The following is a 54,979-nucleotide window of genomic DNA, read 5'->3' as shown; positions in this document are numbered from 1 at the left end:
GATTGGCGGGGTGACCGTCCACACCCTGCGCCAGGGATCGCTGGTGCTGAAGAAGGGCACGACGATCGGGCCTGCCGAGGTCGAGGCGCTGGAGCGCGCCGGCATCAAGGACATCGTCGTGGTGCGCATGGAGGCGGGCGACGTCTCCGAGGACGTTGCGGCCGCCAGCATCGCGCTCGCCATCGGCGGCGAGGGCATCCATGTCGAGCGCGCTTTCACCGGCCGCGCCAATCTGTTCGCCGCGCGAGCGGGCGTGCTGGTGATCGACCGCGCCGCGGTCGACCGTATCAACAACATCGACGAAGCCATCACCTTTGCGACGCTCGCCGCCTACAAGCCGGTGGTCGAGGGCGAGATGGTCGGCACCGTCAAGATCATCCCGTTCGGCGTCGAAGCGAGTTTGCGCGATGCCGCGGTGAAGGCGGCGGGCAAGGACGTGTTGAAGGTGGCGCCTTACGTGATCAAGCGTGTCGGCGTGGTCTCGACGCTGCTGCCGGGCCTGTCCACCAAGGTGATCGACAAGACCCTGCGCGTCACCGCCGAACGGCTGGCCCCGGCCGGCGCCAGCATCATTGCCGAGCGCCGGGTCCCGCACGAGGAGCAGGCGCTGTCGGCCGCGATCAAGGAATTGCTTGGGCTCGGCGCCGAGCTCGTGATCGTGTTCGGCGCGTCAGCGATCGCCGACCGCCGCGACGTGATTCCGGCGGCGGTGACCGGAATCGGCGGCGAGATCGAGCATTTCGGCATGCCGGTCGACCCCGGCAATCTCTTGCTGATCGCCCGCGCCGGCGACGTGCCGGTGCTGGGCGCGCCGGGCTGCGCGCGCTCGCCGGTCGAGAACGGTTTTGACTGGGTCTTAATGCGGCTTCTCGCCGGCATTGAGGTGACGCGGTCCGAGCTGATGGGCATGGGCGTCGGCGGCCTCTTGATGGAGATCGTGACGCGGCCGCAGCCGCGCGCCAAGCCCGAGACCGAGGGCAACAGCCAGGTCGCGGCCATCGTGCTCGCGGCGGGCCGCTCGACGCGGATGGGCGGACCGAACAAGCTGCTCGCCGAGCTCGACGGCAAGAAGCTGGTGCGCCTCGCGACTGAGCAGGCGCTGGCCTCCAAGGCATCCGAGGTGATCGTCGTCACCGGTCATCAGGCCGAACTGGTCGAGCAGGCGCTGCAAGGCCTGAAGGTGAAATTCATCCGCAACCCTGACTTCGCCGGCGGCATCGCCAGCTCGGTCAAGGCGGGAATCGCGGCCGTGCCCGAGACCTGCGACGGCGCCGTGGTGTGTCTCGGCGACATGCCGCTGATCGACGCCGGCCTGATCGACCGGCTCATCGACAGTTTCGCGCCGGACCGCGGCAATCTCATCGTCGTGCCCGTCAGCGAGGGCCGCCGCGGCAACCCCGTGCTGTGGTCGCGCCGCTTCTTCAAGGAGCTGATGACGCTCGACGGCGACATCGGCGCGCGGCATTTGATCGCCAAGCACACCGAGGCCGTCGCCGAGGTGCCGGTGGACGGCCAGAGCGCCTTCCTCGACATCGACACGCCGCAGGCATTGGAAGCGGCAAGACGTGGATGAGGGAGCCGTAGGGTGGGCAAAGGTGCGCAGCGCCGTGCCCACCGTCTCGTCATTGCGATCGACAATTCGTGGGCACGCTGCGCTTTGCCTACCCTACGGCGCCTCCCAAGCCTCCTCCCGATTTCAACCACCCGTTCACCATCTGGAAACGACCGCCGCTTAGAGTTGCCTCGACCTGCCTTGGGGGGAGGGGTTTTTCCATGGCTTCGAACGTCGTCGCGCGCCGTTGCGCGATGTTTTTCTTTGCGCTGTCCGTTTGCGTCGCCGGTGCGCGTCACATCACGCATGCGCATGCCGCCGGCGCCTTCGCAGTCGGCAAATGCGGTGCCTATGGCCAGGCCTTTGACTACGGCGCCGAGCACGAGGCCCGCGCCGCGGCGCAGAAGCAGTGCAAGGGCGATTGCACGACGGTGACGATGAAGCGCGCTTGCGCGGCGATGTCGGTCGATCTCGCCAACCCCTGCGGCGCCTATGGTTATGCGGTCAAGCCGAAGATTTCCGCTTCTCTCAATGCCGCCACGCGCGAATGCTACAAGTACGGCGGCAAAGAGTGCGTGATCCGCGCCTGGGCCTGCGACGCAAAGGGCTGATTCCTCTTGCTGTCATTCCGGGGCGATGCGTAGCATCGAACCCGGAATCCATTCGCCAACCGACTCTGCGGCCCGATGGATTCCGGGTTCGCGCCAAGTGGCGCGCCCCGGAATGACAGCTGAGGAAACACATGCAATTCGATACCAAGATCGCCGTCGTGATCCGCACCGATCTTCAGGCGTGGCAGAAGCTCAACGTTGCGGCCTTTCTCACCAGCGGTATCGCGGCTGCGTTTCCCGAATGCATCGGCGAGCCCTATGAGGACGCTTCAAGCACGAAATATCTCTCGCTGATCGGCCAGCCGATCCTGATCTACGGCGCCGATGGTCCCGCCCTGTCGCGCGCGCTCGATCGCGCGCTCACCCGCAACGTCAAGCCGGCGGTCTACACCGAGGACATGTTCAAGACCACGCATGATGCCGCCAATCGCGAGGCGGTGAGGGCGGTCGCGCGCATCGATCTCAATCTCGTCGGCATCGCGATGCGCGCCGAGCGCAAGGTGATCGACAAGATCGTCGACGGCCTCAAGTTCCACAGCTGACAGGTCTGTCGCGCGTCGCCGCGTTGTCATCGCGATGTCACGATGGCGCGAGCGCTTGCGTAAACTTTGTGCGGTTTGACTCCAATCAAAGGCGCATGGCCCGTCGCCGCTAGTCTGTTCCCGCAATTCAAACGGAGCAGACCCATGCCGACCATGAAAGCCGCAGTCGTCAGACAATTCGGCAAGCCGCTGGTGATCGAGGACGTGCCGGTGCCGCAGCCCGGTCCCGGCGAGGTCCTAGTCAAGGTCAAGGCCTGCGGTGTCTGCCACACCGATCTGCACGCCGCCTCAGGCGACTGGCCGGTGAAGCCGGTTCCGCCCTTCATCCCCGGCCATGAAGCCGCCGGAATCGTCGCAGCGCTCGGGCCCGGCGTGAAGAATCTCAAGGTCGACGATGCCGTCGGCGTCGCCTGGCTGCACGATGCCTGCATGTCGTGCGAATATTGCGAGACCGGCTGGGAGACGTTGTGCGAGCACCAGCACAACACCGGCTACAGCGTGGACGGCGGCTTCGCCGAATATGTCATCGCCTCGGCTGCCTTCGCCGCCAAGCTGCCGCCAACGATCGATTTTGCCGGCGTCGCGCCGATCCTGTGCGCCGGCGTCACCACTTACAAGGGCTTGAAGGAGACCGAGGCGAGGCCGGGCGAGTGGGTCGTGATCTCGGGCGTCGGCGGGCTCGGCCACGTCGCGGTCCAATACGCCAAGGCGATGGGACTCAAGGTCGCGGCTATCGACATCGCCGAAGACAAGCTCAAGCTCGCACGCGAGACTGGCGCCGATCTCGCTGTGAACGCGCTCGCGGCCGATGCGGTGGACAAGGTGCTGGCGGCGACCGGGGGCGGGGCCCACGGCGTGCTGGTGACAGCGGTCTCGACCCCGGCATTCGCCCAGGCGCTGAAGATGGTCCGGCGGAAAGGCACCGTCAGTCTCGTCGGCCTGCCTCCGGGCGAATTCCCGACGCCGATCTTCGACGTCGTGCTGAAGCGCATCACGGTACGCGGCTCCATCGTCGGCACCCGCCGCGACCTCGACGAAGCCATCGCCTTCGCAGCCGACGGCAAGGTCAAGGCCGAAGTGACCAAGGTGCCGCTCACTGAGATCAACAACGTCTTCGACAGCATGAAGGCCGGCAAGATCGAAGGCCGCATGGTGCTGGATTTTGCCTAAAGCGTTTTCGAGCGAAGTGGATACCGGTTCGCGTAAAGAAAACGCGTCAACACAAGAATCCAGCGCCTCACCCCGGCGGCATCCCTTCGAATTTCGGCAAGTCCGGATCGAGCGGATCCCAGCCATGTCCCCGCGCGGCGAAGGTCACCGCCTGCGGCTTGTAGCGGGCGGGCTCGTCGAGGCTTGCCGCGCGGATGGTGAAGACATCGGGCTGCGCGGCGAAGGTCATGTAGACGGCTACGCCGCATTGTGTGCAGAAGCCGCGCGTCTTCACCTTGCCGCTGTCGGCGACCATGTCCCAGTGTTTGGCATCGCCCGTCAGCGTGACACCGGCGCGCGCGAAGGTCGCGTACGAGCCATGGCCGCTGCCGCTTTCCCGCTGGCAGTCCCGGCACTGGCAGTGATTGCTGAAGAGGGGCTCCCCTTCGATCGAATAGCGGATGGCGCCGCAGGCGCAGCCGCCGGTATAGGGCTTTTCCATCGCGATATCTCCCACTCAACCTTCGCCGCTGATCTCATCGAGCTTGCGAACGACCTTCTTCCAGCCGCCGCTCATCACCGTGTAGGCCGACTCGTTCCTGGGCAGGACGAAGCCCGCATGGACGAGGCGGATCCGCGTGCCGGCTTCGACCGGGGTGAGGGACCAGGTCACGACGGTGTCGAGCGGTGCGCCATAGCCGGTGTTGCGCTCGTCGCCACCCTTCCAGGCGTAGACGAGGCGCCTGAGGGTCACGACCTCCAGAACCCGGCAATGGATCACGCCGTCCCAATTGCCGCCCGGGGTGGTCTGGAAGGTGAAGGCCTTGCCTTCGACGGCTTCAAAGCCGGTCGGCTGCATCAGCCAGCGCCCGATCAGCTGCGCGCTGGTCAGCGCCTTCCAGATCGTCTCGGCTGTGTGAGGGAAGACCTCGTCGATGACGATGTCTCTTGTGTCGGCTTTCAACGCGGCAGCACTCACGGGTCGATCTCCTTCAAGAGGTCACGCAGGTTCTGGAAACGCTCGCGCCAGAAGACGCCGTAATGGTCCATCCAGGTGACCAGCGGCTCGAGTCCTTGCGGCGCGGCGCGGTAGTAGACGTTGCGGCCCTCGGCGCGCTCGGCGACGAGGCCGGCCTGCTTCAGCGACTTCAGGTGCTGCGAGATCGCGCCCTGGGTCACGCCGCTGCCGCGCGTCAGCTCGGCGACGCTGATCTCCTTGCTGTCGAACACGCGTTCGAACACGGCGCGGCGGGTCGGATCGGCAAGGGCGCGCATCACGGTGGTGACGGGGTTTGGGGCGGCTTCGATCATGAAATCAAATTAGCGAATGCTAATGCATTAGTCAACGCTAATTCGTCTGCTGGAACGGCGGCCTGTCTTTGTGGACTTGACAATGACTGACTAGTCAGTCATAAATTTCAAATGACGAAGAAGCCAACCGAAGCCGCTGTGCCCTCTGCGGCCTCCCACGCGAACGGCCCTGCGTCTGCAGGCCCCGATGCAGCACCTGCCTCGAACCGCGCCACGCGGGCGGCGGAGCGGCGTGCGGCGATCGTCGAGGCGGCGATGGAGGAGTTCATTGCGCGCGGCTTTGCGGCGACCAGGCTCGACGACATCGCCAAGCGCGCCGGCGTCGCCAAGGGCACGATCTACCTTCACTTCAAGGACAAGGAGTCGATGTTCGAGGAGCTGGTGCGCATCGTCATCGTTCCCGTGGTCGCACGGCTGACCACGCTGCCGCCGCCGGCGGGCTCGGTGCGCGACCTCGTCGAGACGTTCGCCGGCAACTTCCTGAAGGAGGTGATCGGCACCAGGCGCGGCGATCTGGTGCGCCTGATCGTGGCGGAGGGGCCGCGCTTTCCGTCGGTCGCCGACTTCTACTACCGCGAGGTGGTCTCGCGCGGGGTCGCCGCGATGCGCGCGCTGATCGAGCTCGGCATCGCCCGCGGCGAGATCCGGCAGAAGGACCTCGCGCGCTATCCGCAGATCCTGGTCGCGCCCGCGATGATCGCTGTGATCTGGCAGAGCCTGTTTGCGCGGCATGCGCCGCTCGACGCGCAGGAGATGCTGCGCGTTCATCTCGATTTGATTTTTGGCGAACGGAGGACGACATGAGGTCGTCGCAAACAATTTCTGTTCTGGCATTGCTCGCTGTGCTCGCAACCGGGCTTGCCGGGTGCAAGGAGAAGCGCGATCCCGGCTTCCAGGGCTGGGTCGAGGCCGACATGATCTTCGTCAGCCCGGACGAAGCCGGGCGGGTCACCAAGCTCAACGTCCGCGAAGGCGACGAGGTCAAGGTCGGCGATCACCTCTATTCCGTCGATGACGATCTTCAGCTTGCCGACCTCAACCAGCAGAAGGCGACGCTCGCGAACGCGCAGCAGACCTATGACCGTGCGGCTTCGCTGAACAAGACCGGCTCCGGCACGCAGGCCAATCTCGATTCCGCCGTGTCCGCCTTGCGCGTCGCGGAGGCGCGGGTGGCGACCTCGGAGACGCGGATGGCGAGGCGCAAGGGCTTCGCGCCCGTCGCCGGCACCATCCAGCAGATCTATTTCCGCGAAGGCGAGATGGTGGCGGCGCAGCGGCCGGTGCTCTCGATCATGCCGCCCGGCAACATGAAGCTGCGCTTCTTCGTGCCGGAGACCGAGTTGCCGAAGCTCGCGATCGGCGACACGGTGCGCGTGTCCTGCGACAATTGCGCCGCCGATCTCACCGCGAAGATCTACTTCATCGCGACCTCGGCCGAATACACGCCGCCCGTCATCTACAGCCTCGAGGAGCGCAACAAGCTGGTCTATCTGATCCAGGCGCGACCCTCGCGGCCCGATGCCTTGCGCGTCGGACAGCCGATCGACATCTACCTTAATCCGAAGACACCGGTGGCGGACAAGCGATGAGCAACGGCAACGGCATCGCCATCGACGTCAAAGGCCTGACGAAATCATTCGGCGGCCGCGAGGTCGTGCACGATCTGTCGATGCAGGTGAAGCGCGGCTCGATCTACGGCTTCCTCGGTCCCAACGGCTCGGGCAAGACCACGACCATCCGCATCCTCTGCGGCCTGCTCACGCCTGACAGCGGCGAGGGCACCTGCCTCGGCTACGACATCCGCCGCGATGCCGAGAAGATCAAGCGCCAGGTCGGCTACATGACGCAACGCTTCAGCCTGTACCAGGACCTCTCGGTGCGCGAGAACCTCGAATTCGTCGCGCGGCTCTATGGCCTCACCGACGCGCGCGGCGCCGCGCGCGACATGATCAAGCGGCTCGGGCTCTCCGGGCGCGAGGAGCAGCTCGCCGGCGAGCTCTCCGGCGGCTGGAAGCAGCGGTTGGCGCTGGGGGCCTGCACGCTGCCCAATCCACAATTGCTGCTGCTGGACGAACCGACCGCCGGCGTCGATCCCAAGGCGCGGCGCGATTTCTGGAACGAGATCCACGCCCTCGCCGCCGAGGGCCTCACCGTGCTGGTCTCGACCCATTACATGGACGAGGCCGAGCGCTGCCACGAGATCGCTTACATCGCCTATGGCTATCTGCTGGCGCACGGCACGGTGGAGGAGGTGATCGCGAAATCGGCGCTGACGACCTACACCGTCACGGGCGACGACCTGAACGAGCTCGGCGCCGCGCTCACGGGGAAGCCCGGCATCGACATGGTGGCGCCGTTCGGCACCTCGCTGCATGTGTCCGGTCGCGACGTCCCGGCGCTCGAAGCCAGCATCGCGCCCTGGCGCGAGAAAAGCGGACTGCACTGGCAGAAGTCGCAGCCCTCACTCGAAGACGTGTTCATTGAGCTGATGGGGCGCTCCAAGGATAATTTCCAATGAGCGCAGTCGACCATCCTGCACCACGGCGCGAAATCCGCGAGCGCTTCGGCTTTTTGCGGCGCTCTTACGCGATGCTGATCAAGGAGTTCATCCAGCTGAGGCGCGACCGCGTCTCGTTCGCGATGATCGTGATGCTGCCGGTGATGCAGCTCATGCTGTTCGGCTATGCCATCAACACCACGCCGCACCATCTGCCGAGCGCGGTGCTGCTCCAGGAGGATTCCGATCTCGCCCGCTCGATCCTGAAGGCGCTGGAGAACACCAAATATTTCCGCTTCCTCTATGAGGTGCACGACGTCGATGATTTCGACAATCTCCTGAAATCCGGCAAGGTGCTGTTCGGCGTCGAGATCCCGCGCGGCTTCGAGCGGGCGGTGCGGCGCGGCGACAGGCCGGCGCTGCTGGTCGCGGCCGATGCCACCGATCCGATCGCGGCGAGCTCGGCGATCGGCTCGCTCGGCATGGTCGTGCAGACCGCGCTCAAGCACGACCTCTATATCGGCGATCCCCCGGAGATGCCGTTCGAGATCCGCGCCCATGCCCGCTACAATCCGGCAGCTAGCTCCAGCCTCAACATCGTGCCGGGCCTCGTCGGCACCATCCTGACCATGACCATGCTGATCTTCACCGCGCTGTCGGTGACGCGCGAGGTCGAGCGCGGCACCATGGAGAGCCTGTTGTCGATGCCGATCAAGCCGGTCGAGGTGATGTTCGGCAAGATCATCCCTTACGTGCTGGTCGGCTTCGTCCAGGCCTTCCTGATCATCGGCATCGGCGTCGGCCTGTTCGGCGTGCCCGTGCTCGGCAATCTCGTTCTGCTGGCGCTGCTCTCGACGCTGTTCATCACCACCAATCTGTCGATCGGCTACACCATCTCGACATTGGTGCAGAACCAGCTCCAGGCCATGCAGATGTCGATGATGTTCTTCCTGCCGAGCATTCTGCTCTCCGGCTTCATGTTCCCGTTCGCAGGTATGCCGGCCTGGGCGCAATATCTGGGCGAGGCCTTGCCGTTGACCCATTATTTGCGAATCGTCCGCGCCATCATGCTGAAGGGCGCGACCATGCAGAATTTGCATTTCGACGCGCTGGCGCTGGCGGCCCTGATGCTGCTCGCCATGACCGTCGCCGTGACGCGCTTCCGCCGTACGCTGGATTGAGGCACAATACCCCGGAATCGAGGGGCCGAATGGCCAAGTTTGCGAGCAGGAAGGCGCGGCAGCATGCCGCCTTGTCGGAGGACTTCGAGCGCGAGCTGACGCGGGAGGTGCTGCGCACCGAGCTGTTGCGGGTGCGGGCATTGATCGCGACCGGCTGCGTCATGACGCTGTTCCTCACCGCGGTCTATTTGGTCGATCCCGCCGTGGTGAACCGGGTCTGGCGCGGCACCGAAGGGCTCGCCGAAGTCTACGGCCTGCTCGTCGGCTTCATTTTGTTCGAGGTCTGGGTCCACACCCAGATCAGGAAGAACCTCCGCCTCGATCGCGACGTGCCGGTGGCCAGGCGCTATATCGGCACGCTGATCGAGACATCGCTGCCGACCGTGATCCTGATCCTGCAGATCCGGACCATGGGCGCGACCCAGGCCCTCGGCTTCGCCGTGCCGCTGATGTATTTCATTTTCGTCATCCTCTCGACGCTGCGGCTCGATTTCTGGCTCTCGACCTTCACCGGCTTCGTCGCTGCTGCCGAGCTGTTCGCGGTCGCACTGGTCTACGATCCCTCGAGCAGCGTCGGCGAGCCCCAGCTCTATTTTCACGCCGTCCGCAGCACCATCATCCTGATCTGCGGCGTGCTCGCGGGCGCCGTCGGCGCGCAATTGCGGCGGCAGTTCGCCGCGAGCATCGCGGCCGCCACCGCGCGTGACCGGGTCACCAATCTGTTCGGCCAGCACGTCTCGCCGCAGGTGGTGGAGCGGCTGATGACGGCGGGGCCGCGCACCGGCGGCGATGTCCGCCGCGTCGCGGTGATGTTCGTCGATTTCCGCGGCTTCACGACCGGTGCGCAGTCGCGTACGCCGCAGGAGGTGGTCGACCGGCTCGACGGCGCCTTCGCCGTGCTGGTCGACATTCTCGACCGCGAGGGCGGCATCGTGAACAAGTTCCTGGGCGACGGCTTTCTCGCGCTGTTCGGCGCGCCGCTGGAAGCATCCGACGCCGCGCACCGCGCGGTCGCCGCCGGCCGCGAGATGCTGCGGGCGATGGATCGCATCAACGCGGAGAGCAGCTGGCCGCTGCGGATCGGGATCGGCATCCATTTCGGCGAGGTCGTCGCCGGCAATATCGGCTCGCCCCGGCGCAAGGAATACACCGTCATCGGCGACACCGTGAACTTCGCCTCGCGGCTCGAGGCGCTGAACAAGGAGTTCGGCTCGCAGCTCCTGATCTCCGCATCCGTGCGCGAGGCGCTGGGCGAAGACGGCAACGATGCCGTCGCGCTCGGCGAGGTTGAAGTGCGCGGCTATGACGAGAAAGTACCGGTGTTTCAGCTGGGGTAGCGCGCTCACAAATCGGTGTGCGCAGTTCTCTTCATCCAAGCGATTGCTCCGATTGCACTCAATTTTGGGGCATGACGAGCGATGTTGTCGGCCTGTAGAGTGCCGCGCGATGCGGCCGGTCGTGGCCGCGACTTGCATGGGGAAGTGACGATGCAGCGCCGCTACATCACCGTCGACGTGTTCACCGACCGCGCCTTCGGCGGCAACCAGCTTGCCGTGGTGCTGGATGCCGGCGGGCTCACGACCGCGCAGATGCAGGCGATTGCGACCGAGTTCAACTATTCCGAGACCACCTTCGTGTTGCCTCCGCGCGACAAGGCCAATGATGCGGAGGTGCGCATCTTCACGCCGGTCCAGGAGATTGCCTTTGCGGGCCATCCCAATGTCGGCACCGCCTTCGTGCTCGCCTCGATGGCGAAAGAGCCGAAGCCGCGCCTGCTGTTCGAGGAGAAGGCCGGGCTCGTCCCGGTCGAGATCGTGCGAGAGCGGGGCAGGGTGATCAGAACCGAGCTTACCGCGCCGCAGCCGCTGCAGCGGCTGTCGCGGCTGTCGGCTGCCGAAGCTGCGAGCTGCGTCTCACTCGTTGCCGACGACATCAAGACCGACAATCACGAGCCTGAGATCGTCACCGTCGGAAACGCGTTTCTGGTGATGGAGCTGCATTCGCGCGAGGCGCTGAAGCGGGCCCGGCCCGATGCGGCAGCCTTCAGCAAGGTCTTGCCGCGCGAAGGTGCTCGCTCGGTGTGGTTCTATACCCGCGACGTGCCCCCGGCGGAGGCGCCTTGCGAGCGGCAGGCGCGCATGTTCATGCGTGGTGCCAGCGGTCTCGTCGAGGATCCCGCCACCGGCAGCGCCACGGTTGCCGCCGCCGCGCTGTTCGCCGACCTCAATCCGGCGCGCGACGGTGAGCTGAAGCTCACTGTAGGCCAGGGTTTTGACATGGGCCGACCGAGCATTCTCCTGACACGCGTGCGCAAACAGGACGGCAAGATCGTGTCCGCTCACGTCGGCGGCGCTTGCGTGCCGATGATGGAGGGGACGTTTAGGTTGGCGGGGGAGGGCTGAGCCTCCCCACGTGTCATTCCGGGGCGCGACGAAGTCGCGAGCCCGGAATCCATTCATCCACCACCTCTGGCGCTCGATGGATTCCGGGTTCGCGCCAAGAGGCGCGCCCCGAAATGACTGCGACCCCTACACCTGCCGCCCCGCCAAATTCTTCACCGCAACCCCGTCGCGCTCCTCGATGATCTCGGCGATCATCTGGCGGTGGCAGTGGGTGTGGTCGCGCTCGTAGCAGAGCAGGCACACGGGGCCGGCCTTCTTCACCAGCGCCGAGAGCTCGTCCATCTCTTCTTTCGCCTGCGGCGTCTTCAGGTGTTTTGAATAGATCTTCTCGAGCACGTCGTATTGACCGCCGCGCGCGGCGAGGCGGCCTTCCTTTGGCGTGCCGAGCGCGGCGAGATGGACATAGCCGATGCCGCGCTCGTCGAGGCCTGCCGACAGCTGCTTCTTGGAAAAGCCCGGCCGGCGCGACGACGTCACCGCGCGCACGTCGACCACGAGCTTGACGCCGGCCTGTTCCAGCTCGTCCAGCACGGCCTTGGGCGGCGTCTGCTCATAGCCGATGGTGAACAGCTTCTTCGCCTTTGCCATGTGAACCTCAGCTCACCCGCGCGATCAATTCCATGGCGCCGTGGGGCGCGCGCACCTTGCCCTCGTGGATGACATAGGCGAACACGTCGCGCGGCTCCTTCTTCGGCTTGGCCTTGTCAACCTTCGGCAGGTCGTCGGGTTCACCGCCCGAAGCCCAGGCCTGGAAGCGCTCGGCCCAGGCATCGAGCTGCTTCGGCGGATAGCAGGTCTTGATCTCGTCATTGCCCTTCTGCAGCCGCGCATAGACGAAATCGCCGGCGACGTCAGCGATGGCAGGATATTTGCCGTGTTCGGCGAACACCACGGGCGTCTCGAACTCGCGGATCAGCGTCACGAAGTCCGGCGTGCAGAAGCTGTCGTGGCGGACCTCGACGACATGGCGCAGCGCGCGCCCCTCCAGCTTGCGCGGCAACAGCTCCAGGAACTTGCCGAAATCGGCGCCGTCGAACTTTTTCGTCGGCGCGAACTGCCACAGCACCGGCCCAAGATGATCGCCGAGTTCCAGTACGCCGGAATCGTAGAACCGCTTGATGGAATCGCCGGCCTCCGCGAGCACGCGGCGGTTGGTCGCGAAGCGCGGTCCCTTCACCGAGAACACGAAGCCCTCAGGCACCTCGCTCGCCCATTTGCGAAAGCTCTCCGGCTTCTGCGAGCCGTAGTAAGTGCCGTTGATTTCGATCGAGGTCAGCTTGGAGGCGGCATAGGACAGCTCCTTCGCCTGCGCCAGCTTCTCCGGATAGAACACGCCGCGCCAGGGCTCGAAGGTCCAGCCGCCGATGCCGATGAAGATGTTGCCGGATTTTTTGGACGCAGTTTTTGCTTTGGCCACGGGAGGATCTCGCATCGACGGGGGAGGGATCTCATCCTAATCAAACCAGATGTGATTGGCCAGTTGGCCGGCCCCGTCTAAGCTCGCGACCGGACCCGCGAAGAAGGAGAACAAGATGCGGATGCTGCTGGTGGGAATAGCGCTCGTCATGATGACATCTGCTGCCATGACAAATTATGCCGTGGCGGATGACGACGACGCGAAGGGCGCGCAGAAGCTCGCCCAGCAGGGCCGCGACGATTACTGGCATTGCCTGGCGCGGGAATATTCGCGCGACTCCAATCAGGGCCTGTCGGAGCAGGATTTCGGCCGCTCGGTTGCGGGCGCCTGTCCTTCTGAGCGGCAATATTACCGGGTGGCGCTGCTCGACTATCTCACCACGCAGTATCCCAGCATCGATGCCGGCGCCCATCTCGCCACCGCGAACAGGGCGGTGGAGGCGGCGCAGAAGGACATCGTGATGGCCTTCGTCAAGCATCGGCCGCCGGCGAAGTAGCCCGTCGCTAGTTGCTGTCTGTGAGCTCTTCCGGCCGCGCGCGCATCCGTGGTATCAGTGGGCCGGTCTGGAGCGGGGATGGACTTGCATGTCGTCTGAGTCGGTGGGTGGCATTCTGGGGGCGATCGTCGCGGCGGTCGTGCTTGGGGTTGCCGTCGTGTTCGGGCCGATCGGCCAATACGGCAAGCCGCCCAAGCCGGCGAAGGTCGAGCCCGCTCCGGCGGCACCGGCAGCCCCCGCCGCGCCCGCGCCGCGCGGGCCGATCATCCGGGAAGTGCCCAACCAATAGGGCATGAAAACCGGGTTTCCGCCCCTTGCGGAACGCCTTTGCCGTCCCCATCTAGCTTCTAACGGCGACGTTGAGCGTAAGACCTCCGTCGCTGGGACGACCTTGGAATAGCTTAAGGCCTGCGCCGGATGTACGCGCGGCCCGCCGTTCCGGGGTCGTTGGCATTTTAGGGCCCTTTTCGGCCATTCCCCAGAACCCCGGCTTGGCAGCGCAGGATGCGGCGGATATACGCTGCCGTCATGAACGAAGCGATCAGACCGGGCATCGACAACCAGGCTCAAGAGGGCCCGGAACTGTCGGTCATCGTACCGACCTTCAACGAGCGCGACAACGTCGCGGTGCTGTACCGGCGCCTGGAGGCGACGCTCGCCAACGTTGCCTGGGAGGTCGTGTTCGTCGACGACAATTCGCCGGACGGCACCTGGGACGTCGTGCGCGAACTGGCGCAGCGCGACAGCCGCGTGCGCTGCGTCCGCCGCATCGGCCGCCGCGGCCTGTCGGGCGCCTGCATCGAGGGCATCCTCGCCTCCAGCGCGCCCTATGTGGCCGTGATCGATGCCGACCTCCAGCACGACGAGACGCAGCTGCCCAAGATGCTGTTGCTGCTCGCAAGCGATCAGGCCGACCTCGTCGTCGGCAGCCGCTACATCGAGGGCTACAAGAGCGAAGGCTTCAACAAGCAGCGCGCCGGCGCCAGCGCGCTCGCGACCGAGGTCGCCAAGAAGATGCTGCGGGTCGAGATTGCCGATCCCATGAGCGGCTTCTTCATGATCCGCCGCGACCGCTTCGAGCAGCTCGCACCGAAGCTCTCCGTGCACGGCTTCAAGATCCTGCTCGACATCGTCGCGACCGCGCATGGCAGCTTGCGGGCGGTCGAGATTCCCTACACCTTCGGCGCCCGCCAGCACGGCGAGAGCAAGCTCGATTCCATGGTCGCGCTCGACTTCCTCGGTCTCGTCTTCGCCAAGCTGACCAACGACGTCGTCTCGCTGCGCTTCATCCTGTTCGCGATGGTCGGCGGCTTCGGCTTGGTGGTGCACCTGACCACGCTGTTCATCGCGCTTCGCCTGTTCAACGCGCCATTCGCGGAGGCGCAGGCCGCCGGCGCCATCGTCGCCATGACCAGCAATTTCATCCTCAACAACTTCCTCACCTATCGCGACCAGCGGCTGAAGGGCTTTGCGCTGCTGCGCGGCCTGATCGCCTTCTACATCGTGTGCAGCGTCGGCCTGCTCGCCAATGTCGGCGTCGCCTTCTCGGTCTACGACCAGGAGCCGATCTGGTGGCTGGCCGGCATGGCCGGCGCGCTGATGGGCGTGGTGTGGAACTACGCGATGTCCGGACTGTTCGTCTGGCGCAAGAAATAGCGCGACATGGGCGGAGCTGACGCGCGGATCGTCCGCAATACCGCGCTGCTGATTCTCGCGCTGGTGGGATTGCGGCTCGTTGCAGCCGCGTTCACCCCGATCACGTTCGACGAAGCCTATTACTGGATGTGGTCGAAGAGCCTCGCCGGAGGCTATTACGACCATCCGCCGATGGTCGCCTATGTCATCCGCGCCGGCACCATGATCGCGGGCGATACCGAGCTCGGCGTCCGCCTCGTCTCGATCCTGCTGGCGCTGCCGATGAGCTACGCGGTCTATCGCTCCGCCGCGATCCTGTTCGGCGGCGCACGCGTGGCCGCGACCAGCGCCATCCTGCTCAATGTGACGCTGCTTGCTTCCGTCGGCACACTGATCGTCACGCCCGATGCGCCGCTGCTGGTCGCCTCCAGCTTCGTGCTGTTCTTCCTCGCCAAGGTGCTGGAGACGGGACGGGGCGCCTGGTGGCTCGCGGTCGGCGTGGCGGTCGGCGCGGCTCTGCTGTCGAAATACACCGCGATGTTCTTCGGGCCGGCGATCCTGATCTGGCTCGCATCCGTGCCAAAACTCCGGCGCTGGTTTCTCTCGCCCTGGCCCTATCTCGGCGGCCTCGTGGCCCTGGCGCTGTTCTCGCCGGTGATCCTCTGGAATGCAGACCATCAATGGGTCTCGTTCGCAAAGCAGCTCGGCCGCGCCAGGATCGAGGACTTCCGCCCCGTCTTCATCGCCGAGCTGATCCCGACCCAGATCGCGTTCGCAACGCCGCTGGTCTTCATCCTCGGCGCAATGGGCCTGCACGCGCTGACCTGGCAGCGCGCCGGCGCGCTGGCCTCGCGGGTGCTGATCGAGACGATGTTCTGGACCATCGTCGCCTATTTCGTCTGGCATTCGCTGCATGCCCGCGTCGAGGCCAACTGGTTCGCACCGGTGTATCCGCCGTTTGTCATAGCCGCGGCCGCCGCCGCCAATCTCGCGCAGTGGAAGCCGCGTCAGCGGCGCCTCGTCGACTTTTGCCTGCGCTGGGCCGCGCCGGTGGGCATCGTCATGTTCGCAGCCCTGATCGTGCAGGCCAATACCGGCTGGTTGTCCGGATATCGCCGCGATGCCACCGTGCGCAGTGTCGGTGTCGGCTGGCGCGAGCTCGCGGCAGAGATCGAGGCGGTGCGCGTGCGCAGTGGCGCGACCTGTGTGCTCGCGCAGGATTACGGCACCACGAGCTGGCTCGCATTCTATCTGCCGCGCGGCACCTGCGTCGCGCAGCAAAGCCAGCGCATCCGCTGGATCAACATGAAAGAGCCCGATCCCAAGCTGCTCGCCGGCAGGCTGCTCTATGTCGACGAATTGCGCGCCGACGCCAATCCAGCCCTCAATGCTCTCTTTGCGCAGGTGACGCAGGTGGCGCAATTGCAGCGCAAGCGCGGGCCGCTCGTGGTCGAGACCTACGGCATCGACCTGCTGGAAGGTGCCAAGGGCGAGGTGCTGGACCGCTCGCCGCCGCCGGAAGCGCGGTAGCGCCTTAGAGCGGAATGGCTCTAGGTCGAATCGATTGCCACGGGCTCGGTGCAACCTCTCCCGCTTGCGGGAGAGGTCGCGCCGAAGGCGCGGGTGAGGGTTTTCTCCTCTAGGGGATTGTGCCATTGCGGAAACACCCTCTCCCCAACCCTCTCCCGCAAGCGGGAGAGGGAGCGCACCTCCGTCTTTGCAGCGATCGAGCCTCACTTCATCGCGCTTTAGCCCATCATCTCGGCCTTGGCCGCATCCTGGCCTGGTCCATCCCGGTCGCGCCAGAACCAGACGGTCACGACGCCGGAGCGGCCGCGGACCTGGGCGAGCAGGGGGCCGGACAGAACGCCGTCGGGCGCGCCCTGGAAGTCGGCCGCATCCAGCAGCGTGTCGCTCAGCGCGAGGCGCGCATCGTTCTGGGCGGCAATCTCCATCAGCCGGCTTGCGACGTTAACGGTATCGCCTGTCGCCGTGATGTGCTGATGGCTTTCGCCGAGCCGCGAGGCGACGATCGGGCCGCAATGCGCGCCGATCTTGAAGCCGAGCTGACCTGCGATCGCCGGCGGCAGCGAGGCGATCCAGCCTGCGAGGCCGCGATGCAGATCGATCGCGCATTTCAGCGCGCGTGCCGAGTCGTCGGGCATCGCGCGCGGCAGCCCGAACAGGATCATGGCGCCGTCGCCGAGGAAGCCCGTGATCATGCCGCCGCAATCGATCGCGGTCCGGTCGATCAGCGCATGAAACGCCTTCAGGATATTCGTGAGCTGGTCCGGATCGATCCGCTCGCTCAGACCGGTGAAACCGGAGAGATCGACGAACACCACGGCTGCGTCCTGCCGCACCGGCTTCGACAGGAAGTTCGGATCTCGCGCCAGCCAATCCTGCAGCGCCGGAGCCTGGAATTGCGCGAGCGACCTGCTCCGGGCGGCGAAATATTGCGTGCGGCGGCCCCCGGCCCACAGCTGCACGCCGGCAAAGACCGCAACCGGCGGCACCGCCGCGGCGAGCGTGGTCGCGGCGTTCAGCCAGATGCCATGCATGAACGCGAACAGGTTGAGCCCGGCCCAGGCGATCATCACCGCGGCCGCGGCCATGGTGCCGAGCGCGATGCGCTGCCAGGCGAGCAGGCCGACCAGCAGCATCGGCAGCAGGATCGCCGTGAGCGCGTCGGCAATGCGCACCCTGTGGTCGCGCAAGATGGCGTCGCCGGCAACGAGATGCGTGATCGCGGTCGAGACCACCTCGACGCCGGGCATCAGCGAATCGAACGGCGTCGGATAGAAATCGCCGCCGCCGGCGACGGAGGCGCCGATCACGACGATCCGGTTCTCGATGGCCGCGCGATCGAGCGTGCCGTCGAAGATGCTCTGTGCGCTGACGGTACGGATGGTGCGGCGCGGGCCGTAATAGGTGATCGGCAATGCCAGGTTGCTGTCGGTCGGCACCAGGCGATCGCCGAGCATGAGATGGCCCGGCGCGACGGTCAGCGGCTTGTCGAGCGCGCGGGCCGCGACGCGCAACGGAAACGACAGCTCGACCTTGTCGCGGGTCCGGAACAGCATCGGCACCGCGAGCGGCGAGCCTGATTGCCCTGTCGCGACGTTGACGACGCCGACCTCGGCGTGAACGGCGAATGCGGGCAATGGCTGCAGGAAGCGCTCGGCCTCGGGCAGCACGGCCAGGGGACCTTCGCTGCTGGGGGCCACGGTTTCGCTGGCGGAGGGGAAGATCGCCGCGGCGGCGAGCACCATCGGGCCGGTGGCGAGCGTGTTGGCGAGCGTCGCATCGCCGATCGCTGCGCTGCGATCGACCAGCAGCAGGTCGATCGCCACCACCTTCGGCTTGAACTGCACGATGGTGTCGACGACGCGGGCGAGATCGGCGCGCGGCAGCGGATAGCTGCCGCCCCGCTTCACCACGGTGTCGTCGATCGCGACGATGGTGACGAGATCCGGCGGACGCTGCACGCCGCGGGCCTGCGTCCGCCAGTCTGTCAGCGTCGCTTCGAGGCGGTCGAGAAAGCGCAGATGGCCGTCGGCATGCGTGGCATAGATGCCCGCGCCCCACAGCGCGGTGAGGACGAGTGCCACCAGTATCTGAACGCGTCGGCTGCGCATGCGGTCGTCTTGCAATCCTATTGTCCAAATTTCATGGGCCGGGCCTGGTCGACCAGGGGCTCATTGCCCGAGTCTTGCCATCAGCGCATCGACGCGCGGCTGGCCCCAGGTCTTGACGATCAGGGGGCCGGTTGCCTCGACATCGACGCCTTCGCCGGGCCCAAGCACGACGCCGCGTCCACGAGCCCTGCGGCTCACGCCGACCCGGCCGTCTGCGACGAACACGGCGGTCTTGGCGTCAGCGACATCGACCGCCCATTTGGTGCCGCGCACCGCGGCAATCGCTTGCGGCGTCAGCACCTTGAAGGGATTGCCCCGCGGCTTCTTGGGCACCTCGAGCAGCAAGGCTTTGCTGCTCAATTCGACCGAGTCTATATGTCCGTCGCGGTTGGCGTCCTTCAGTTCAAACCTGGCGCCGTTTTCCGCAACGATGGTGATGCCGTTGTCGCAGCGCCAGGTCTGCGTCCCGGCAGCCGACGGCGATGCCGTGCAGCCCGCATCGGCCGCAGGCTGCGCCATCGCAGATCCAATCAACAGAAACGACCCCGCCAGGGCGAAAAGCCCTGCGCGCGCGATCCTTCTCATGCCAGCCTCCGTTTGCGTGCTCGGCACAGGTCAGGGCGGGATGATACGGTACCGTATCACACGCAGAGGCTGCTGAAAAGTGCCGACGTGGCAGCTATTTTCTCGCGGTGGCGATGTCCAGAACCGACGCGATCAACTTTCAGTCACGGCGCCGTGCCGCGTGAGGTCGCGCGACGCGTCATGCGCCTGCGCCGGTGCCGCATGGCCGGCGGAAGAGGCCTATCGGACGCGTGCTCCACCAGCCTCGCGCAACGCTTGCGCATTACGTTTTGGGGGCAGTCGAGGATCACGAAAATGACGTTGTTGAGTGCGTCATGGATGTGGCTGAGGACGTCCGCAGAGCGTGCTGAATCGGCCGAGAATTATGGTTAACAGACCCGACTAAGTCCGTAATTCTGCGGGCTTTTTTCTCAAAACGGGACAACGTTAACGAGTTGCCCCAGATCCGCCCGAACTTAATCCGCATTTAACTAAAAGTCGCCTTAATGACGCTCCGACCCTCTGCGAGATGCTGTTCCCGGATCGTGACCAGCGGCGCTTCGAAGGGGGACTGAGTGACACCGTCCTGGACGCAAGGCGAATGAGTACGAGTATCGCTGCGCAGAGTAACGCGGCACGGAAGTCCAAGAATTTCTCCAAGAACAATTCGCGGAAATCTTCCCGGAAAATGACAACGACCAATTGGCTTGGCGCCGCGGCGATCGGCTGCGTCGTGATGGGCGCCGGCTGGACCATCCACAGCAACATCTTCGGCGCGAGCGTCTATCCGACGGTGGGCAGCATCGGCTACGACGAGCCGGTGATCAAGCGCGCGCCCAGGGTGGCACTGCGTGAGGCGGGCGAAGCCATCAAGGAAACTTTCGCGCTGCTGCCCGACCGCCTGCAGGTCGCAGCTCCGATCTCGCGCGAGATGTTCAACGAGCGCTTTGCCGCGGCGGCGACGCAAGGCGTGCCGTCGAATGCCGCAAGCGCACCCGCAGCCCAGGTTGCGGCAACCAAGGAAACTTCGAAGGACGCCCCGAAGCAGAGCGTGATCGCCAAGGTCGCGGACGCGCTGAAGCCGGCGGCCAAATCCACTGACAAGACCATCGACAAGCCTGCTGACAAGGCCAAGCGCGAGGGCCAGATGCAACTGGCCTCGGCCGACCCGGCCGAGATCGTGCCGGCGCCCGAAGCGAAACCGAAATCCTTTGCCGATCGCGCCAAGGCCGCGGTGATGTCGATCACCGCTCCGCGCCAGTCGATGGTCGAAAAGCTCTGGGGCAAGCGCGAGCCGTCGGGTGGACTGCTCGCCTATGCCTCGGCCGATGCCAGCGTGACGGCATCCATCGCGCCGAAGGAGCAGAACCCCATGCTCGGCGGCGCGCCGCCCTATGAGCGCGACACCGCGGTCTACGACATCACCGCCAAGACGGTGTATCTGCCCGACGGCACCAGGCTCGAGGCGCATTCCGGCCTCGGCTCCAATCTCGACGATCCGCGCTCCTCTAAAATCCGCATGCGCGGCGTGACGCCGCCGCACATCTACACCCTGAAGCCGCGCGAGGCGCTGTTCCACGGCGTGCCGGCGCTGCGCCTGACCCCGATCGGCGGCGAGAGTGCGATCTACGGCCGCGACGGCCTGCTCGCTCACACCTTCATGCTCGGGCCGAACGGTGATTCCAACGGCTGCGTGTCGTTCAAGGACTACTACGCGTTCCTCGACGCTTACCGCAACAAGGGCATCCGCAAGCTCGCCGTGCTGGCGCCGGTGGAGTGATCTTCGCCGATCCCAGTTGATCGAAAAGGCCGCTCGCAGCGGCCCTTTTGTTTTTTCGCTTTGCCAGCGCCATTGCCCGCATCGGTGACCTGCTACGCGGCATTGGCGGGCATGGTCTTGCGCAGCGCCATCTCGGTGGCGATCGCCTCTCGCACCACGGGCCGCTCCTGCATGCGTTCGAGATAGGCGGCGAGCGAGGGCCATTGTGTGATGTCGACACCCGCCGGACGGAGCAGCAGCAAGGCCCAGGTGAGATGGGCATCTGCCACGGTGAAGCCGTTGCCGACGAGGAATTCGCGGTCTGCCAGATGCGCTGACGGCACCGACAGGGTCTGCGGGATCCGTGCACGCGGCTTGGCGAGCGAGCCGTCGTCCTTGTACCAGAAGGTCGGAAACAGGAACGCCTTGTGGATCTCGGTTCCGATGAAGCTCAGCCATTCCTGCAGGCGATAGCGATCGATATCGCCCGGCCGTGGCGCAAGGTCACGCTCGGGCTTCAGGTCAGCGATATATTGCAACACTGCCGCGCACTCGGTCAGCCGTTCGCCGTTCTCCAGCACGAGGACCGGCACCGCTCCCTTCGGCGCTACGTCGCGAAAGTCGCTGTCGTCGTCCACGACCTGCTTGGTCCTGAGATGCACCAGATGATAGTGCGCCTCGAGGCCTGCTTCCATCAGCGCGATGCGGCTCGCAAGCGAGCAGGCCATCGGCGAGAAATAGAGTTGCAGCATCGCGTTGCTCCGTTATTTCAATGCGTCGCCGCGCGCGATGATGGCGAAGCGGTCGGATAGCTCGGCGAGTGCAACCTCATGGATGGTTCGAGCGTCCAGCGTGCCGCCGCGGCCGTCCGGCAGGTCGCGCGTGGCGCAGGAATCGGCATCGATCGTCGTGCGAAAACCGAGGTCGAGCGCGGCGCGCGCGGTGGAGCTGACGCACATATGCGTCATGAAGCCGGCCAGCACGATGTTCTTCCTGTCGGTTTCGGCAAGGCGCGCCCGCAAATCAGTGCCGGCGAACGCATTCGGCAACTCTTTCTCGATCACCAGCTCGCCGGCACGGGGGCTGAGTTCGGCGACGATGGCGCCGCGGTCCGCGCCGCGATCGAACAGGCTGCCGGCCTTGCCGCGATGGGCGATATGGAAGATCGCGGCGCCGCTGTCGCGAGCTCGTGCCAGGAGCGCAGCCGCCCGCGCGATCGCAGGTCTCGCCTCGGGCAAAGCGAGAGGACCTTCGAGATACTCGTTCTGGATATCGATCAGCACCAGCGCGGCGTCGGCAAGGCGCGGCGGGGTGAGATCGGCGCCGGCGAGCTGCAGCAGGGTCTTCGCGGTCGTCATGGTCTTGGAAATCTCCGGGGGCAAAGGCTGAACGAAACATAGCGCCGCGGAGGCCTGCCGATATGCAGGGATATTGCAGCGGGTGGCTGCGATATTGCAGGCCGCTCGGGGCCGGTATAGCCTCGCGCTATGAACTGGGACGATCTGCGCATCATCGCTGCCGTCAGGGACGAGGGCACCTACGCCGGCGCCAGCGCGCGGCTTCGCACTCGACGAGACCACGGTCGGACGCAGGCTGTCGCGCATCGAGCGTGCGCTCGGTTTGCGTCTGTTCGAGGCCGCCGACGGCGTCCGCCGGCCGACGCGGAGTTGCGAGGCGGTGCTGGCGCATGTCGAGGCGATGGCCGCACATGCCGCCGAGATCGGTCGCCTCAGCGAGAGCCTGGAAGGTCCGGTCGGACGTCTGCGCATCGCCTCCACCAATACGGTCGCCGAGGCGGTGCTGTCGCCGCGCACGAGCGACTTCCTGCGCGCTCATCCCGGCCTGACGTTGCAATTCCTCACCTCGAGCGAGAACGTCAAATTCTCGCGCTGGGAGGCCGATCTTGCCATCCGCCTGCGCAAGCCCGACAAGGGCGATTTCGCGATCTCCAGGGTCGGCGACATCAAGCTCTATTACTTCGAGCCTGCGAGGATCGAAGGCGAGCCGATGCTCTGCGTCTATCCGGACGGGCTCGGTGCCATTCCCGAGATGCAATTCCTGCGCACCAAGAAAGCCCGCGCGCGCTGCGTCACCGACAACGTTCGTGTCATCCGTAACCTGATCCGCGCGCATCAGGCCGCAGGCGTGCTGCCGGAGTATGTTTGCGCGGACTTGCTCGGCGATCGCCGCCTGCGCGCCACGCTGCTACCGAAGCGCCGCGACGTCTGGCTCTTGGTGCAGAACCATCTCAAGCGCGACGCTGCAGCGCGCGTGACCATCGACTGGGTGAGGGCGTGTTTCCAGGCGATGTCGCGCGGTTGAGGTGCTTCGCGGAGCAACGATCGCAATACTGCGACTACAGCTTTTGGTTGATGTACTCTCCGCTTCATCCTAACATCCGCTCGTCATTCCGGGGCGGCGCGAAGCGCCGAGCCCGGAATCCATAACCACAGGCCGATGGAATGGCGTACTTCGTCTACATCTTGGCGAGTAGAAAATACGGCACGCTCTACATTGGCGTAACCAGCGACCTCGTTCGACGCGTTTACCAGCACAAGACCAAAGTCGTCCCGGGATTCACCAAGCGATACGGCGTCGACAAGCTGGTTCTGTTTGAGATTTTCGACGACCCCGCGAGTGCGATTGCTCGAGAAAAAGAACTGAAGAAATGGCGTCGGGATTGGAAGACGCGATTGATCGACGAACAGAATCCCAACTGGGATGATCTCTACAACGGGATCTCCAACTAGGACTTGTGGTTATGGATTCCGGGCTCGCGGCTTCGCCGCGCCCCGGAATGACGGATGAAAAATCTTGCATCACCCCCTTGCAACCCGAACGTGCCTGGTCTATTAGCGCCGTCCTTCGCTAGGCCGTGGGTTCGGGCTCTCTGAGATCCCGACTGGCGCGGATCGCTCTGCGATATCGTGTTCCGCCGAATGAAGGAGAAACGCAGGACGTAGCTCATGGAGAGCGTCGGGTTGAACACCCGAAGGCATCGGTTCGATTCCGGTCTCTTGCACAAAGGATAGCTCAGTTTGGTAGAGCAGATGATCGTGACTCATCCTGTCGCGGGTTCGAATCCCGCTCCAGCGCTCCGTTTCAGCCTGAAAAGCTGATACCTCTGAAGGGGACCGGACGCGCGCTTCAGTCGCCGTCCGGCCGTATTGCCCAAAAGGCTTTCGTCCGAACAACGACACTGTGAGACCGGCTTTGCGCCGCGGGTAGATACCGCTTGCGCCGATGCCGGGTGGCTCCGCATGACCGCGCGACACGTCTCGCGCGATCGCGCGCGTGCGCCCGTCATCGTGCAAGCTCAAGCCCCGGCCCGCCGATTTCATGGGAAGCGTCGTCCGCGTCCTCAAGTCCTTTGCAAACGAAACCTGTCGTCCGGCATTCGGCCGGGCGCAAATGAAGGAGGCGTGCCATGACTTTGAACAAGGGCTGGCACTTGCTGACGCTGAACGTGACGGTGAAGGATGGCGAGCGTGCGTTGCTGACGCGCAACGGGCAGCTCGTGCGCGTGCTCGCGCCCGGCAAGCATCGCCTGTTCGCTCCCCTGCACGAGCTGAAGGCCGAGGTGCTCGACGTGGTCCGCAGCGAATTTTCTGCGGAGCGCTATGCAGTGCTCAAGGCCGCGCGGCCTGATTTGGCCGCCGAGCTGTTCGAGGCGGTCGAGACCAAGGCGGACGAGATCGCCATCATCAGCCTCGACGGCCGACCCGTGCATCTGGTGACGCCCTGGCAGGTGCGCGTCTACTGGAAGGTCGCAACCCGCATCGATGTCGAGCGCATCGATGTGTCCGCTGATCCCAAGGTCAGCGCGCGACATCTGGCCATGATCGAGCGCAACCGTTCGGCCGTGACGTCGGAGACCGTGGTCGAGAACCACGAGGCGGGCCTGCTCTATGTCGAGGGCCGGCTCACCGAGCGGCTCGCGCCCGGCCGGCACGCCTTCTGGACCGTCGGCCGCAAGATCGAGGTGAAGCGCCTCGACCTGCGGCCCCAGCCGGTCGAGATCACCGCGCAGGAGATGCTGACCAAGGATCGCATCGCGCTGCGGGTGACGCTGACGGCGTTCCGTAAGGTTGTCGATCCCGAGCGCACGGTTGCGACCGTGCCCGACGTGGATGCGTGGCTGTACCGCCTGGTGCAGTTCGCGATCCGCGAGGCGGTAGCTAGCCGGACGCTGGACGAGGTGCTGTCGGCGAAGGCGGCGCTGGATGCGGAGCTGCGCGACTATGTGCGGGCACGCGTCGCGGAGTCCGGCGTCGAGGTCACCGAGCTCGGCGTCAAGGACGTGATCCTGCCCGGCGAGATCCGGGAGCTGGTGAACAAGGTGGTGGAGGCGGAGCGGGTCGCGAAGGCGAACCTGATCCGCCGGCAGGAGGAGACCGCGGCGACGCGTTCGCTCCTGAACACTGCCCGCCTGATGGAGGAGAACCCCCTGCTGCTGCGGCTCAAGGAGCTGGAGTCGCTGGAGCGGCTGGTCGAGAAGGTCGGACGCATCGACCTCCATGCCGGCGACGGCCAGGGCCTCGATGCGCTCCTGACCCGGCTCGTGCGCCTGAAGGCGCCCGAGAGCGCATGAACCGAAGGGCCGCCCACGGGCGGCCCTTCACATCTGCGTTGCCGCCGTCTGCGATGAACGCGATCGGCGCGCGGCGCGACCAATTTGAGCTGGTCGGGGATTGAGCGCGCTCGCAGGTTGCGTCATCTTGGGGCCGCAACGTCTTGATCAGGGAAGGCACATGACCGTTCTTCAGGAATCGATCCGCCCCGCGGCGCGATCCAGCGACTGGAAGGCGATCGTTGTCCTGATCCTGATGATCCCGGTGCTGTGGTCGCCGGTGATCCTGTTTCGCTTCGTCCTGTATCAGCCGTTCAACATTCCGTCCGGTTCGATGGCACCGACGCTGATGGTCGGCGACTACGTCTTCGCCGCGAAATATGCCTACGGGTATGGCCGCAATTTGCTCCCGTTCGCGCCCTCCTGGATCTCGGGCCGCATCCTCGCCGCCGATCCCGAATATGGCGACATCGTCGTGTTCCGGACGGCGAAGGACAGTTCTGTCGACTACGTCAAGCGCGTCGTCGGCCTGCCAGGAGACCGCATCCAGATGCGGCAGGGCCAGCTCATCCTCAACGGCCGCCCGGTGACGCGCGTCGCCCTGGAGGCGACACCTGCTGGCGACGCTTGCGGTGTCGACGACCGCGCCGCCGTCAAGCGCTGGCGCGAGACGCTGCCGAGCGGCGCGTCCTATGTGACCTACGACTGCGCCGACGACGGCATCCTCGACAACACCAACGTCTTCACGGTGCCGCCGGGCCACTTCTTCGTGCTCGGCGACAACCGCGACAATTCCACCGACAGCCGCATGCAGTCGACATTCGGCTTCGTGCCGATGGACAATCTCATCGGCAAGGTGACGCGGATCTTCTGGTCGCTCGACGAGGACGGCGAGCCGCGCTTCGAGCGGATCGGGAAGGTGGAGTGAGGCCCCCCGTCATTCCGGGGCAGCGCGAAGCGCTTGGTTGCGCGCGCTCTCTATCCAGCCGTCATTCCGGGGCGCGCCCTCTTGGGCGCGAGCCCGGAATCCATAACCACAGGCGGATGGAATGGCCTACTATGTCTACATCCTCGCGAGTAAGAAGCACGGCACGCTCTACATCGGCGTGACCAACGAGCTCGTGCGCCGTGTGTATCAGCACAGAACGAAAGCCGTTCCCGGCTTCACCAGCAACTACGGCGTCGACAAGCTCGTCTTGTTCGAAATCTATGACGATCCCGCGACTGCCATTGCCCGCGAGAAGGAGCTCAAGAAGTGGCGACGCGACTGGAAGACGCGTCTCATCGAGGAGCAGAACCCGAACTGGGATGATCTCTATCCGGGGATAACGAAATAAGGCTCGTGGTTATGGATTCCGGGTTCGCGACTTCGTCGCGCCCCGGAATGACGGGTGGAGAGAACGGCGCCCCCAAACAAAAACCCCGGCATCGCTGCCGGGGTTTCGCGTGTCTCGACTTTGCCTGAGAGGCTGGATCAGAAGTCCATGCCGCCCATGCCGCCGCCCGGGGGCATCGCGGGGCCGGCGCCGCCCTTCTTGGGCAGCTCGGCGACCATGGCTTCCGTGGTGATCAGGAGCGCTGCCACCGAGGCTGCGTTCTGGATCGCGGTGCGGACCACCTTGGTCGGGTCGATGATGCCCTTCTTGACGAGGTCGGCATATTCGCCGGTCTGGGAGTCGAAGCCGTAATTGTAGGCCTTGTTCTCCAGGATCTTGCCGACGATCACCGAGCCGTCTTCACCGGCGTTGATCGCGATCTGGCGAGCGGGCGCCGACAGCGCCTTGCGCACGATCTCGACGCCGGTCTTCTGGTCGTCGTTCTTGGTGCGCAGGCCCTTGAGCTGCTCGGAGGCACGGAGCAGGGCGACGCCGCCGCCCGGAACGATGCCTTCTTCCACGGCCGCGCGGGTCGCATGCATCGCGTCATCAACGCGATCCTTGCGCTCCTTCACCTCGACCTCGGTCGCGCCGCCGACGCGGATCACCGCGACGCCGCCCGCGAGCTTGGCGAGACGCTCCTGGAGCTTCTCACGGTCGTAGTCCGAGGTGGTCTCCTCGATCTGCGCCTTGATCTGGGCCACGCGCGCCTCGATGTCGGCCTTCTTGCCGGCGCCGTTGACGATCGTGGTGTTCTCCTTGTCGATCATCACCTTCTTGGCGCGACCGAGCATGTTGAGCGTGACGTTCTCGAGCTTGATGCCGAGATCTTCCGAGATCGCCTGGCCGCCGGTCAGGATCGCGATGTCCTGCAGCATGGCCTTGCGGCGATCGCCGAAGCCCGGAGCCTTGACGGCCGCGACCTTCAGGCCGCCGCGCAGACGGTTCACGACCAGGGTCGCAAGCGCTTCGCCTTCGACGTCCTCGGCGACGATGACCAGCGGCTTGCCGGTCTGCACCACGGCCTCGAGCAGCGGCAGCAGCTCGTTCAGCGAGGAGAGCTTCTTCTCGTTGATGAGGATGTAGGCGTCGTCCATCTCGACGCGCATCTTGTCGGCGTTGGTGACGAAGTAGGGCGAGATGTAGCCGCGGTCGAACTGCATGCCCTCGACCACGTCGAGCTCGGTCTCGAGCGACTTGGCTTCCTCGACGGTGATGACACCCTCGTTGCCGACCTTCTTCATGGCGTCGGAGAGGAACTTGCCGATCTCGGCATCGCCGTTGGCCGAGATGGTGCCGACCTGGGCGATCTCGTCGTTCGAGGTGACCTTCTTCGAGTTCTTCTCGAGGTCGGCCACGACGGCTTCGACCGCGAGGTCGATACCGCGCTTGAGGTCCATCGGGTTCATGCCGGCGGCGACCGACTTGGCGCCTTCCTTCACGATCGCGGCCGCGAGCACGGTCGCGGTGGTGGTGCCGTCGCCGGCCCGCGTCAGCGGACTTGGAGGCGACTTCGCGCACCATCTGCGCGCCCATGTTCTCGAACTTGTCGTCGAGCTCGATCTCCTTGGCGACGGTGACGCCGTCCTTGGTGATGCGGGGAGCGCCGAACGACTTGTCGAGCACGACGTTGCGGCCCTTCGGACCGAGCGTGACCTTCACCGCGTTGGCGAGGATGTCGACGCCGCGCAGCATCTTGTCGCGCGCTTCAACCGAGAATTTGACTTCTTTGGCTGCCATCTGAATTTTTCCTTGAGGGTTTGACTGGAGGGAGGAGAGGGGCTCTTAAGCCGCCTTCTTCTTGGACTCGCTGACTTCGAGAACGCCCATCACGTCGCTCTCCTTCATGATCAGCAGGTCCTGGCCGTCGATCTTGACCTCGGTGCCGGACCACTTGCCGAACAGCACGCGGTCGCCGACCTTCAGGTCGATCGGGATCAGCTTGCCAGCTTCGTCGCGGCCACCGGGGCCGACGGCGACGACTTCGCCCTGGGAGGGCTTTTCCTTGGCAGTGTCGGGAATGATGATGCCGCCAGCGGTCTTCTCTTCGGCGTCGATGCGCTTGACCACGACGCGGTCGTGAAGCGGACGGAATTTCATGCAGTCCTCCTAAGCAATTGCTCGGGTTGAGGTTTTGAGGTTGTTAGCAATCGTTGCCCGTGAGTGCTAGCACGGGCGACGCTGAAATAGGACAGGAATTTTGCGGGGGCAAGGGTTTGTAGCAGAAAAAAATAGCAGCCGAAAGCGCGGACTGCCAGAAACCCTTTGCCATCGTTAACCAGCCTCGGAGGCCTCTTCGAGGCCGCTTGGGAGGCCGTATTAGCACGGAGTCGTCTCTGCTGCTAAAGCATTGAATTTCAACAGCTTGTTAAACTTTTGGGCTTGAGATGAGTTGTCAGTTTGCGTCACATTTCTCTCATGTGAGCGCATCGTTTCCGGGTGGCTCCCGGGGCACGGACAGGCCACCCCCGCAAATGCGCTCCTGCAAAGGAGGTTTGGCATGGGACTGCGCGTTGGGGGCGTTTCCGAGGAATTCCGGAAACAGATGCTGGGCTACGGGCTGACGACGGCACAAATTCTCTATCGGATGCCGGATCATCCCTCGCTGCTGCAGACCTATGTCTGGCAGAACTACGACATGTTTCCGAAATTCCCCGCGCTGACCGATTTCCTGGCGTTCTGGCAGGAGAAGCTCGACGGCCCCCTCCACTCGGTTACGGTGGCGCATTGCAAGCTGATCAAGCCGGCCGAGCTCCGCGCCGTCGACGGCGTATTCCGGCTGCATTGAACAGCGCAGCGGTCTCGTAGGGTGGGCAAAGGCGCGCACTTCGCGCGCCGTGCCCACCATCTCTGCGCAGTATCTGGCAATGGTGGGCACGCTACGCTTAGCCCACCCTACGAGATCTCCAAATCAGACGCCGCTGCAATAGCGCGTCCACATCGCGCGATAGGCCTCGTCCACCGCTTGCGCATATGCGACGGGGTTGCCCGCGGCCGCGGCGTTGATCGTTGCGGGCAATTCGCGGCGCAATTGGTCGAGCTCGCCGACCTCAGCCGCACGGCTGGCCGCGATCTCGACATAGGCCTCCTCGCTGTCGGCGACCCAGTCCGGCAGGCCAAGCGCGGTGAGGATGGCGCCGGCAGCGCGGCCGGGCAGGCTGCTCCCCAGCTTCGCCACCACGGGCACGCCCATCTGCAGGGCTTCCCATGTGCTGACGCCGCCGTTCTGCGGGAACGGGTCGAGGGCAATGTCGATGCGGTTGAACGATGCCAGATGCTCGTCCCGCAACGTAGCCCCGAGCAGATCGATGCGTTCGGCCGGCAATCGGCACGCCGCAAATCGCGCCAGCAGCTTGTCGCGGACCAGTTGATCGTCGAGCGCAACGTCCTTGATCAGCAGTCGCGAGCCCGGCACCCGCGCGAGAATCCTGGACCAGACTGCCGCTGCCTCGTCCGAGATCTTGCTGATGCGGTTGAAGACACCGAATGTGACGAAGCCGTTCGAGAGCGCCGGCGTCTTGCCCTGCGCAATTCCGGCAGGCAGCGGCGCCAGGGTCACGAAGCACGGCAGGTCGACGACCGTCTCTGCAAACAGAGGCCGAACCGCCTGGGGAATCCCGACCGGATCCGAGAACAGATAGTCGATCGTCGGCAGTCCGGTGCCGGTGCCGTGGCCCCAGCCGTGCGCCTGGATCGGTGCCGGCTTGCGCGCAAATACACCGAGGCGGTTTCCTCTGGTATGGCCGGACAGATCGATCAGGATATCGATGCGATCGTCGCGAATCTGGGCGGCAAGGCGATCGTCGCTCCATTGCGAGGCATCACGCCAGCGATCGGCGATGGCTTGAAATTCGCGTGTCGTCGCGTCCACTTTCGACGAGCACGAGTAGCACACGATCTCGAACCGGGTCCGATCATGGTGTTGCAGCACGGGCTTGAAAATGAACGCGGCCGAATGCGCGTTGAAGTCCGACGAGACGTAGCCCAGCACCAGGCGGCGATCCGGATCGCGGCTGTTGTCATGCGGTGCCGCCGCTTCTGACGCGAGTTTCGCGCCGATCCGCTCCCACCATACCCGTCGCGCCTGCTGATGCTGCGCGACGCTCGCGTCCGGCACGAAGTCGAGCGCGAAGATCTTGCTGGAGATCGCGCTCTCGAGGTCGGGCCGGATGTCGAGGGCTCTGTCGAAACTGGCGAGGGCTTCGTCGACCCGGCCGAGCCCGGCAAGGCAGAGGCCCAGCACCAGGTGAGCCTGATCGGAATCGGGCGCGATCGCGAGCGCCTTTTCGCAATCGGCCAATGCCTGGGCCATCTGGTGGGTCTGGAGCAGGACATTGGCGCGCCAGAGCCATCCGTTCACGTCGTCAGGGGCGAGGGCGATTGCCCGATTGCAATCCGCCATGGCCTCGTCAAATCGCTGCAGCTCCCGGAGCGCAACGGCGCGGTTCGCCAGCGCCGCCGCATAGTCGGGCTTGATCGCGAGCGCGCGGTTCAGGCTTGCGAGCGCCTCGTCGTAGTTGCGCAGACGGCAGAGCGCAGAGCCCCGGCCGTTGTGGGCTTCAGCCAGGTTTCCGTCGATGGCGAGCGCCCGATCGTAGCTGTCGAGGGCTTCCAGGTGCCGATCAAGGGCTGCGTTCGCGTTGCCGAGGTTGGACAGGGCCAGGGCGTAGTTGGGCCGCAAGGCGAGGGCCTTGCGATAAATCTCGCGGGCCTCAGCGTGACGTTTCAGCCCGTTCAGCGCGACGCCCAGGCTCATATGGGCTTCGGCCGATCGCGGATCCGCGGCAATGGCCCGGCTCAGCAGGATCTCGGCCTGCTGATAGTTCTTCGCCTCGGACTCCAGGGCGCCGAGCATATGCAGCGCGATGAATTGATTGGGCGCGATCTGCAGGAGCTGGCGATAGGCAGCCTTGGCCTCAGAGAGGCGCCCCTTCTTGTGCAGTTCGAGCGCTTGCCCGAGCAAGGGCAGCAATTCGGCCTTCTGCCGTTTCTGAAGCCGGGCATTTTGAAATGCACGCTGACCGACATTGCTGCCCATGAATCAATTCCCCCGGATGTCCCGGCGAGACTAGTTCAGCGTGAGAACGAAGACGAGACGACGGCCTCTCGCCACGCCAGCTTGGGGCAAGCTACGATCGATGCGGTGATTGCGTGACTGGCCAACAGCCTCTTACCCTCCCCTGGAGGGGGAGGGTCGGCTCACATAGAGCGGAGCGAAATGTGAGACGGGGTGGGGTGACGGTCTCTCGACGTCGAACAGTGTCCGAGTGGAGAGATCACCCCACCCCGCTCGCGCTTCGCGCGCTCGACCCTCCCGCTCCAGGGGAGGGTAAGCGCAGATGCGGAGCTACTCAGCACAATCAGCCCGCAATTGCTGCCTCGCCCGGGACTGGGTAGTCTGGCGTTCGAGCCACATCCGTGCGATGGGCGCGGCTCATAACAGGGAGGCAGACAATGGCCAAGCAAAGGGCATCGAGGCCCGCATTGAAGACCGCGGCGAAGAAGCGGAACGGCGCCAAGGCGGCGGCGCGATCCTCTGCGCGCAAGGCCGTGAAGGCGAAGGCGCGCACCGCCGCGCCGAAGAAGACCGCACGGCCGAAGCAGCGCATCGCCGTCAGCCATCACCGCGAGGAAGACTTCAAGGCCGACGGCCTGCGCACCTACGCGAAGTACCGCGATCTCGGCATCGCCGAGGCGACCCATGGCCTGGCGCAGGCGCATGTGATCCGCTTGCAAGGCCCCTGCAATCCGGCCGAGGTCTCCAAGCTCCACTATCACGACGTCGAATTCCAGATGGTCTACGTGCTCAAGGGCTGGGTGAAGACCTATATGGACGGGCAGGGCGAGACCTTGATGAAGCAAGGCAGCGCCTGGACCCAGCCGCCGAAGATCAGGCACATGATCCTGGACTATTCGGATGACGTGGAGCTGCTGGAGGTGATCCTCCCCGCTGAGTTCAAGACGGTGGAGTTGAAGGCGTAAGCGCGACCCTTGATCGCTAAAATGCGGTCGATCCGCGAAACCGGGCGGTCAGCAATCGGGATGATTTCGGCCGCCCCGCAACCTCGGTGCTAACCAGTCGAAAACACCTCTCGCGTCAACTCAAGGCTGTGACAACGCGGGAAATGCTTTCATGGCGACCAACACTTTCGGCCGACGCGGCACCGTAGCGCCCGCTCCAAGAGCATCGTTCCAACCCGCAGCCGCGCCGATCGCTGTTGAGAAGCCCTCGTCAAGCGAGGAGACGCTCTTTGCCGACAACAAGCTTCTGGCCGATATCCCCTTCCTCACCCTTGGCCTGATCTTCGCTCTGCTCCTGATCTTCGCTCTGCAACGCAGTCTGGCCGTCGACATTGCGCGGGACGGCGACCTCGATGTCCGCTCGCTGATCGCTCAGGGCGCCTCCGGCTACGATCTCGTCATCGGAAGGGGGGAGTGGTGGCGGATCGGTCTTGCGCCGCTTCTGCATGGCAGCGGATGGCACCTCGTGAGCAACTGCGTCGCGCTGTTCATCGTCGGTGTCAGGCTGGAGTCGCTGATCGGCCGCGGCTGGTTTGCGCTGATCTTCGTGGCCAGTGCATTGGCAGGCGAGGCCGGCTCGCTACTGGGCAACGGTCCCGGCACGGTCGGCGTCGGGGCATCCGGCGCCATCACCGGGCTGATCGCCGCGCTGTTCGTCGCGAGCTTCGAGCCCGAAGCCGATGCCGATCAAACCATATCGCGGCTGAAGACCTCGCTGTTCTTCGGGGTTCCCGCACTGCTGCCGCTTGCCTTCGGCGCGTCCGGCAACGTCAACTATTATGCGCATGCAGGCGGTGCCGTGGCCGGCGCCGCGCTCGCCGTCACGCCGTGGCTGGCCTTCTGGTCCTATGACAGCCTGCCGCGGAGTGCGAGCATGACCTTGCTTGCAGGATCCGTCGGATCTCTCATCTGCGCCGGCTTCGCCGCCGCGCATTATTCGGCTTACATGGCCGACGCCGCGCACTATATCCGCGCCTCGGAAGTGCCGGTGAAGGCTGACGAGATGGTCTCACGGTCGCTCGACCTCGTCACCCGCTACCCGAAAGACGCGCGGGCTCACGTGTACCGTGCGGTCTTCTTTCTGGAAAAAGCGAACCTTAGTGCCGCCGAGACTGAAGCGCGAACCGCCATGGCGCTCGCAGCTTCGGACGTGGCGGGCGGGCCGGTGCGTGCCGGGGCGCAGGGCTTGATGGCGGTGTTGCTGTGGGCGCTGGGGCGAACCAGCGAAGCGAAGGCCATGGCCGCCGAGCCATGCCGTGCCAAGATGCCCGAGGTGCGCCGTATCCTGCAGAAGTCGAAACTGTGCGGTTGAGCCGTACGTTCCTTCCGCCGTCATTGCGAGCGAAGCGAAGCAATCCAGAAATGTATCTACGGAAACAGCCTGGATTGCTTCGCTTCGCTCGCAATGACGGTAGAGAGAGCCTACGCCAACACCCCCACCACCGCCCCCATCAGGCACGTCGTCAGCGTCCCCGACACGATCGACTTCAGCCCCAGCGCGTTGATCTCCTCGCGCCGCTCCGGCGCCATCACCCCTAAGCCGCCGATCATGATGCCGAGGCTGGCGAAATTGGCGAAGCCGCACATCGCATAGAGCATGATCAGGCGCGAGCGCGGATCGAGCGTATCGGGCGGCAACTTCGAGAAGTCGACATAGGCGATCAATTCGTTGAGCACGGTCTTGGTGCCCATCAGGCCGCCGGCGGTGATCGCCTGATCCCACGGCAGCCCCATCAGCCAGCACACCGGCGCCATGACGAGGCCGAGCAGCCGCTGCAGCGAGATCGCGGCGCCGCCGATGTGCGGAAGCAGGCCGAGCATTGCGTTGACGAGGTAGACCAGCGCCACCAGCACCAGCAGCATCGCGACGATGTTGATCAGCAGCTCGATCCCCGCGCTGGTGCCTTTCACGATCGCGTCCATCGTGCTGGCGACCTCCATCTCCGGATCCTCCAGCGCGCCGCCGGGTGCGCTTGTCGGATGTTTCGGGCACCATGATCAGGCTGACCAGGATCGCCGCCGGCGCGCCGAGCACGGAGGCGATGACGAAATGCGCGGCGGCGTCGGGGATGAGCGGGGCCAGCAGCGTCGCATAGAGCACCAGCACGGTGCCGGCGATGCCGGCCATGCCGCCGGTCATGACCAGGAACAACTCGCTGCGCGTCATCTGTGCCAGATACGGCCGCACGAACAGCGGCGCCTCGACCATGCCGAGGAAGATGTTGGCGGCGGTCGAGAGACCGACCGCGCCGCCGACGCCGAGCGTACGCTCCAGCAGCCAGGCCATGCCGCGGACGATCGGTGGCAGCACGCGCCAATAGAACAACAGCGTCGTCAGCACGCTCATGACCAGCACGATCGGCAGCGCCTGGAACGCCAGGATGAAGTCCGCGCCGGGCGCCTTCAGGTCGAAGGGCAGGGCTCCGCCGCCGACATAGCCGAACACGAAGGCGGAGCCGGCCCGCGAAGCCGCCGAGATCGCGCCGACCGCGTCGTTGATGGCACCGAAGGCATGGGCGACGACCGGCAGCTTCAGCAGCACGAGGGCGGTGACGAAGGTCGCGGCGAGGCCGATCGCAGCCTGGCGCAGCGACACGGCGCGCCGATTCTCCGCCAGCGCGAAGGCGATCAACAGCAATGCGAAAATGCCGAGTGCCGATTGCAAGCGCAGCATGGTGTCCCCAAACCCTCAATGATTATGGCCGCGCCTGCGCTGCAAAGGCAATGCCGGGACCGGCCGGAAACGCCCCAGTGTTGACAAGCGGGGCCACCTCGGCCACGCGGGAGGCCTTCGACATCGAGGGAAAGAGCGGTCCGAGGGTGACCCGACAGGCGATGCCAGAGCAGCCAATATCCGGACATCGACCGGTCAGCGCCGGCGCGCTTCTCGCCCACCGCGCCTTCCTGTTCTTCCTGCTCTCGCGCAGCCTGTCGCGCTTCTCCAGCCAGATCGCGGCGGTTGCGATCGGCTGGCAGATCTACGATCTCACCGGCTCGGCCTTCGACCTCGGCATGGTCGGCCTCGTCCAGTTCCTGCCCACGGCGCTTCTGGTGTTCGTCGCAGGCCACGCCGCCGATCGCTACGAGCGCAAGCGCGTGGTCCAACTCTGCCAGCTGGTGGAGGCCGCGACCGCGCTCTATCTCGCGACCATCACCTATCTCGGCGCGGTCAGCGAGGTGCAGATCTTCATCGCCACCTTCCTGCTCGGGATCGCCGGCGCGTTCGAGAGCCCGACCACGGCGGCGCTGCTGCCGCTGATCGCGCCGCAGGGCTCGCTCCAGCGCGCCACCGCCGTCTCCAGTGGGGCGGCGCAGGTCGCGACCATCACGGGACCTGCGCTCGGCGGCATCGCCTACGCAATCGCCCCGCACCTTGCCTATGCCGTGATGGTCCTGTTCTGGGTGTTGGGGATGATTTTGACCGGTTTCATCCGTCCGCGCCCGCAGGCGATCGCAAGGGAGGGGATGGACTCCGACAACATCTTCGCCGGCGTCCGCTTCATTCGCAGCAACCCGGCAATCCTCGGGACCATCTCGCTCGATTTGTTCGCCGTGCTGTTCGGCGGCGTCACGGCGCTGCTGCCGATCTATGCCCGCGACATCCTCCAGACCGGCCCGGTCGGGTTAGGGGTGCTGCGCGCCGCGCCCGCCGTCGGTGCCTTGCTGATGACCATGGTGCTGGCGCGACGCGCCATCTCGCGCCATGTCGGCCTGCGCATGTTCCAGGCCGTGATCGTGTTCGGCCTCGCCACCATCGTGTTCGCGCTCTCATCCTGGATGTGGCTGTCGGTGCTGTCGCTCGCGATTCTCGGTGCGGCCGACACGATCAGCGTCGTGATCCGCTTCTCGCTGGTGCAGCTGTCGACGCCCGACGAGATGCGCGGCCGGGTCGGCGCGGTGAATTTCCTGTTCATCAACGCCTCGAACCAGCTCGGCCAGTTCGAGAGCGGAGTGGCAGCCGCGCTGCTCGGCGCCATGCCCGCCGCCGTGCTCGGCGGCGTCGCCACCGTCGCAGTGGCGCTGCTCTGGATGAAGCTGTTTCCGACCCTGCGGAAGGTGGAGAGCCTAGAGTAGCGCACCGCTCTCTCCACGTCATTGCGAGGAGCTCTTGCGACGAAGCAATCCAGAATGTCACCGCGGAGGCAGCCTGGATTGCTTCGCTGCGCTCGCAATGACGATTGTGGAGGCAGCGCGGGGATTTAGCTGACGTCACCCTCGCGCGCCGAAGCCCGTTGCAACCCCACGCCGCCTACTGTGCATGGGGTTGTTTTCGCAGTTTGGTTTCAGCCTCGCCCCACGAACGGCATCTTCGTCGCCATCACCGTCATGGTCAGCACGTTGGCATCGAGCGGCAGGCTGGCCATGTAGGCGACGGCATCGCCGACCGCTTTCGCATCCATGCGCGGCTCGTGCTTGGTGGTGCCGTCGGGCTGCAGCACGCCGGGGCCGTTGACCATGCGATCGGTCATCGGGGTCGCGGCATTGCCGATATCGACCTGGCCGACCGCGATGTCGTACATGCGGCCGTCGAGATTGCTTGCCTTGGTCAGGCCGGTGATGGCGTGCTTGGTCGAGGTGTAGGCCGCCGAGAACGGCCGCGGCGCGTGGGCCGAGATCGAGCCGTTGTTGATGATGCGGCCGCCGCGCGGGGTCTGGTCCTTCATGATGCGGAAGGCGTGCTGGGTGCACAGGAACGGGCCGGTGAGGTTGGTGTTCACCACCGCCTGCCATTGCTCGAGGCTGAGGTCCTCGAAGTTCACGGCCGGCGCGCCCATGCCGGCATTGTTGAAGAGCACGTCGAGGCGGCTATAGGTCGCCTTCACCTTGTCGAACAGCGCGGCAATGGAGTCCGGCTTGGTCATGTCGGCGGTGACGCAGAGGCTTTTCCCGGCGGGACCGAGCTTCGCCGTCTCCTCGAGCATGTCGAGCCGGCGCCCTGCGAGCACCACGGTGAAGCCGGTGTTCATCAGCGCCAGCGACGCCGCGCGCCCGACGCCGGTGCCGGCACCCGTCACCAATGCGATCTTTTTCGCGTCACTCATCGTTTCCTGCCTTTTCTCTTCTGCTGTCAGGTTTTGGGTTCTTTGTCGTTCTTGTAGGGCGGGCGCGGAATGTTCTGATGAGCCGCGCGCAAGGCCGCCGACCAGCGTGAGCGCAGGTCATGGAAATAAGGCTCGCCCGCCTCGATGCGGTGGTTGAGATCGGCTTCGCAGGCGTCGGTGCGCACCACCAGCACGTCGATCGGCAGGCCGACGCCGAGGTTCGAGCGCATCGTCGAGTCCATCGAGATCAGGCCCGTCTTCAGCGCCTCGTAGAGCTCGACGTCGTAGTGCATGGCACGGTCGAGCACCGGCTTGCCGTATTTGTGCTCGCCGATCTGCAGGTAGGGCGTGTCGGTGGTGCACTCGATGAAATTGCCGGCGGTGTAGACCATGAACAGGCGCATGCGCGCGCCCTTGATCTGGCCGCCGAACAGGAAGGACACGTCGAAGGAGACGTCCTCGGATTTCAGCGCCGGTCCCTCGGTGGCGTGCACCGCCCGGATCGCACGGCCGATGCGCTGGGCCGCCTGGAACATGGTCGGCGCGTTCATCAGCGTCTCGATCTCGCCCGTGTTGGGGTCTTCGAGGCCCTCGGTCAGCGTCGACAGCACCGACTGGCTGATGGCGAGGTTGCCGGCACTGGCGATCGCCATGATGCGCTCGCCGGGCTTGGAGAAGATGTGCAGCTTGCGGAAGGTCGAGACGTTGTCGAGGCCGGCATTGGTGCGGGTGTCGGCGATCATCACCAGACCGTCCCGAACCAGGATTCCGCAGCAATAGGTCATTTCCAGTCCCCGAACGCGTTTGCGCGGAATTACTAGCCAATTTCAGGGGCCACTCCAACCCCCGATTCCGGCCGTCATTCCGGGGCGCGACGAAGTCGCGAGCCCGGAATCCATCGGGCCGCAGAGTGGTGGATGAATGGATTCCGGGCTCGCGCTACGCGCGCCCCGGAATGACGAGGAATCGGCTTAGCGCTCCGCTCAGGCCTCAATCCGCCGCATCGACCAGAAACGCCTCGTCGACGGGCACGCCGAGCGCCGTGACCAGCCGGTTGGTCTCCGCGGCCATGCCGACGATGGCGAGCAGCTCGCCATATTCGGCCTCGGTCATGCCCTTGGCCCGCGCGGCGGCGGTGTGGGAGTGGATGCAATAGCTGCAGCCATGCGCGATCGACACCGCGACGTAGAGCATTTCCTTGACCTTGGGATCGAGCGCACCCGGAGCCATCACCTCCTTGATGCTCTCCCAGGTTCGCCGCAGCGTCTTCGGATCATGCGCCAGCGCGCGCCAGAAATTGTTGACGAAGTCCGATTTCCGCACCTTGCGGATATCGTCGAAGACGGCGCGCGCCTCGCTGGAGAGCTCATCGTCCGAAAGCAGTTTTTCGGTGGCCATGGGTACCTCGCGGGATCTGATCCGCGAGTGTAGCACGGCCGACGTGGCCCGACGGCCGCGCCTAGCCCTGCCGCTGGGACTGCGATTGCGACTGCCCGCCGCGGCCGGCCTGTTCGACCTTCACGGCCACCGTCAGCGTTTCCGTGCCGCCGCCGTAGCGCGTGCCGCGCACCGGGGCGGCGCCGAGATAGTCGAGCCCGATTGCGACGCGGACATGGGCGTCGGTGGCGCAGATGCTGTTGGCGGGATCGAAGCCGACCCAGCCGAGATCGGCCACGTAGGCCTCCGCCCAGGCATGGCCGGCGTCCTGGTGCACCGTGTCGTCCGCCCGCAGGAAATGCCCGGAGACGAAGCGCGCCGGCACGCCGCCGGCGCGGGCGCAGGCGATGAAGATGTGCGCGTAATCCTGGCAGACCCCGCGCTTGAGCGTGAACGCCTCCGCCGCGGACGTGCCGCTGTTGGTGGGGTCCTCGTCGAACGTCATGTGATCGGCAACCTGCGTCATCAGCGTGTGCAGGAAGCCCAGCGTGTCGCTCTCGGCCTCGCTGCGCAACTGGCGCGCGACCGCCGCCATCGCCGGATTGACCGAGGTGAGATCGGTGGCGCGCAGGAACATGCCGGCGGGAAAACGCTCATCGGCGCCGCGCAGCACGCCGCCGGTGTCGTGGGTCTCGATCAGCCCTTCGGCAATGATCTGGATGTCGCCGACGGGCCCGCAGGACAGCACGTGGGTGACGTTGCCGAACGCGTCCTCATGCATCTCGAGCTTGGTGTCGGTGGAGACGTCGATCTGCCATTCCGCGACGTACTGCCCGTCATGGCTACCCGGCGTCATGCGCAGAATCTGGATCACGCTGGTGGCCGGCGGCTCGTAGCGATAGGTCGTGGTGTGCTGGATTCGCAGGCGCATGGTGGACCGTTGTTCTGGCGTCATTCCGGGGCGATGCGCCAGCATCGAACCCGGAATCTCGAGATTCCGGGTCTGGTCCTTCGGACCATCCCGGAACGACAGCGTGGATCAAATCAAATACTGCTTCGTGATGATTTCGCCCAGCCTGGAATTGTCCGCGATGAATTCCTGAATGAATTCATGCACGCCATGCTGGAAAATGTCGTTCATGTTGCTGTGTTCCAGTCGGTTGCGGATGCCGCGGGCGTGGCGCTGGGCCGGGCCCTGGCGGCCATAGGCGACGCCGATCTGGTCGAGGTTGCGCACGAGGTTGCCGTAGCAGCTGGCGAGCGAACGCGGCAGCGTGTCGTTGAGGATCAGGAGGTCCGCGATCAGCCAGGGCTTCAGAGTCTCGCGATAGACCCAGTGATAGGCCGTCAGCGCGGAGACCGAGCGCAGGATCGAGCTCCACTGGTAGAAGTCGAGCGGACCGCCGACATGCTCTTCCTCGGGCAGCAGCACGTGGTACTTCACGTCGAGAATGCGCGCGGTGTTGTCGGCGCGTTCCAGGTGCACGCCCATGCGCGAGAACCAATAGGCGTCGTTGCGCAGCATGGTCCGGTAGGCCGAGCCGTCGAAGCGCAGCGAGGTCTCCTGCACGAAGCGCAGGAATTTTGCGAGGTCCTCGCGCGTCGAGGTGCCCTTGCTCCACACCGCCTGCAGCTCGATCCACGCCGAGTTGATGGTGTCCCACATCTCGCTGGTGAGCGCCGTGCGCACGGAGCGCGAGTTCAGCCGCGCCGCTTCGATGCAGTTTCGGATCGAGGAGGGGTTGTTCTGGGAGAACGAGAGAAACTCGACGACATTGTGCTCGTTGGCTTCCTCATAGGCCTGATAGAAGCTCGCAGCGACGCCGGCGGTGAGCAGCGCCGAATCCCATTCATTGGTCTTGCCGATATAGGCGGCGGGAAGCGCGGTGACGCGCAGCGTCGCATCGATGGTGCGCGCGAGATATTCGGCCCGTTCGACGTAGCGGGCGAGCCAGTAGAGGTTTTCGGCAGTACGCGACAGCATCTCTCTACTCGTCCAAAATCCAGGTGTCCTTGGTGCCGCCGCCCTGGCTCGAGTTCACCACCAGGGAGCCTTCCTTGAGCGCGACGCGGGTGAGGCCACCCGGCACGATCGTCGTGCTCTTGCTGCCCGTGAGCACGAACGGCCGCAGGTCCACGTGACGGGGCGCGAGGCCCGACGCCGTGCAGGTCGGGCAGGTCGAGAGCGCAAGCGTCGGCTGGGCGATGAAACCTTCCGGCTCGCGCTTGAGCTTGTCGCGGAACGCTTCGATCGTCGCTTTGGTCGCGGCGGGACCGATCAGCATGCCGTAGCCGCCGGAGCCGTGCACTTCCTTGACGACGAGCTCGCTCAGATTGTCCAGCACATAGGCAAGGTCCTTCGGCTCGCGGCAGCGCCAGGTCGGCACGTTCTTCAGGATCGGCTCCTCGCCCAAATAGAATTTCACGATGTCGGGCATGTAGGAGTAGATCGCCTTGTCATCGGCGATGCCGGTGCCGACGGCGTTGGCGAGCGTGATGTTGCCGGCCGCATAGGCCGACATCAGGCCGGGCACGCCGAGTACGGAATCGGGACGGAAGGTGAGGGGATCGAGGAAGTCGTCGTCGACGCGGCGATAGATCACGTCGACCCGCTTCAGCCCTTCCGTCGTGCGCATGAACACTTCGTTGTTCTTGACGACGAGGTCGCGGCCTTCCACCAGCTCGATGCCGAGCTTGTCGGCGAGGAAGGAGTGCTCGTAATAGGCCGAATTGTAGACGCCCGGGGTGAGCAGGGCCACCGTCGGCTCGCCCGAAGCGCTCTGCGGCGCGACCGAGCGGAGCGCGGCGAGCAACTCGTCCGGATAGCGCTCGACCGGCGCCACCCTGTGGCGGGCGAACAGATCCGGAAACAGCCGCATCATGATCTCGCGGTTTTCCAGCATGTAGGAGACGCCCGACGGCGTGCGGGCGTTGTCCTCCAGCACGATGAAGTCCTCGGCGTCGACCCGGACGATGTCGATGCCGGCGATGTGCACGTAGACGTCATGCGGCACCTGCTGGCCGTTCATCTCGGGCCGGAACACCGGGTTTCTGGAAGATCAGATCGTCGGGCACGATTTCGGCGCGGAGGATGTCGCGGCCGTGATAGATGTCGCGCAGGAACATGTTGAGCGCGCGCACGCGCTGCTTCAGGCCCTTCTCCAGGACGCCCCATTCCTTGGCGGACATGATCCGTGGAATCACATCGAACGGGATCAGGCGCTCGGTGGATTCGGAATCGCCGTAGACCGCGAAGGTGATGCCGATCCGGCGGAACAGGAGCTCGGCTTCCTGGCGGCGATATTCAAGCGCCTCGGGAGGCGTCTCCTTGAGCCAGCGTGCCAGCTCCTGATAGGCGGGGCGAAGGTCCCCGCCGGGAATGTTCATTTCATCAAACGCGACTGCCATAGATCCCGACTTGTCTCCGCAAGGCGTTGCGCCATTCGACAGATCGTCAGGCCTTGGTGAAGACCGCAACGTCCTGGCCATGCGTCAACAGTGCATGACTTTCATGTGGTAGCAAGGGCCGGGCCAGCGCGATAAGCATGGAGAAGGGGCATTTGCCGCCGATGGCCGGTGGCGTGCCTGAAAAAATGGCTGAAGACTGCTTATTTCAGAAGCAAAACCGCGTGACTTCAACGCGTTACCCCGGCAAAGTCGGCGTCACAGGTGAGGGACTTAAGGCATGAGCGAGATCGTCACGGCGGGCATTCTGGTCATTGGAGACGAAATCCTGTCCGGCCGGACCAAGGACAAGAATATCGGCTTCATCGCCGAATACCTGACCAATATCGGCATCGACCTGAAGGAGGTCCGTGTCGTCTCCGATGACGAGCCCGACATCATCGCCGCATTGGATGCACTGCGGCATCGCTACACCTACGTCTTCACCACCGGCGGCATCGGGCCGACCCATGACGACATCACCGCAGATAGCGTCGCCAAGGCGTTCGGCGTCGGCATCGACCATCACCCGGAGGTGGTCGCCCGTTTCCGCGAGCGCTGGAGCGAGCAGGATCTCAACGAGGCCCGCCTGCGCATGGCCCGCATCCCCGACGGTGCCGAGCTGATCCAGAGCGCGACCATCCTCGCGCCCGGCTTCAAGATCGGCAATGTCATCGTGATGGCCGGCGTGCCGTCGATCATGCAGGCGATGATGGACATCGTCGCGCCCAAGCTGAAGTCGGGCGTGCGCATGCTGTCCGAATCGGTCCGCGCCAATGCACGCGAGGGCGACATTGGCGGCCCGCTGCGGGCGATCGCCGCCGCCCATCCCGACACCATCATCGGCAGCTATCCCTTCATGGACGAGGAGCAGAAGCCCAACACCAACCTGGTGGTGCGCTCGCGCGATCCGGAGAAGCTCGGGGCAGCAATGGCCGCGGTGAAGGAAATGCTGGCGGGATTGAACGTCAACCGCTAGCAGAGAATTGCCGGACGAGATTGCAGGAGAAAGGCGATGGCTGGTGAAGCACCGGAACTGAGTGCGCAGGAGCGGGCAGGCAAGGCCTTCCCCGTCTCGTGGGATCAGTTCCACCGGGATTGCCGGGCGCTGACCTGGCGGCTCAACGAGGTCGGTCCGTTCCATGCGGTGATCGCGATCACCCGCGGCGGCCTGGTGCCGGCCGCGATCGTGGCGCGCGAACTGGGGGTGCGCGTGATCGATACGGTCTGCATCGCCAGTTACGACCACAACAAGCAGGGCGACCTCCAGGTGCTCAAGGGCATTTCCGAGGCGGCCATGAAGCTCGGCGGCGGCACCGGCAAGGGCTTGTTGATCGTCGACGACCTCGTCGATACCGGCAAGACCGGCAAGCTGGTGCGCGAGATGCTCCCCGATGCGCATTTCGCCACCGTCTACGCCAAGCCGATGGGACGCCCGCTGGTCGACACTTTCATTACCGAGGTGTCGCAGGACACCTGGATCTTCTTCCCCTGGGACACCGCGCTGTCCTACCACCCGCCACTGCGCGACGGCGCGGCGTGAGCTTTCTTCACCTCGCCCCGCTTGCGGGGAGAGGTCGCGCCGAAGGCGCGGGTGAGGGGGACTCTCCGCGAGTCCCACTGTCACCGAATTTGCGGAAGCAGCCCCTCACCCCAACCCTCTCCCCGTAAGAACGGGGAGAGGGAGTGGACCCGCAGCCATGCCCCTCCAAAACCGCGTCACGCCCACCGGCGACATCATCGCCACGCCACACCGCGGTCTCTTCACCGGCAATCGCGGCATCATCCACGATCCCGCGACGAAGACGCTGCTGAAGAAGCGCTGGTCGACGCCGGCCTGGATCACATGCCTGTGCGAATTCCGCGGCTGGCGTCGTCCGGTGATGGCGCGGCGGAGCTGGACCGAGCTGTTCTTCCTCGACGAGGCCACCGCCTTCGCGGCAGGGCACCGGCCCTGCTTCTTTTGCCGGCGCGACGACGCCAAACGATTTCGCGCGGCGTGGGAGAAGGGCAATGGTGCGAGCAACATCAGCGCCAAGGCGATGGATGCCGTTCTGCATCGGGAGCGTCTCGATCACGACCGCAAGCAACTGCACCTGCTCCCGATGCCGCTGGCGGACCTGCCCGACGGCGCGATGGTGCAGCAGGACGAAGACAGTTTTCTGGTGATGCAGGGACAGACGCGGCTGTGGTCGCCGGCGGGCTACGCGTCGCATGCACGTATGGTCGATCGGGCGATGTTGTTGACGCCGCCTTCCACGCTGCGCGCCATCATGGCCGGTTATCGGCCGGTGCTGCATCCGACGGCGTCGGGCTGAAGCGCCGATATCCTCGTGATCAGCCCAGCCTCTCGCGCGCCACCGCCGCGCCCGCGCCGAGCGCCATCAGCTTGGCTTCGGCGATCTCGCGCCGCATCGGCGCCATGCCGCAATTGGTGGTGGCGATGATGTTGCTCTTCGGCACGAATTGCGACACCGCCTCGATCACCTTCACGACGTCCTCGGCCGTCTCCACCGTGTCGCTGGCGACGTCAATCACGCCGGCCTGCACGATTTTGTTCTTGAGCAGCGCGAGCAGGTCGAGCGGCACCTTGGAATTGCGGCACTCGATCGCGACCTGCTGGATCGGGCTGGCATCGATCGCGGGGAAGATCTGCTCGTATTGCCGCCACTGGCTGCCGAGCGTCTCCTTCCAGTCGGTGTTGGCCTTGATGCCGTAGCCGTAGCAGATGTGCACGGCGGTGGCGCAGCTGAGGCCCTGCGCGGCGCGCTCCAGCGCCTTGATGCCCCAATCGTTGACCTCGTCCATGTAGACGTTGAAGGCGGGCTCGTCGAACTGCACGAGATCGACGCCGTCGGCCTGCAAGGCCTTGGCTTCCTCGTTCAAGAGCTCTGCGAAGGCAAAGGCCATCTTGACCCGATCGCCGTAGTAGCGATCGGCAATGGTGTCGATGATGGTCATCGGGCCAGGCAGGGTGAATTTCAGCTGCTTCTTCGTGTGCGTGCGCGCGACGCGCGCCTCGAGATCATGGACGCGGCCCTTCAGCCGGAGCGGCGCGACCACCTGCGGCACCATCGCCTTGTAGCGATCTTTCCGGATTCCCATCTCGACCTTGTGGGCGAAATCGATGCCCTCGATCTTCTCCAGGAAGCCGTGCACGAAGTGCTGCCGCGCCTGCTCGCCCTCGGTGACGATGTCGATGCCAGCGTCCTCCTGGATCTTCAGCCAGATCAGCGTCGAATCGCGCTTGGCGCGGGCGAGCTCGTCGCCTTCGGACTTCCAGGGCGCCCAGAGCATGTTGGGCTCGGCGAGCCATTCCGGCTTCGGCAAGGAGCCGGCGATCGTGGTTGGAAACAGCATGGCGGCCCTCCCGGCAGGTTGTTGCGCCCCTTCCTGCCATGTCCTAACGTCGAGGTACAGAACAACGAAAGTCGCTCTCCATCCCGCAGCGGCGACAGGGAAAGGCCCAAGCAAGGGCCAGAGGAAAGGCCAACGGAAAGGTCATGATCGACCTCTATTACGCGCCGACGCCGAACGGCTGGAAAGTCTCGATCATGCTGGAGGAACTCGGGTTGCCTTATCAGGTGATCCCGGTGAATATCCGCGCCGGCGAGCAGTTCAATCCTGAGTTTCTGGCGATCTCTCCGAACAACCGCATTCCCGCCATCGTCGATCACGATCCCGCTGATGGCGGCGCGCCGTTCTCGGCGTTCGAGACCGGCGCGATCCTGGTTTATCTCGCGGAGAAGACCGGTCGCTTGCTGCCGTCCGATTTGCGCGGCCGCTCCACCACGATCCAGTGGGTGATGTGGCAGATGGCGGGCCTTGGGCCGATGCTCGGCCAGCACGGCCATTTCGCGCTCTATGCGGCCGAGAAGATCCCTTACGCGATCGAACGCTATCGCGACGAGGCGGCGCGGCTCTACGGCGTGCTCGACCGGCAATTGGCCAAGACCGGCGCCTATGTCGCCGGCGACTATTCCATCGCCGACATCGCCTGCTTCCCCTGGACCATGACGCACAAGGCGCAAGGCTTTACGCTCGACGACTTTCCCAATGTCAAACGCTGGTATGCCGAGATCCGCGCCAGACCGCAGGTGCAGGCGGGGCTCGCGATTGGAAAATTCGTGAAGGAGCCGTTCGACGAGGAATCACGCAAGATCATGTTCGGCCAGCGTGCGAAGGAAGTGTTGGGAAGGAAGTAGGCCTCCGCTCCCTCCTCGTCATTGCGAGCGAAGCGAAGCAATCCAGACTGGTTCCGCGGAAAGACTCTGGATTGCTTCGCTTCGCCCGCAATGACGGGGGAGAGATCGAGAGAAACAAGACATAAGGAACCCCCATGATCGAGTTCTTCTTTGACTGTTCCAGCCCCTGGACCTATCTCGCCTTCCACAACATCCAGCCGCTCGCCAAAGAGCTCGGCGCCGCCATCACCTGGCGTCCGATCCTGGTCGGCGGCATCTTCAACACGGTCAATCCGAGCGTCTACGCGCAGCGCGAGAAGCCGGTGCCGCTGAAGGCGCGCTACATGAAGAAGGACCTCGCCGACTGGGCGCGTTCGGCGGGCCTTGCCATCAAGATGCCGCCGACGGTGTTTCCCGTGAACAGCGTCAAGGCGATGCGCGGCTGCCTCTGGCTCGGTCAGGACATGGTGCCGTTCGCGACATCTGTGTTCGAGACCTATTGGGGCGAGGACAAGGACATCTCGCAAGACGCGGTGCTCGCGGAGATCTGCAGGAAAGTCGGCATCGACGAGCAGAAGTTCTTCGCCGGCATTGCCGAGCAGGACATCAAGGACCAGCTCAAGGCCAATACCGAGGAGGTGATGGCGCGCGGCGGCTTCGGCTCGCCGACCATCTTCGTGAACAAGACCGACATGTATTTCGGCAACGACCGCCTGCCGCTGATCCGCGAAGCGCTTCAGCGCAGCAAGGCGAGCGCGGCCTGATGGTGCGCGCCGTCATCTGCCGCGAACTCGGCGCGCCCGAGACTTTGCGGCTGGAAGAATTTCCGTCGCGCGCGCTGAAGCCGGGCGAGGTGCGCGTTGCCATCCGCGCCGCCGGGCTGAACTTTCCCGACGTGCTGATGGCGGCGGGCGAGTATCAGCTCAAGCCCGAGCTGCCGTTCACGCCCGGCATGGAAGCGGCCGGTGACGTGACAGAGGTGGGGGCGGAGGCGAGCGGCGTTGCCGTCGGCGACAAGGTCATCGTCAAGATGCGCCATGGCGCCTTTGCCGATGAAGCCGTGGTGACGCCGTCGCAGCTCACCCCCATGCCGTCCACCTTCGACTATGCGGAGGCTGCGACCTATCTCGCCGGCCATGGCACGGCCTATCATGCGTTGATCGATCGCGGTCGGGTCGCGCCGGGCGAGGTGCTGCTGGTCCACGGCGCCGGCGGCGGCGTTGGGCTAGCCGCCGTCGAGATCGGCAAGATGCTGGGTGCGACCGTGATCGCGACCGCCTCCAGCGACGAGAAGCTCGCGATCGCGAAATCGCGCGGCGCCGATCATCTCGTCCGCTACGACCGCGAGCCGTTTCGCGATGCCGTCAAGCGCATCACCGACGGCCGCGGCGCCGACGTCGTGTTTGACCCGGTCGGTGGCCAGGTCTTCGAAGATTCGATGCGTTGCATCGCCTGGGGCGCGCGGCTGCTGGTGATCGGCTTCACCGGCGGCATCGGCTCGGCCAAGACCAATCTGTTGCTGATCAAGGGCGCCAGTGTGCTCGGCGTGCGCGCCGGCGAAGCGGTGCGCAAGAATCCTGCGCTCGGCGAAGTGCGCCTGAAGGCGCTCTTGCAATGGGCGGAGGAGGGCAAGCTGCGCCCCAACGTCTCGCACCGCCTGCCGCTGGAGGATTATGCGAAGGCGATGCGGCTGCTGATCGACCGCAAGGCGATCGGGCGAGTCGCGCTGCTGATGCAGTGACGGTGCCGTTTGCCTTGTAGGGTGGGTTAGCCCTGCAGATGCGCGAAGCGCATCTGCAGGGCGTAACCCACTACTTCTGCTACCGCGGATATTAAAGAGGTGGGTTACGCCTTCGGCTAACCCACCCTACGAGAGCGTCACTTGTACTCCCGCTCCGTCCACCACGGGAAATAATCCGGCATGTCCGTCGAGACCCTGTTCTTGAACTGCGCCGGCCGCTTCTCCAGGAACGACACCACGCCTTCCTTGACGTCGTCGGAGCGGCCGCGGGCGTAGATGCCGCGGCTGTCGACCTTGTGGGCCTCCATGGGATCGTCGGCGCCCATCATGCGCCACATCATCTGGCGGATCAGCGCGACCGACACCGGCGCGGTCTTGGCGCAAAACTCCTTTGCCAGCGCACGTGCGGTCGGCAGCAGATCGTCCGGCGCGACCACCTTGCTGACGAGGCGGCCGGCAAGGGCTTCCTGGGCCGGGAAGACGCGGCCCGAATAGCACCATTCCAGCGCCTGCGAGATGCCGACGATGCGTGGCAGGAACCAGCTCGAGGCGGCCTCCGGGACGATGCCGCGCTGGGAGAACACGAAGCCGAACCGCGCCGCCTCCGAGGCGATGCGGATGTCCATCGCCAGCTGCATGGTGACGCCGATGCCGACCGCCGGGCCGTTCACCGCGGCGATCACGGGCTTGAGGCACTTGAAGATGCGCAAGGTCACCTGGCCGCCGCCGTCGCGCACCTGCGGGTCGCTATAGTCGACCTTGCCGTCGGCGAAGCGCTTGACCGGCCCGCGCCGCGCGTCGCGGTCGAACGTGTCGGCGCCGGACGACAGATCGGCGCCCGCGCAAAAGCCACGGCCGGCGCCGGTGACGATGATGGCGCGGACATTGTCATCCTTGTCGGCGGCGTCGAACGCGTCGATCAGCTCTCGTTGCATCTGCGCGTTGAAGGCGTTGAGCTTGTCGGGCCGGTTCAGCGTGATGGTGAGGATCTGCTCGGCGACCTCGTATTTGATCGTCTCATACGCCATGGTGGTTTCCTTCCTTTGTTTCTTATTCTCTCTTTAGCACGTCATTCCGGGGCGCGCCTCTTGGCGCGAGCCCGGAATCCATACTCATTATCGTGGTTATGGATTCTCAGGTGCGCAATTGCGCACCATAGCTCGTCGCTTCGCGACGCCCCGGAATGACGGAAGATCTCTACTTCGCCGGCGGCTTCGGCCAGGGCCGCTGCGGGCCGCGGAGACCTTCAAACGCCTTGGCCATGCCGAGCACACCGATGTCGTCGAAGCGGCGGCCGACGATCTGCACGCCGATGGGAAAGCCCTTGGCGTCGAAGCCGCCGTTGAGGGAGATCGCCGGGTTCTCCGACATATTCCACGGTACGGTATAGGCGATGTGCTCGAACGGCTTCATGGGATCGTTGGTCGGCGAAGCCCATTCCGCCGGAAAGTTCACGTTCGGCGCGGTCGGCGAGATCACATAGTCGAGCTCGCAAAAGAGCTTCGAGGCCGCGGCCCGGATCGCCATGGTCTGGTTGAAGCCGCGGATGACATCGACGCCCGAGAGCTTCGCGCCGGACTCGCCCCATCTGAAGATATAGGGCAGCACTTTGGCCTGCTCGGTCGCCGTTAGCCTGGACAGATCGTCCCACATCCGCGCGCGCCAGAAATTGTCGAGGCCGTCGAGCATCTCGCGCGTCAGGATGCCGTCGACCTCGGTGACGACGCTGCCTGCGGATTCGAACGCCTTCGCAGCCTTCACCGCGACCTCGCGCACGGGCTTCTCCAGCGCCAGGCCGCACCCGGGATCTAGCATCAAGCCGATGCGCAGTTTGCGGGGCGACTTCTCCAGTCCCTTCCAGTTCAGCGGCTCGGCCGGCAGGCTCATGCCGTCGCGCCGGTCGGGCTTGGCGATCGCGCTCATCATCAGCGCGCAATCATCAACCGTGCGGGTCATGGGGCCCGCGACGCGGCCGACATAAGTGGGATCGATCGGCACGCGGCCGAAGCTGGGCTTCAGGCCGACGAGGCCGCACCAGCCGGCGGGCAGACGGACCGAGCCGCCGATATCGGTGCCGAGATGCAAGGGGCCATAGCCGGCCGCAGCAGCGGCGCCTGCGCCGGCGCTGGAGCCGCCGGGATTCTTGCTGAGGTCCCACGGATTGCGCGCGAGCGCATGGAACGAGGAGAGCCCGGAGGACAGCATGCCGTAATCGGGCATGGTGGTCTTGGCGAAGATGATGCTGCCTGCCTCGCGCAGCCGCGCGGCGGGCGGCGCATCCTTCTCCGCCGGCACGAGCTTGACGCTGGCCGCGCCCAGCGGCACCGGCACGCCCTTGGTCGCGATGTTGTCCTTCACCGTGACGGGCACGCCGTCGAGCGCGCCGGACGGCTCGCCGCCGCTCCAGCGCGCGGTCGAGGCCTTTGCGGCCTCGCGCGCGCCGTCAGGGTCGAACGCATAGAGCGCCTTCAGATGCGGTTCCCACGCCGCGACATGCGCGAGCACGTCCTCCAGCACCTCGCTCGGCGAGAACTGCTTGGCGCGATAGCCCGCGATCAGGTCGACCGCGGACAGATCGTGCAGCGAGGTGACCGCTTCCTCGACGCTCTTTTTATGCATTGCCACCCACCGGCATGCGCGTCTCGACGATGCGGGCGAACATGCTGGCGCCGATCGGCAGGATCTTGTCGTCGAGCACGAAGCCGGGATTGTGCACGGGCACCGAGCCGTCATGGCCGACCCAGAAGTAAGCGCCGGGGATGGTCTCCAGCATGTCGGCGAAATCCTCGCTGCCCATCTTCGGTTGGGTGCGGGTGATCACGTTGGCGGGGTCGACGATCGTGCGCGCGACCTCCTCGACCACTTTGGACTGCTCGACCTGGTTGACCAGCACGTTGAAGGTGTCGCGGATGTCGACGTCGATCGCGCAGTTATAGGCGCTCGCGATGCCGGCGCAGATAGTGCGGATGCGCTCGCTGACCAGGGTGCGGACTTCCTTTGAGAAGGTGCGGATGGTGCCGCACAGGTGCGCATCACCAGGAATGACATTGTAGGCGGAGCCGGCATGGATCTGGGTGATCGACACCACCGCAGCCTGCAGCGGGTCGACGTTGCGGCTGACGATGGTCTGGATCGCCTGCGCCAGCGTGGTCGCGATGACCACCGCGTCCTTGGAGCGCTCGGGCATCGCGCCATGCGCGCCGTAGCCGGTGATGCGCAGGTCGAAGAAGTCGGCGCTGGCCATCGCCGGCCCGGGCAGGATCGCGATCTCGCCGTGGTTGAGGTCGGGCGCGTTGTGCAGGCCATAGAGCTCGTCGCACGGAAACTTCTCGAACAGGCCGTCCTTGATCATGGCGCGGGCGCCGCCGAGGCCTTCCTCGGCCGGCTGGAAGATCAGGTGCACGGTGCCGTCGAAATTCCGGGTCTCGGCGAGATAGCGCGCGGTGCCGAGCAGCATGGTGGTGTGGCCGTCATGGCCGCACCCGTGGAAGCGGCCCGGGATCTTCGAGCTCCATTTCAGGTTGGTGTTCTCTTCCATCGGCAGCGCGTCCATGTCGGCGCGCAGGCCAATGCGCTTGCTGCCGGAGCCCTTGCCCTTGATGACGCCGATCACGCCGGTGCCGCCGAGACCGCGATGCACCTCGATGCCCCAGCTCTTCAGCTTGTCGGCAACGATGCCGGAGGTGCGCACTTCCTCGAAGCCGATCTCGGGATGGGCGTGAAGGTCGCGCCTGATGGCGGTGAGTTCGTCGGCGTAGCCGTCGATGCGATCGATCGTGGGCATGTGTCCTGTCCGGTTAGCGTGAAGGTGGATTGAAAACGGGGCCGTTCGGCTTGATGCGGATGCCGGGTCGCAGGCGCGTCCAGGGCAGCGAAGCAGTGTCGGCCGGCATCGCGCCGGGCGCGGCACAGATCATCAGCTTCTCGGCGATCGGCTCGAAGTCGGCGCGGAAATGCACCGAACTCTTGTTGACCAAAATTTTCTGTTCGGTCGGCTCGATGCCGACATAGCGGTACATCGCCTGGTCGGCGAGCTGCGCCTTGTGCGAGGAGACGACGACGCGGACATCGCCGATGCGCAAGGCTGCGGACGGGCCCATCTCCATCTCGCGGCCGCCGTAATACGGTCCGGGCGCGATGAAGCGGCCGTCGGAAAGCTGCTCGACCACGAAAGTCTCGCGATAGGGCGCGTCGCCGGGAATGCCGGACTTGCCGCCGAGCGCCAGCGTCACGGTGGCGCCGACGCCGGCCGCATGCGCGGCCTTGGCCGATTCCGGATCGTAGATCGCGCCGGTTGCCGCACTCGCTCTGTTGCGCACCAGCGCGCGCAGCATGCCCGTCGTGTCGGAATCGCCGCCGGCGCCGGGATTGTCCTGGGTGTCGGCGATGATGATCGGCTTGCTGGCACTCTTGGCAAGTTCCATGGCGTGGCGCACGCCGTCGTCGGGCAACCAGATCGTGCCGTCGAAATCGTCCTCATGGCTTTCGATCAGGTTCAGAAGCGCGTCCGCCGTGCGATCGGCGTCTGCTTGCGTCTTGCCATAGGCGAACACGCTCGGGCCGCAATCGCGGAAATCGGCGGCGGGGAAGCCGGGCGCGAAGGAAAGCGTCGGCACGGCATCGCTCTCGAGCGCGGCGAGCCTCTCATAGATGCCCTTGGTGGGCTGGTCGTTGGTGCATTGCCAGCTGATCGGGATCAGGAACGGCAATTGCCGGAACGCTTTTGCGAAGCGCTGCTTCGTCTGCAGCAGCAGCGCGAGGTGCCGCGCGCAGGCGCGGCCGGTCTCGGCCATGTCGACATGGGGATAGGTGCGGTAGGCGATCAGCGCGTCGGCATGCTCCATCATCTCGGGCGTGACGTTGGCGTGCAGGTCGAGGCTGGTGACCAGCGGAACATCCTTGCCGATGACGCGGCGCACACGCGCGAGAATCTCGCCTTCGCCGTCGTCGAGATGCTCGGTCACCATGGCGCCGTGCAGGTCGAGATAGACGGCGTCAATCGGCCCGGCGGCGGCGATGCCGTCGACCATGACCTTCACGATGCGCTCGAAGGCGTCCTTGGTGACGTGCGCGGAGGGGCTCGCGCCGCAGGCGATGGTCGGAACGAGTTCCCAACCGTTCGCTTCAGCGCTGTCGACGAAACCGGCGAGCCCGACATTGATGCGCCGCATAACCTTCAAGACGTCCTGGCCTTGCGTCATCGCCGGCCAGCCGCCGCCATGCTGGAAGTCGGCGAAGGTCGCCTTGGTCGGAGCGAAGGTGTTGGTCTCGTGCAGGAAGCCGCCGACGGCGATGCGTGTCATTCAGTTCAGGTCCAGCGTTTTGAAAGTGCGCGACGTTAGCCTTGGCCCTGCGGAGAGAGCAAGGTGAGAGGCCATCGCGCCGTGCATGGCCTCAAGCTGTTTTGGGAATGCTGCTCCGCCGTCATTCCGGGGCGCGCGTAGCGCGAACCCGGAATGACAGCGGGATTACGCGCTCGCCCCCACGGCCTCCGCCACCGGCCGGAAGTTCGCAAAGTCCCAGTTGCGTCCGGGCGCCGCATCCAGCAGGGCCTTGGTGTAGGCCTCCTTCGGATGCGTGAGCACTTCGGCGGCCGGTCCTTGTTCGACGACGCGGCCGTGCTGCATGACCACGACCTCGTCGCAGATCTGGGCTGCGACGCGTAAGTCATGAGTGATGAACAGGATGGCGATGCCGAGCCGCTTCTGGATCTCGTCGAGCAGTTCCAGCACCTGCGCCTGCACGGAGACGTCGAGCGCGGAGACCGCTTCGTCCGCGACCAGCACGTCGGGATCGAGCGCGAGCGCCCGGGCGATGGCGATGCGCTGACGCTGGCCGCCGGAGAATTGGTGCGGATAGCGCGACACGGCGTCGGGCGGCAGGCCGACCAGCTCGAGCAGCTCGCGCGCGCGCTTCATCGCGTCGGCATGCGAAGTGCCGTAATTGATCGGGCCTTCCGCAATGCTTTCGCCGACGGTGACGCGCGGGTTGAGCGAGCGGTAGGGATCCTGGAACACGATCTGGATCTTCTGCCGGTGCGGCTGCAGCAGGCGGCGCGAAATGTCGGCGATCTCGCGGCCGGCGAGGCGCACACCGCCGGAGGTCGGGTCGATCAGGCGCACGATGCAGCGCGCCACCGTCGACTTGCCCGAGCCGCTTTCGCCGACGATGCCGAGCGTGCGGCCCTTGCGCAGCGTCAACGTGACCTTGTCGGCCGCGACGACCTCGCGGCCTTTGCCGAAGAAGGCGCGCTCCTTGTAAACCTTGCTGAGTTCGTTGGCCTCGAGCACCACGGGCTCGCGGGTTTCCTCGCGCGGCGCCCGCGGCACCAGGCTCGGCACCGAGGAGAGCAGGTTGCGGGTGTATTCCATGGTCGGATTGCGCAGCACGGTCTCTAGCGCGCCGGTCTCGACAAGGCGGCCCTGCCGCATCACCGCGACACGGTCGGCAATCTCCGCGACCACGCCCAT

Annotated in this window: 51 protein-coding genes, 2 tRNA genes and 4 pseudogenes (2 of these 57 running past the window's edge); 32 read left to right on the top strand and 25 right to left on the bottom strand. The window is 65.3% G+C overall.

Annotation, left to right across the window (positions count from 1 at the left end; genetic code table 11):
- The 4 genes from AB7M16_RS06635 to adhP form a co-directional block, all read left to right on the top strand.
- Positions 1–1,573 carry the 3' portion of an NTP transferase domain-containing protein gene (locus tag AB7M16_RS06635; protein ID WP_453943436.1) on the top strand. The gene continues 32 nt to the left of window position 1, outside the view, so 1,573 of the gene's 1,605 nt are visible here — the last part of the coding sequence; the start codon falls outside the window, past its left edge; it ends in the stop codon at positions 1,571–1,573.
- 200 nt (positions 1,574–1,773) lie between these two features.
- Complete coding sequence (locus tag AB7M16_RS06630; RefSeq protein WP_211403816.1) at positions 1,774–2,163, top strand: DUF4189 domain-containing protein; 390 nt, start codon at positions 1,774–1,776, stop codon at positions 2,161–2,163.
- Positions 2,164–2,294: 131 nt separating this feature from the next.
- Positions 2,295–2,705: a DUF2000 family protein gene (locus AB7M16_RS06625; RefSeq protein ID WP_453943435.1), complete on the top strand. Its 411-nt coding sequence runs from the start codon at positions 2,295–2,297 to the stop codon at positions 2,703–2,705.
- Between the two features lie 144 nt (positions 2,706–2,849).
- Positions 2,850–3,875: an alcohol dehydrogenase AdhP gene (gene adhP, locus AB7M16_RS06620; protein ID WP_453943434.1), complete on the top strand. Its 1,026-nt coding sequence runs from the start codon at positions 2,850–2,852 to the stop codon at positions 3,873–3,875.
- A gap of 67 nt (positions 3,876–3,942) precedes the next feature.
- Here adhP and AB7M16_RS06615 read toward each other — a convergent pair whose 3' ends face one another.
- From AB7M16_RS06615 to AB7M16_RS06605, 3 genes are read right to left on the bottom strand one after another with little or no spacing between them, the layout of a single operon-like run.
- Positions 3,943–4,356, bottom strand: a complete 414-nt coding sequence (locus AB7M16_RS06615; RefSeq protein WP_453943433.1) for a GFA family protein — start codon at positions 4,354–4,356, stop codon at positions 3,943–3,945.
- Between the two features lie 15 nt (positions 4,357–4,371).
- A complete protein-coding gene (locus AB7M16_RS06610) occupies positions 4,372–4,833 on the bottom strand; it encodes an SRPBCC family protein (protein WP_212258068.1) in 462 nt (153 codons plus the stop codon).
- Positions 4,830–5,165 carry an ArsR/SmtB family transcription factor gene (locus AB7M16_RS06605; RefSeq protein ID WP_172783015.1) on the bottom strand — a complete coding sequence of 112 codons (336 nt, stop codon included), beginning with the start codon at positions 5,163–5,165 and terminating at the stop codon, positions 4,830–4,832. Before AB7M16_RS06605 ends, AB7M16_RS06610 begins: the two co-directional genes overlap by 4 nt.
- Positions 5,166–5,276: 111 nt before the next feature.
- On the opposite strand from AB7M16_RS06605, the gene AB7M16_RS06600 reads away from it, so the two are divergent.
- From AB7M16_RS06600 to AB7M16_RS06575, 6 genes are all read left to right on the top strand, one after another.
- A complete protein-coding gene (locus tag AB7M16_RS06600) occupies positions 5,277–5,969 on the top strand; it encodes a TetR/AcrR family transcriptional regulator (RefSeq protein WP_453943432.1) in 693 nt (230 codons plus the stop codon).
- Positions 5,966–6,754, top strand: coding sequence for an HlyD family secretion protein (locus AB7M16_RS06595; RefSeq protein ID WP_212258071.1), 789 nt, complete (start codon positions 5,966–5,968; stop codon positions 6,752–6,754). The genes AB7M16_RS06600 and AB7M16_RS06595 overlap by 4 nt, the downstream gene beginning before the upstream one ends.
- Entirely contained in the window at positions 6,751–7,683 is a 933-nt protein-coding gene (locus AB7M16_RS06590) for an ABC transporter ATP-binding protein (protein ID WP_453943431.1), read from the top strand. The genes AB7M16_RS06595 and AB7M16_RS06590 overlap by 4 nt, the downstream gene beginning before the upstream one ends.
- Positions 7,680–8,843, top strand: coding sequence for an ABC transporter permease (locus tag AB7M16_RS06585; protein ID WP_453943430.1), 1,164 nt, complete (start codon positions 7,680–7,682; stop codon positions 8,841–8,843). The genes AB7M16_RS06590 and AB7M16_RS06585 overlap by 4 nt, the downstream gene beginning before the upstream one ends.
- Positions 8,844–8,872: 29 nt before the next feature.
- Positions 8,873–10,180 carry an adenylate/guanylate cyclase domain-containing protein gene (locus tag AB7M16_RS06580; protein WP_453943429.1) on the top strand — a complete coding sequence of 436 codons (1,308 nt, stop codon included), beginning with the start codon at positions 8,873–8,875 and terminating at the stop codon, positions 10,178–10,180.
- 150 nt (positions 10,181–10,330) lie between these two features.
- Positions 10,331–11,245, top strand: a complete 915-nt coding sequence (locus tag AB7M16_RS06575; protein WP_453943428.1) for a PhzF family phenazine biosynthesis protein — start codon at positions 10,331–10,333, stop codon at positions 11,243–11,245.
- Between the two features lie 126 nt (positions 11,246–11,371).
- Here the strand turns inward: AB7M16_RS06575 and AB7M16_RS06570 are convergent, their stop codons facing one another.
- Positions 11,372–11,833 carry a DUF488 domain-containing protein gene (locus AB7M16_RS06570; RefSeq protein ID WP_260379831.1) on the bottom strand — a complete coding sequence of 154 codons (462 nt, stop codon included), beginning with the start codon at positions 11,831–11,833 and terminating at the stop codon, positions 11,372–11,374.
- A gap of 7 nt (positions 11,834–11,840) precedes the next feature.
- On the bottom strand, positions 11,841–12,677 hold the full coding sequence (locus AB7M16_RS06565) for a DUF72 domain-containing protein (protein ID WP_453943427.1): 837 nt from the start codon (positions 12,675–12,677) through the stop codon (positions 11,841–11,843).
- A 100-nt stretch (positions 12,678–12,777) separates the two neighbouring features.
- Here AB7M16_RS06565 and AB7M16_RS06560 point away from each other — a divergent pair, with 100 nt between their 5' ends.
- The 4 genes from AB7M16_RS06560 to AB7M16_RS06545 all read left to right on the top strand — a co-directional run bounded on the left by AB7M16_RS06560 (position 12,778) and on the right by AB7M16_RS06545 (position 16,323).
- Complete coding sequence (locus AB7M16_RS06560; protein WP_260379830.1) at positions 12,778–13,158, top strand: hypothetical protein; 381 nt, start codon at positions 12,778–12,780, stop codon at positions 13,156–13,158.
- An 88-nt stretch (positions 13,159–13,246) separates the two neighbouring features.
- The gene (locus AB7M16_RS06555; protein WP_453943426.1) at positions 13,247–13,447 is read left to right on the top strand and encodes a hypothetical protein; all 201 of its coding nucleotides are present in this window, start codon (positions 13,247–13,249) and stop codon (positions 13,445–13,447) included.
- Between the two features lie 239 nt (positions 13,448–13,686).
- Complete coding sequence (locus tag AB7M16_RS06550) at positions 13,687–14,814, top strand: glycosyltransferase family 2 protein (protein WP_453943425.1); 1,128 nt, start codon at positions 13,687–13,689, stop codon at positions 14,812–14,814.
- Positions 14,815–14,820: 6 nt separating this feature from the next.
- Positions 14,821–16,323, top strand: coding sequence for a glycosyltransferase family 39 protein (locus AB7M16_RS06545; protein WP_453943424.1), 1,503 nt, complete (start codon positions 14,821–14,823; stop codon positions 16,321–16,323).
- Positions 16,324–16,541: 218 nt separating this feature from the next.
- Here the strand turns inward: AB7M16_RS06545 and AB7M16_RS06540 are convergent, their stop codons facing one another.
- Together AB7M16_RS06540 and AB7M16_RS06535 are read right to left on the bottom strand one after the other, a co-directional pair.
- Positions 16,542–18,431: a CHASE2 domain-containing protein gene (locus AB7M16_RS06540; RefSeq protein ID WP_453943423.1), complete on the bottom strand. Its 1,890-nt coding sequence runs from the start codon at positions 18,429–18,431 to the stop codon at positions 16,542–16,544.
- A 60-nt stretch (positions 18,432–18,491) separates the two neighbouring features.
- A complete protein-coding gene (locus AB7M16_RS06535) occupies positions 18,492–19,016 on the bottom strand; it encodes a FecR domain-containing protein (protein WP_453943422.1) in 525 nt (174 codons plus the stop codon).
- A gap of 667 nt (positions 19,017–19,683) precedes the next feature.
- Between AB7M16_RS06535 and AB7M16_RS06530 the strand changes: the two genes are divergently transcribed.
- Positions 19,684–20,775 carry a DUF2778 domain-containing protein gene (locus tag AB7M16_RS06530; protein ID WP_453943421.1) on the top strand — a complete coding sequence of 364 codons (1,092 nt, stop codon included), beginning with the start codon at positions 19,684–19,686 and terminating at the stop codon, positions 20,773–20,775.
- Between the two features lie 92 nt (positions 20,776–20,867).
- On the opposite strand, the gene AB7M16_RS06525 is transcribed toward AB7M16_RS06530, so the two are convergent.
- Positions 20,868–21,506 carry a glutathione binding-like protein gene (locus AB7M16_RS06525; protein ID WP_453943420.1) on the bottom strand — a complete coding sequence of 213 codons (639 nt, stop codon included), beginning with the start codon at positions 21,504–21,506 and terminating at the stop codon, positions 20,868–20,870.
- 12 nt (positions 21,507–21,518) lie between these two features.
- Positions 21,519–22,112, bottom strand: coding sequence for a cysteine hydrolase family protein (locus AB7M16_RS06520; protein ID WP_271507643.1), 594 nt, complete (start codon positions 22,110–22,112; stop codon positions 21,519–21,521).
- A gap of 129 nt (positions 22,113–22,241) precedes the next feature.
- On the opposite strand from AB7M16_RS06520, the pseudogene AB7M16_RS06515 reads away from it, so the two are divergent.
- From AB7M16_RS06515 to AB7M16_RS06485, 7 genes and pseudogenes are all read left to right on the top strand, one after another.
- Positions 22,242–23,076: pseudogene (locus AB7M16_RS06515) on the top strand (LysR family transcriptional regulator).
- Between the two features lie 140 nt (positions 23,077–23,216).
- Positions 23,217–23,504, top strand: coding sequence for a GIY-YIG nuclease family protein (locus tag AB7M16_RS06510; RefSeq protein ID WP_453943419.1), 288 nt, complete (start codon positions 23,217–23,219; stop codon positions 23,502–23,504).
- A gap of 202 nt (positions 23,505–23,706) precedes the next feature.
- Positions 23,707–23,776 (top strand) — tRNA-Phe (locus AB7M16_RS06505).
- Between the two features lie 4 nt (positions 23,777–23,780).
- Positions 23,781–23,846, top strand: a tRNA-His gene (locus tag AB7M16_RS06500).
- A gap of 335 nt (positions 23,847–24,181) precedes the next feature.
- Positions 24,182–25,345 (top strand): slipin family protein, encoded by a 1,164-nt coding sequence (locus AB7M16_RS06495; RefSeq protein WP_453943418.1) that lies wholly within the window; start codon positions 24,182–24,184, stop codon positions 25,343–25,345.
- Positions 25,346–25,505: 160 nt separating this feature from the next.
- Positions 25,506–26,252 carry a signal peptidase I gene (lepB, locus tag AB7M16_RS06490; RefSeq protein ID WP_453943417.1) on the top strand — a complete coding sequence of 249 codons (747 nt, stop codon included), beginning with the start codon at positions 25,506–25,508 and terminating at the stop codon, positions 26,250–26,252.
- 121 nt (positions 26,253–26,373) lie between these two features.
- Positions 26,374–26,661: a GIY-YIG nuclease family protein gene (locus tag AB7M16_RS06485; RefSeq protein WP_453943416.1), complete on the top strand. Its 288-nt coding sequence runs from the start codon at positions 26,374–26,376 to the stop codon at positions 26,659–26,661.
- A gap of 137 nt (positions 26,662–26,798) precedes the next feature.
- Here AB7M16_RS06485 and groL read toward each other — a convergent pair.
- Positions 26,799–28,440 (bottom strand): annotated as a pseudogene (gene groL / locus AB7M16_RS06480) (chaperonin GroEL).
- A 45-nt stretch (positions 28,441–28,485) separates the two neighbouring features.
- On the bottom strand, positions 28,486–28,800 hold the full coding sequence (locus AB7M16_RS06475; protein ID WP_025037205.1) for a co-chaperone GroES: 315 nt from the start codon (positions 28,798–28,800) through the stop codon (positions 28,486–28,488).
- A 400-nt stretch (positions 28,801–29,200) separates the two neighbouring features.
- Here AB7M16_RS06475 and AB7M16_RS06470 point away from each other — a divergent pair, with 400 nt between their 5' ends.
- Positions 29,201–29,488 (top strand): usg protein, encoded by a 288-nt coding sequence (locus tag AB7M16_RS06470; protein WP_036029809.1) that lies wholly within the window; start codon positions 29,201–29,203, stop codon positions 29,486–29,488.
- 123 nt (positions 29,489–29,611) lie between these two features.
- Here AB7M16_RS06470 and AB7M16_RS06465 read toward each other — a convergent pair whose 3' ends face one another.
- Positions 29,612–31,738, bottom strand: a complete 2,127-nt coding sequence (locus AB7M16_RS06465) for an O-linked N-acetylglucosamine transferase, SPINDLY family protein (RefSeq protein ID WP_453943415.1) — start codon at positions 31,736–31,738, stop codon at positions 29,612–29,614.
- A 416-nt stretch (positions 31,739–32,154) separates the two neighbouring features.
- Here AB7M16_RS06465 and AB7M16_RS06460 point away from each other — a divergent pair, with 416 nt between their 5' ends.
- Together AB7M16_RS06460 and AB7M16_RS06455 are read left to right on the top strand one after the other, a co-directional pair.
- On the top strand, positions 32,155–32,682 hold the full coding sequence (locus AB7M16_RS06460; RefSeq protein ID WP_453943414.1) for a cupin domain-containing protein: 528 nt from the start codon (positions 32,155–32,157) through the stop codon (positions 32,680–32,682).
- A 151-nt stretch (positions 32,683–32,833) separates the two neighbouring features.
- Positions 32,834–34,033: a rhomboid family intramembrane serine protease gene (locus AB7M16_RS06455; RefSeq protein WP_453943413.1), complete on the top strand. Its 1,200-nt coding sequence runs from the start codon at positions 32,834–32,836 to the stop codon at positions 34,031–34,033.
- A gap of 110 nt (positions 34,034–34,143) precedes the next feature.
- Here AB7M16_RS06455 and AB7M16_RS06450 read toward each other — a convergent pair.
- A pseudogene (locus AB7M16_RS06450) lies at positions 34,144–35,395 on the bottom strand (NupC/NupG family nucleoside CNT transporter).
- 161 nt (positions 35,396–35,556) lie between these two features.
- Between AB7M16_RS06450 and AB7M16_RS06445 the strand changes: the two are divergent.
- Positions 35,557–36,795 carry an MFS transporter gene (locus AB7M16_RS06445; protein WP_453943412.1) on the top strand — a complete coding sequence of 413 codons (1,239 nt, stop codon included), beginning with the start codon at positions 35,557–35,559 and terminating at the stop codon, positions 36,793–36,795.
- A 209-nt stretch (positions 36,796–37,004) separates the two neighbouring features.
- Here the strand turns inward: AB7M16_RS06445 and AB7M16_RS06440 are convergent, their stop codons facing one another.
- The 6 genes and pseudogenes from AB7M16_RS06440 to AB7M16_RS06415 all read right to left on the bottom strand — a co-directional run bounded on the left by AB7M16_RS06440 (position 37,005) and on the right by AB7M16_RS06415 (position 42,548).
- Entirely contained in the window at positions 37,005–37,763 is a 759-nt protein-coding gene (locus AB7M16_RS06440) for an SDR family oxidoreductase (RefSeq protein ID WP_453943411.1), read from the bottom strand.
- 26 nt (positions 37,764–37,789) lie between these two features.
- On the bottom strand, positions 37,790–38,548 hold the full coding sequence (locus AB7M16_RS06435) for a proteasome-type protease (protein WP_025037198.1): 759 nt from the start codon (positions 38,546–38,548) through the stop codon (positions 37,790–37,792).
- Between the two features lie 205 nt (positions 38,549–38,753).
- The gene (locus tag AB7M16_RS06430) at positions 38,754–39,161 is read right to left on the bottom strand and encodes a carboxymuconolactone decarboxylase family protein (RefSeq protein WP_453943410.1); all 408 of its coding nucleotides are present in this window, start codon (positions 39,159–39,161) and stop codon (positions 38,754–38,756) included.
- 61 nt (positions 39,162–39,222) lie between these two features.
- Positions 39,223–40,071, bottom strand: coding sequence for a transglutaminase family protein (locus AB7M16_RS06425; RefSeq protein WP_172783044.1), 849 nt, complete (start codon positions 40,069–40,071; stop codon positions 39,223–39,225).
- Positions 40,072–40,179: 108 nt separating this feature from the next.
- Positions 40,180–41,124 carry an alpha-E domain-containing protein gene (locus tag AB7M16_RS06420; protein WP_172783045.1) on the bottom strand — a complete coding sequence of 315 codons (945 nt, stop codon included), beginning with the start codon at positions 41,122–41,124 and terminating at the stop codon, positions 40,180–40,182.
- A gap of 4 nt (positions 41,125–41,128) precedes the next feature.
- Positions 41,129–42,548: pseudogene (locus AB7M16_RS06415) on the bottom strand (circularly permuted type 2 ATP-grasp protein).
- A 277-nt stretch (positions 42,549–42,825) separates the two neighbouring features.
- Between AB7M16_RS06415 and AB7M16_RS06410 the strand changes: the two are divergent.
- The 3 genes from AB7M16_RS06410 (at position 42,826) to AB7M16_RS06400 (ending at position 44,902) form a co-directional block, all read left to right on the top strand.
- A complete protein-coding gene (locus tag AB7M16_RS06410) occupies positions 42,826–43,563 on the top strand; it encodes a competence/damage-inducible protein A (RefSeq protein WP_172783047.1) in 738 nt (245 codons plus the stop codon).
- A gap of 36 nt (positions 43,564–43,599) precedes the next feature.
- Positions 43,600–44,127: a xanthine phosphoribosyltransferase gene (gene gpt / locus AB7M16_RS06405; protein WP_008562986.1), complete on the top strand. Its 528-nt coding sequence runs from the start codon at positions 43,600–43,602 to the stop codon at positions 44,125–44,127.
- A 157-nt stretch (positions 44,128–44,284) separates the two neighbouring features.
- Positions 44,285–44,902 carry a hypothetical protein gene (locus tag AB7M16_RS06400; RefSeq protein ID WP_453943409.1) on the top strand — a complete coding sequence of 206 codons (618 nt, stop codon included), beginning with the start codon at positions 44,285–44,287 and terminating at the stop codon, positions 44,900–44,902.
- Between the two features lie 19 nt (positions 44,903–44,921).
- Here AB7M16_RS06400 and AB7M16_RS06395 read toward each other — a convergent pair whose 3' ends face one another.
- Positions 44,922–45,944, bottom strand: a complete 1,023-nt coding sequence (locus AB7M16_RS06395) for a methionine synthase (protein WP_453943408.1) — start codon at positions 45,942–45,944, stop codon at positions 44,922–44,924.
- A gap of 143 nt (positions 45,945–46,087) precedes the next feature.
- On the opposite strand from AB7M16_RS06395, the gene AB7M16_RS06390 reads away from it, so the two are divergent.
- The 3 genes from AB7M16_RS06390 (at position 46,088) to AB7M16_RS06380 (ending at position 48,509) form a co-directional block, all read left to right on the top strand.
- On the top strand, positions 46,088–46,789 hold the full coding sequence (locus AB7M16_RS06390) for a glutathione S-transferase N-terminal domain-containing protein (RefSeq protein ID WP_453943407.1): 702 nt from the start codon (positions 46,088–46,090) through the stop codon (positions 46,787–46,789).
- A 134-nt stretch (positions 46,790–46,923) separates the two neighbouring features.
- A complete protein-coding gene (locus tag AB7M16_RS06385) occupies positions 46,924–47,532 on the top strand; it encodes a 2-hydroxychromene-2-carboxylate isomerase (protein WP_172783052.1) in 609 nt (202 codons plus the stop codon).
- A complete protein-coding gene (locus AB7M16_RS06380; protein WP_453943406.1) occupies positions 47,532–48,509 on the top strand; it encodes an NADPH:quinone oxidoreductase family protein in 978 nt (325 codons plus the stop codon). Before AB7M16_RS06385 ends, AB7M16_RS06380 begins: the two co-directional genes overlap by 1 nt.
- A gap of 137 nt (positions 48,510–48,646) precedes the next feature.
- Here the strand turns inward: AB7M16_RS06380 and AB7M16_RS06375 are convergent, their stop codons facing one another.
- The 5 genes from AB7M16_RS06375 to AB7M16_RS06355 form a co-directional block, all read right to left on the bottom strand.
- Positions 48,647–49,537 (bottom strand): crotonase/enoyl-CoA hydratase family protein, encoded by an 891-nt coding sequence (locus AB7M16_RS06375; protein ID WP_172783054.1) that lies wholly within the window; start codon positions 49,535–49,537, stop codon positions 48,647–48,649.
- Between the two features lie 169 nt (positions 49,538–49,706).
- Positions 49,707–51,128, bottom strand: a complete 1,422-nt coding sequence (locus AB7M16_RS06370; protein ID WP_212258100.1) for an amidase — start codon at positions 51,126–51,128, stop codon at positions 49,707–49,709.
- A complete protein-coding gene (locus tag AB7M16_RS06365; protein WP_260379807.1) occupies positions 51,121–52,293 on the bottom strand; it encodes a M20 aminoacylase family protein in 1,173 nt (390 codons plus the stop codon). Before AB7M16_RS06365 ends, AB7M16_RS06370 begins: the two co-directional genes overlap by 8 nt.
- A 13-nt stretch (positions 52,294–52,306) precedes the next feature.
- Positions 52,307–53,812: a M81 family metallopeptidase gene (locus AB7M16_RS06360; protein ID WP_453943405.1), complete on the bottom strand. Its 1,506-nt coding sequence runs from the start codon at positions 53,810–53,812 to the stop codon at positions 52,307–52,309.
- A 165-nt stretch (positions 53,813–53,977) separates the two neighbouring features.
- Positions 53,978–54,979, bottom strand: partial view of an ABC transporter ATP-binding protein gene (locus AB7M16_RS06355; RefSeq protein WP_453943404.1) — the 3' portion only. It continues 648 nt past the right edge of the window; 1,002 of the gene's 1,650 nt are visible here — the last part of the coding sequence; its start codon lies off the right edge, out of view; the stop codon is at positions 53,978–53,980.

It is taken from the genome of Bradyrhizobium sp. USDA 372 (assembly GCF_053629095.1).
The sequence above is the reverse complement of the archived record's forward strand: the minus strand, read 5'-3'. Positions and strand labels throughout refer to the sequence as shown.

Bases quoted from the DNA above. Each gene is read 5' to 3' on its own strand.
- AB7M16_RS06630 (WP_211403816.1), top strand. From the start codon at position 1,774: ATGGCTTCGAACGTCGTCGCGCGCCGTTGCGCGATGTTTTTCTTTGCG.
- AB7M16_RS06625 (WP_453943435.1), top strand. From the start codon at position 2,295: ATGCAATTCGATACCAAGATCGCCGTCGTGATCCGCACCGATCTTCAG.
- adhP (WP_453943434.1), top strand. From the start codon at position 2,850: ATGCCGACCATGAAAGCCGCAGTCGTCAGACAATTCGGCAAGCCGCTG.
- AB7M16_RS06615 (WP_453943433.1), bottom strand. From the start codon at position 4,356: ATGGAAAAGCCCTATACCGGCGGCTGCGCCTGCGGCGCCATCCGCTAT.
- AB7M16_RS06605 (WP_172783015.1), bottom strand. From the start codon at position 5,165: ATGATCGAAGCCGCCCCAAACCCCGTCACCACCGTGATGCGCGCCCTT.
- AB7M16_RS06600 (WP_453943432.1), top strand. From the start codon at position 5,277: ATGACGAAGAAGCCAACCGAAGCCGCTGTGCCCTCTGCGGCCTCCCAC.
- AB7M16_RS06595 (WP_212258071.1), top strand. From the start codon at position 5,966: ATGAGGTCGTCGCAAACAATTTCTGTTCTGGCATTGCTCGCTGTGCTC.
- AB7M16_RS06590 (WP_453943431.1), top strand. From the start codon at position 6,751: ATGAGCAACGGCAACGGCATCGCCATCGACGTCAAAGGCCTGACGAAA.
- AB7M16_RS06585 (WP_453943430.1), top strand. From the start codon at position 7,680: ATGAGCGCAGTCGACCATCCTGCACCACGGCGCGAAATCCGCGAGCGC.
- AB7M16_RS06580 (WP_453943429.1), top strand. From the start codon at position 8,873: ATGGCCAAGTTTGCGAGCAGGAAGGCGCGGCAGCATGCCGCCTTGTCG.
- AB7M16_RS06575 (WP_453943428.1), top strand. From the start codon at position 10,331: ATGCAGCGCCGCTACATCACCGTCGACGTGTTCACCGACCGCGCCTTC.
- AB7M16_RS06570 (WP_260379831.1), bottom strand. From the start codon at position 11,833: ATGGCAAAGGCGAAGAAGCTGTTCACCATCGGCTATGAGCAGACGCCG.
- AB7M16_RS06565 (WP_453943427.1), bottom strand. From the start codon at position 12,677: ATGCGAGATCCTCCCGTGGCCAAAGCAAAAACTGCGTCCAAAAAATCC.
- AB7M16_RS06560 (WP_260379830.1), top strand. From the start codon at position 12,778: ATGCGGATGCTGCTGGTGGGAATAGCGCTCGTCATGATGACATCTGCT.
- AB7M16_RS06555 (WP_453943426.1), top strand. From the start codon at position 13,247: ATGTCGTCTGAGTCGGTGGGTGGCATTCTGGGGGCGATCGTCGCGGCG.
- AB7M16_RS06550 (WP_453943425.1), top strand. From the start codon at position 13,687: ATGAACGAAGCGATCAGACCGGGCATCGACAACCAGGCTCAAGAGGGC.
- AB7M16_RS06545 (WP_453943424.1), top strand. From the start codon at position 14,821: ATGGGCGGAGCTGACGCGCGGATCGTCCGCAATACCGCGCTGCTGATT.
- AB7M16_RS06540 (WP_453943423.1), bottom strand. From the start codon at position 18,431: ATGCGCAGCCGACGCGTTCAGATACTGGTGGCACTCGTCCTCACCGCG.
- AB7M16_RS06535 (WP_453943422.1), bottom strand. From the start codon at position 19,016: ATGAGAAGGATCGCGCGCGCAGGGCTTTTCGCCCTGGCGGGGTCGTTT.
- AB7M16_RS06530 (WP_453943421.1), top strand. From the start codon at position 19,684: ATGACAACGACCAATTGGCTTGGCGCCGCGGCGATCGGCTGCGTCGTG.
- AB7M16_RS06525 (WP_453943420.1), bottom strand. From the start codon at position 21,506: ATGCTGCAACTCTATTTCTCGCCGATGGCCTGCTCGCTTGCGAGCCGC.
- AB7M16_RS06520 (WP_271507643.1), bottom strand. From the start codon at position 22,112: ATGACGACCGCGAAGACCCTGCTGCAGCTCGCCGGCGCCGATCTCACC.
- AB7M16_RS06510 (WP_453943419.1), top strand. From the start codon at position 23,217: ATGGCGTACTTCGTCTACATCTTGGCGAGTAGAAAATACGGCACGCTC.
- AB7M16_RS06495 (WP_453943418.1), top strand. From the start codon at position 24,182: ATGACTTTGAACAAGGGCTGGCACTTGCTGACGCTGAACGTGACGGTG.
- lepB (WP_453943417.1), top strand. From the start codon at position 25,506: ATGACCGTTCTTCAGGAATCGATCCGCCCCGCGGCGCGATCCAGCGAC.
- AB7M16_RS06485 (WP_453943416.1), top strand. From the start codon at position 26,374: ATGGCCTACTATGTCTACATCCTCGCGAGTAAGAAGCACGGCACGCTC.
- AB7M16_RS06475 (WP_025037205.1), bottom strand. From the start codon at position 28,800: ATGAAATTCCGTCCGCTTCACGACCGCGTCGTGGTCAAGCGCATCGAC.
- AB7M16_RS06470 (WP_036029809.1), top strand. From the start codon at position 29,201: ATGGGACTGCGCGTTGGGGGCGTTTCCGAGGAATTCCGGAAACAGATG.
- AB7M16_RS06465 (WP_453943415.1), bottom strand. From the start codon at position 31,738: ATGGGCAGCAATGTCGGTCAGCGTGCATTTCAAAATGCCCGGCTTCAG.
- AB7M16_RS06460 (WP_453943414.1), top strand. From the start codon at position 32,155: ATGGCCAAGCAAAGGGCATCGAGGCCCGCATTGAAGACCGCGGCGAAG.
- AB7M16_RS06455 (WP_453943413.1), top strand. From the start codon at position 32,834: ATGGCGACCAACACTTTCGGCCGACGCGGCACCGTAGCGCCCGCTCCA.
- AB7M16_RS06445 (WP_453943412.1), top strand. From the start codon at position 35,557: ATGCCAGAGCAGCCAATATCCGGACATCGACCGGTCAGCGCCGGCGCG.
- AB7M16_RS06440 (WP_453943411.1), bottom strand. From the start codon at position 37,763: ATGAGTGACGCGAAAAAGATCGCATTGGTGACGGGTGCCGGCACCGGC.
- AB7M16_RS06435 (WP_025037198.1), bottom strand. From the start codon at position 38,548: ATGACCTATTGCTGCGGAATCCTGGTTCGGGACGGTCTGGTGATGATC.
- AB7M16_RS06430 (WP_453943410.1), bottom strand. From the start codon at position 39,161: ATGGCCACCGAAAAACTGCTTTCGGACGATGAGCTCTCCAGCGAGGCG.
- AB7M16_RS06425 (WP_172783044.1), bottom strand. From the start codon at position 40,071: ATGCGCCTGCGAATCCAGCACACCACGACCTATCGCTACGAGCCGCCG.
- AB7M16_RS06420 (WP_172783045.1), bottom strand. From the start codon at position 41,124: ATGCTGTCGCGTACTGCCGAAAACCTCTACTGGCTCGCCCGCTACGTC.
- AB7M16_RS06410 (WP_172783047.1), top strand. From the start codon at position 42,826: ATGAGCGAGATCGTCACGGCGGGCATTCTGGTCATTGGAGACGAAATC.
- gpt (WP_008562986.1), top strand. From the start codon at position 43,600: ATGGCTGGTGAAGCACCGGAACTGAGTGCGCAGGAGCGGGCAGGCAAG.
- AB7M16_RS06400 (WP_453943409.1), top strand. From the start codon at position 44,285: ATGCCCCTCCAAAACCGCGTCACGCCCACCGGCGACATCATCGCCACG.
- AB7M16_RS06395 (WP_453943408.1), bottom strand. From the start codon at position 45,944: ATGCTGTTTCCAACCACGATCGCCGGCTCCTTGCCGAAGCCGGAATGG.
- AB7M16_RS06390 (WP_453943407.1), top strand. From the start codon at position 46,088: ATGATCGACCTCTATTACGCGCCGACGCCGAACGGCTGGAAAGTCTCG.
- AB7M16_RS06385 (WP_172783052.1), top strand. From the start codon at position 46,924: ATGATCGAGTTCTTCTTTGACTGTTCCAGCCCCTGGACCTATCTCGCC.
- AB7M16_RS06380 (WP_453943406.1), top strand. From the start codon at position 47,532: ATGGTGCGCGCCGTCATCTGCCGCGAACTCGGCGCGCCCGAGACTTTG.
- AB7M16_RS06375 (WP_172783054.1), bottom strand. From the start codon at position 49,537: ATGGCGTATGAGACGATCAAATACGAGGTCGCCGAGCAGATCCTCACC.
- AB7M16_RS06370 (WP_212258100.1), bottom strand. From the start codon at position 51,128: ATGCATAAAAAGAGCGTCGAGGAAGCGGTCACCTCGCTGCACGATCTG.
- AB7M16_RS06365 (WP_260379807.1), bottom strand. From the start codon at position 52,293: ATGCCCACGATCGATCGCATCGACGGCTACGCCGACGAACTCACCGCC.
- AB7M16_RS06360 (WP_453943405.1), bottom strand. From the start codon at position 53,812: ATGACACGCATCGCCGTCGGCGGCTTCCTGCACGAGACCAACACCTTC.